The sequence below is a fragment of the Neisseria flavescens genome (genome assembly GCF_001618065.1).
GTDB classification, from domain to species: Bacteria; Pseudomonadota; Gammaproteobacteria; order Burkholderiales; family Neisseriaceae; genus Neisseria; species Neisseria flavescens_A.
This window is the reverse complement of the sequence record NZ_LAEI01000070.1, coordinates 55,838-101,095: the sequence shown is the minus strand read 5'-3', so window position 1 is coordinate 101,095 and position 45,258 is coordinate 55,838. Positions and strand designations below refer to the sequence as shown.

36 protein-coding genes, 1 other RNA gene and 4 pseudogenes are annotated in these 45,258 nt (G+C 49.4%); 18 read left to right on the top strand and 23 right to left on the bottom strand.

Annotated features, from left to right (window positions below; all coding sequences use genetic code 11):
• Window positions 1–158: 158 nt before the first annotated feature.
• The 5 genes from dld to TW89_RS11025 all read right to left on the bottom strand — a co-directional run bounded on the left by dld (window position 159) and on the right by TW89_RS11025 (window position 6,819).
• On the bottom strand, window positions 159–1,850 hold the full coding sequence (gene dld / locus TW89_RS11050) for a D-lactate dehydrogenase (RefSeq protein WP_128581458.1): 1,692 nt from the start codon (window positions 1,848–1,850) through the stop codon (window positions 159–161).
• 165 nt (window positions 1,851–2,015) lie between these two features.
• Window positions 2,016–4,139 (bottom strand): polyribonucleotide nucleotidyltransferase, encoded by a 2,124-nt coding sequence (pnp, locus tag TW89_RS11045; protein ID WP_107697060.1) that lies wholly within the window; start codon window positions 4,137–4,139, stop codon window positions 2,016–2,018.
• A 233-nt stretch (window positions 4,140–4,372) separates the two neighbouring features.
• Entirely contained in the window at window positions 4,373–5,236 is an 864-nt protein-coding gene (locus TW89_RS11035; RefSeq protein WP_128581457.1) for a phosphoribosylaminoimidazolesuccinocarboxamide synthase, read from the bottom strand.
• A gap of 163 nt (window positions 5,237–5,399) precedes the next feature.
• Window positions 5,400–6,626: a calcium-binding protein gene (locus TW89_RS11030; protein WP_283114725.1), complete on the bottom strand. Its 1,227-nt coding sequence runs from the start codon at window positions 6,624–6,626 to the stop codon at window positions 5,400–5,402.
• Window positions 6,592–6,819: a hypothetical protein gene (locus tag TW89_RS11025; protein ID WP_128581456.1), complete on the bottom strand. Its 228-nt coding sequence runs from the start codon at window positions 6,817–6,819 to the stop codon at window positions 6,592–6,594. The genes TW89_RS11030 and TW89_RS11025 overlap by 35 nt, the downstream gene beginning before the upstream one ends.
• A gap of 441 nt (window positions 6,820–7,260) precedes the next feature.
• On the opposite strand from TW89_RS11025, the gene rfbD reads away from it, so the two are divergent.
• From rfbD to TW89_RS11010, 3 genes and pseudogenes are all read left to right on the top strand, one after another.
• Window positions 7,261–8,124 (top strand): dTDP-4-dehydrorhamnose reductase, encoded by an 864-nt coding sequence (gene rfbD / locus TW89_RS11020; protein WP_128581455.1) that lies wholly within the window; start codon window positions 7,261–7,263, stop codon window positions 8,122–8,124.
• Between the two features lie 150 nt (window positions 8,125–8,274).
• Window positions 8,275–11,125: pseudogene (gene uvrA, locus TW89_RS11015) on the top strand (excinuclease ABC subunit UvrA).
• 24 nt (window positions 11,126–11,149) lie between these two features.
• A complete protein-coding gene (locus tag TW89_RS11010; protein WP_128581454.1) occupies window positions 11,150–13,447 on the top strand; it encodes an NACHT domain-containing protein in 2,298 nt (765 codons plus the stop codon).
• 82 nt (window positions 13,448–13,529) lie between these two features.
• Here TW89_RS11010 and TW89_RS11785 read toward each other — a convergent pair whose 3' ends face one another.
• The gene (locus TW89_RS11785) at window positions 13,530–13,682 is read right to left on the bottom strand and encodes a hypothetical protein (RefSeq protein ID WP_164836728.1); all 153 of its coding nucleotides are present in this window, start codon (window positions 13,680–13,682) and stop codon (window positions 13,530–13,532) included.
• Window positions 13,683–13,726: 44 nt separating this feature from the next.
• On the opposite strand from TW89_RS11785, the pseudogene TW89_RS12310 reads away from it, so the two are divergent.
• Window positions 13,727–14,255, top strand: a pseudogene (locus TW89_RS12310) (REP-associated tyrosine transposase).
• A 288-nt stretch (window positions 14,256–14,543) separates the two neighbouring features.
• On the opposite strand, the gene TW89_RS11000 reads toward TW89_RS12310, so the two are convergent.
• The 5 genes from TW89_RS11000 to TW89_RS10975 all read right to left on the bottom strand — a co-directional run bounded on the left by TW89_RS11000 (window position 14,544) and on the right by TW89_RS10975 (window position 20,464).
• On the bottom strand, window positions 14,544–14,930 hold the full coding sequence (locus TW89_RS11000) for a DUF5339 family protein (RefSeq protein WP_004519763.1): 387 nt from the start codon (window positions 14,928–14,930) through the stop codon (window positions 14,544–14,546).
• A gap of 187 nt (window positions 14,931–15,117) precedes the next feature.
• On the bottom strand, window positions 15,118–16,899 hold the full coding sequence (gene nrdD / locus TW89_RS10995) for an anaerobic ribonucleoside-triphosphate reductase (protein ID WP_128581453.1): 1,782 nt from the start codon (window positions 16,897–16,899) through the stop codon (window positions 15,118–15,120).
• Between the two features lie 117 nt (window positions 16,900–17,016).
• The gene (gene nrdG, locus TW89_RS10990) at window positions 17,017–17,526 is read right to left on the bottom strand and encodes an anaerobic ribonucleoside-triphosphate reductase activating protein (RefSeq protein WP_128581452.1); all 510 of its coding nucleotides are present in this window, start codon (window positions 17,524–17,526) and stop codon (window positions 17,017–17,019) included.
• Window positions 17,527–17,812: 286 nt separating this feature from the next.
• Entirely contained in the window at window positions 17,813–18,955 is a 1,143-nt protein-coding gene (locus tag TW89_RS10980) for a THUMP domain-containing class I SAM-dependent RNA methyltransferase (protein ID WP_128581451.1), read from the bottom strand.
• 117 nt (window positions 18,956–19,072) lie between these two features.
• Window positions 19,073–20,464, bottom strand: coding sequence for a nucleobase:cation symporter-2 family protein (locus TW89_RS10975; RefSeq protein ID WP_128581450.1), 1,392 nt, complete (start codon window positions 20,462–20,464; stop codon window positions 19,073–19,075).
• A gap of 336 nt (window positions 20,465–20,800) precedes the next feature.
• Here TW89_RS10975 and dapA point away from each other — a divergent pair, with 336 nt between their 5' ends.
• The 7 genes from dapA (at window position 20,801) to hemW (ending at window position 26,123) form a co-directional block, all read left to right on the top strand.
• The gene (dapA, locus tag TW89_RS10970; protein ID WP_128581449.1) at window positions 20,801–21,676 is read left to right on the top strand and encodes a 4-hydroxy-tetrahydrodipicolinate synthase; all 876 of its coding nucleotides are present in this window, start codon (window positions 20,801–20,803) and stop codon (window positions 21,674–21,676) included.
• A gap of 81 nt (window positions 21,677–21,757) precedes the next feature.
• Window positions 21,758–22,888, top strand: a complete 1,131-nt coding sequence (gene bamC, locus TW89_RS10965; protein WP_128581448.1) for an outer membrane protein assembly factor BamC — start codon at window positions 21,758–21,760, stop codon at window positions 22,886–22,888.
• 122 nt (window positions 22,889–23,010) lie between these two features.
• Complete coding sequence (locus TW89_RS10960; protein ID WP_128581447.1) at window positions 23,011–23,241, top strand: NGO_0222 family membrane protein; 231 nt, start codon at window positions 23,011–23,013, stop codon at window positions 23,239–23,241.
• A gap of 9 nt (window positions 23,242–23,250) precedes the next feature.
• Window positions 23,251–23,844, top strand: a complete 594-nt coding sequence (gene rdgB / locus TW89_RS10955) for an RdgB/HAM1 family non-canonical purine NTP pyrophosphatase (protein WP_128581446.1) — start codon at window positions 23,251–23,253, stop codon at window positions 23,842–23,844.
• A gap of 75 nt (window positions 23,845–23,919) precedes the next feature.
• The gene (locus TW89_RS10950) at window positions 23,920–24,429 is read left to right on the top strand and encodes a hypothetical protein (protein ID WP_128581445.1); all 510 of its coding nucleotides are present in this window, start codon (window positions 23,920–23,922) and stop codon (window positions 24,427–24,429) included.
• A gap of 59 nt (window positions 24,430–24,488) precedes the next feature.
• Window positions 24,489–24,851, top strand: a complete 363-nt coding sequence (locus TW89_RS10945) for a thioredoxin (RefSeq protein ID WP_128581444.1) — start codon at window positions 24,489–24,491, stop codon at window positions 24,849–24,851.
• Window positions 24,852–24,947: 96 nt separating this feature from the next.
• On the top strand, window positions 24,948–26,123 hold the full coding sequence (gene hemW / locus TW89_RS10940) for a radical SAM family heme chaperone HemW (protein WP_128581443.1): 1,176 nt from the start codon (window positions 24,948–24,950) through the stop codon (window positions 26,121–26,123).
• A 159-nt stretch (window positions 26,124–26,282) separates the two neighbouring features.
• On the opposite strand, the pseudogene TW89_RS10935 reads toward hemW, so the two are convergent.
• Window positions 26,283–26,510, bottom strand: a pseudogene (locus TW89_RS10935) (phage virion morphogenesis protein); the annotation flags it as partial.
• A 55-nt stretch (window positions 26,511–26,565) separates the two neighbouring features.
• Between TW89_RS10935 and TW89_RS10925 the strand changes: the two are divergent.
• Window positions 26,566–27,573 carry an IS5 family transposase gene (locus tag TW89_RS10925; RefSeq protein WP_128581442.1) on the top strand — a complete coding sequence of 336 codons (1,008 nt, stop codon included), beginning with the start codon at window positions 26,566–26,568 and terminating at the stop codon, window positions 27,571–27,573.
• Window positions 27,574–28,788: 1,215 nt separating this feature from the next.
• Here the strand turns inward: TW89_RS10925 and TW89_RS10920 are convergent.
• The 4 genes from TW89_RS10920 to TW89_RS12160 all read right to left on the bottom strand — a co-directional run bounded on the left by TW89_RS10920 (window position 28,789) and on the right by TW89_RS12160 (window position 30,639).
• Window positions 28,789–29,124: a hypothetical protein gene (locus TW89_RS10920; RefSeq protein ID WP_283114722.1), complete on the bottom strand. Its 336-nt coding sequence runs from the start codon at window positions 29,122–29,124 to the stop codon at window positions 28,789–28,791.
• A 45-nt stretch (window positions 29,125–29,169) separates the two neighbouring features.
• Complete coding sequence (locus TW89_RS10915; protein WP_128581441.1) at window positions 29,170–29,529, bottom strand: hypothetical protein; 360 nt, start codon at window positions 29,527–29,529, stop codon at window positions 29,170–29,172.
• Window positions 29,530–30,058: 529 nt separating this feature from the next.
• Window positions 30,059–30,397: a CRISPR system precrRNA processing endoribonuclease RAMP protein Cas6 gene (gene cas6, locus TW89_RS12165; protein WP_283114721.1), complete on the bottom strand. Its 339-nt coding sequence runs from the start codon at window positions 30,395–30,397 to the stop codon at window positions 30,059–30,061.
• A complete protein-coding gene (locus TW89_RS12160; RefSeq protein ID WP_283114720.1) occupies window positions 30,337–30,639 on the bottom strand; it encodes a hypothetical protein in 303 nt (100 codons plus the stop codon). The genes cas6 and TW89_RS12160 overlap by 61 nt, the downstream gene beginning before the upstream one ends.
• 151 nt (window positions 30,640–30,790) lie before the next feature.
• Between TW89_RS12160 and TW89_RS11780 the strand changes: the two genes are divergently transcribed.
• Window positions 30,791–31,033, top strand: coding sequence for a hypothetical protein (locus TW89_RS11780; protein ID WP_164836731.1), 243 nt, complete (start codon window positions 30,791–30,793; stop codon window positions 31,031–31,033).
• Between the two features lie 147 nt (window positions 31,034–31,180).
• On the opposite strand, the gene TW89_RS10900 is transcribed toward TW89_RS11780, so the two are convergent.
• Complete coding sequence (locus tag TW89_RS10900; RefSeq protein ID WP_164836730.1) at window positions 31,181–31,381, bottom strand: hypothetical protein; 201 nt, start codon at window positions 31,379–31,381, stop codon at window positions 31,181–31,183.
• On the opposite strand from TW89_RS10900, the gene TW89_RS10895 reads away from it, so the two are divergent.
• Genes TW89_RS10895 through TW89_RS10875 form a run of 5 tightly spaced genes read left to right on the top strand, consistent with a single transcriptional unit; the run spans window position 31,368 to window position 41,019 of the window.
• Window positions 31,368–31,562 carry a ribbon-helix-helix protein, CopG family gene (locus TW89_RS10895; RefSeq protein WP_128581438.1) on the top strand — a complete coding sequence of 65 codons (195 nt, stop codon included), beginning with the start codon at window positions 31,368–31,370 and terminating at the stop codon, window positions 31,560–31,562. The genes TW89_RS10900 and TW89_RS10895 overlap by 14 nt on opposite strands.
• A complete protein-coding gene (locus TW89_RS10890; protein ID WP_128581437.1) occupies window positions 31,559–34,681 on the top strand; it encodes an anti-phage-associated DUF499 domain-containing protein in 3,123 nt (1,040 codons plus the stop codon). The genes TW89_RS10895 and TW89_RS10890 overlap by 4 nt, the downstream gene beginning before the upstream one ends.
• Window positions 34,682–34,685: 4 nt before the next feature.
• Window positions 34,686–35,318 carry an anti-phage-associated DUF3780 domain-containing protein gene (locus TW89_RS10885; protein WP_128581436.1) on the top strand — a complete coding sequence of 211 codons (633 nt, stop codon included), beginning with the start codon at window positions 34,686–34,688 and terminating at the stop codon, window positions 35,316–35,318.
• Window positions 35,319–35,321: 3 nt separating this feature from the next.
• Window positions 35,322–38,285 carry an anti-phage-associated DUF1156 domain-containing protein gene (locus tag TW89_RS10880; RefSeq protein ID WP_128581435.1) on the top strand — a complete coding sequence of 988 codons (2,964 nt, stop codon included), beginning with the start codon at window positions 35,322–35,324 and terminating at the stop codon, window positions 38,283–38,285.
• 4 nt (window positions 38,286–38,289) lie between these two features.
• Window positions 38,290–41,019, top strand: coding sequence for a phospholipase D-like domain-containing anti-phage protein (locus TW89_RS10875; RefSeq protein ID WP_128581434.1), 2,730 nt, complete (start codon window positions 38,290–38,292; stop codon window positions 41,017–41,019).
• Between the two features lie 171 nt (window positions 41,020–41,190).
• Here the strand turns inward: TW89_RS10875 and TW89_RS10870 are convergent, their stop codons facing one another.
• From TW89_RS10870 to TW89_RS10850, 6 genes and pseudogenes are all read right to left on the bottom strand, one after another.
• The gene (locus TW89_RS10870; RefSeq protein ID WP_225522210.1) at window positions 41,191–41,862 is read right to left on the bottom strand and encodes a hypothetical protein; all 672 of its coding nucleotides are present in this window, start codon (window positions 41,860–41,862) and stop codon (window positions 41,191–41,193) included.
• Window positions 41,863–41,923: 61 nt separating this feature from the next.
• Window positions 41,924–42,463 (bottom strand): hypothetical protein, encoded by a 540-nt coding sequence (locus TW89_RS10865; RefSeq protein WP_164836727.1) that lies wholly within the window; start codon window positions 42,461–42,463, stop codon window positions 41,924–41,926.
• A 131-nt stretch (window positions 42,464–42,594) separates the two neighbouring features.
• Window positions 42,595–42,768: pseudogene (locus tag TW89_RS12155) on the bottom strand (Arm DNA-binding domain-containing protein); the annotation flags it as partial.
• 390 nt (window positions 42,769–43,158) lie between these two features.
• Window positions 43,159–43,521, bottom strand: a transfer-messenger RNA (tmRNA) gene (gene ssrA / locus TW89_RS10860).
• 113 nt (window positions 43,522–43,634) lie between these two features.
• Window positions 43,635–44,849, bottom strand: coding sequence for a pyridoxal phosphate-dependent aminotransferase (locus tag TW89_RS10855; protein WP_128581433.1), 1,215 nt, complete (start codon window positions 44,847–44,849; stop codon window positions 43,635–43,637).
• 84 nt (window positions 44,850–44,933) lie between these two features.
• A complete protein-coding gene (locus TW89_RS10850; protein ID WP_070646839.1) occupies window positions 44,934–45,149 on the bottom strand; it encodes a tautomerase family protein in 216 nt (71 codons plus the stop codon).
• Between the last annotated feature and the right edge of the window lie 109 nt (window positions 45,150–45,258).

Here is a 45,258-nt window from a genome sequence, read left to right as displayed (position 1 = left end):
CAAGGGAGATTAAGGGGATATTTGAGTAGAATCGGTGGATATTTGAAACGAAAACAGCCGAAATCCTGTTTTGGGCTTCGGCTGTTGAGGAAAGGGCTATTTTGCAAAGGTCTCAGGCCGTCTGAAATGTTCAGACGGCCTTTGTTTTTTACTATGCTTTATTCAGCCCAGTTTTTCTTCTTACTGGTTTTACCGATACCGGGGTTGAAGCTGTTGGTCGGGTCGAGTTTTTTATAGAACTGTTTCAATGCAGGCTTGGCTTCATACAGATGACCGACATTATGCTCGGCAGGATATTGCGCACCGCGTTGGTCAAGCAGATGGAGCATTTCATGTTCCAAAGCCATACAGTCGTTGCCTTTTTTAATGATGTAGTCCTGATGGAACACATGACACATAAAATGTCCGTAATACAATTTATGGATGATTTTATTGTCGATTTCCGGCGGCAGTGTTTCAAACCAATCACGATCATCACGACGCAAGGCGATATCGAGTGCAACCAAATCCTCTACTTCATCATCATGTACAGAACGGTAACGGATCGCGGCAGAAGCCACAGCAAAGCGATGCAGCATAGCTGCCTGCGTTTCTTCAGCATTACATTCGAAGAATGCGCCACCATGAGTTGCAAAATATTCCTTCAAGAAAGCACGCGCTTCTTCTACGCCTTCGCCACCCATTTTCAAGATCAGATGGTGTTCGTATTTGTCGCGATAATTGCGCATAGATTTAGGCAAATGATCTGGCAGAATTTTGCTGACCAGCTGCATGAATTTATCGGAAAAATGCTTAGGCAAGAAGCTGACTTTTTTACCGAATCTATCGACACGCGCTTTAAAATCAAACAATTTCGGCAATTGGTGCGTACCGAATTTCTTAATCACATAGAATGTATCTTTACCATAAACGGCAGCAATATCAAAAGCATGACGATGGATATACTCACCGGAAATAGGCAGGTTTTTAAACTCACTCAAAGCAGCACGACGGATATCGGTCAGCTCATTAATATCATTTGTACCGATATAGAAAACGGCAGTCTGTTTTTCTTGTGGGAACGTATCCAAGCGTACGGCAAACACCATCAGCTTGCCCGCGCAACCTGATGCTTCGTAGTGGCGCGCAGGGTCGGCATTAAAACGGGCGGCAGTCGGTTCATTCACTTGGCGGACATGATCGCAGTATGCATGGTCATGTCCTTTGCCGGCATCTTGCGTAATGTCTTTTCGTTGATAATGGAAACCTTGCAAGTTGGTCAAAATTTCTTCAGGGGTTTCACCCAAATCAATGCCTAGATGGTTGACCAGCTCCAGTTTGCCCTCATCGTTGATTTGCGCAAACAGGGCCATTTCCGTATAAGCAGGGCCACGCTGTACCAGTGCACCACCGGAGTTATTGCATACGCCACCCAATACAGATGCGCCGATACAGGATGAGCCGATTACGGAGTGCGGCTCACGGCCTAAAGGTTTCAGCAGCAGCTCCAATTGATTCAGGGTAGAACCAGGCAGGCAGACAACTTGTTCGTTATTGTTAATCGGCTGAATGATGTTCAAACGCATGGTATTCACAATCACGATATCTCGGTCGTAATCATTACCATCAGGAGTCGAGCCACCGGTCAGACCGGTATTGGCGGCCTGCGTAATCACAATGACATCAGCCTCAACACATGCCTGCAAAATTTGCCACATTTCTAACACCGTACCCGGACGGACAACTGCCAGCGCCTTGCCTTCGCCAAAACGGTAGCCTTGACGGTATTGTTCGGTTTTTGCCGGGTCTGTGATGATGTATTTTTCACCGACAGTTTGCGTCAGCCGGCTGATTAATTGTGTAGCATTCATTGCATACTCCTTGAGAGATTAATATATTTATTAGATTGCAAGCATTGTAGTAATCCATTCAATCAAAGTAAAGGCGAAACCCGTTTTTTAAACTCATCTTTTAAAATAAACAAAAGGCCGTCTGAAAATTTCAGACGGCCTTTTGTTTTAAGCCTGAATAATCGATTATTCGGCTGCTTTCTCTTCGCGAGCAGGTGCTTCCAGCAAAGCTTTGATAGACAGGCGTACGCGGCCGCGATCGTCTACTTCCAATGCTTTCACGTTCACAACCTGACCTACTTGCAGGTAGTCGCTGACATTGCGTACGCGCTCGTGGGCGATTTGGCTGATGTGTACCAAACCGTCTTTGCCCGGCATCACGCTGACAATCGCGCCAACGTTGTTGTCGAGGATTTTAACCACAGTACCTTCGTACACTTTGCCCACTTCCACTTCAGCAGTGATTTCTTCGATGCGTTTTTTCGCTGCATCGCCTGCTTCTTGAGTAGTCGCAGCGATTGTGATGGTACCGTCTTCAGCGATGTTGATTTCAGTACCGGTTTCAGCAGTAATCGAACGAATAGTTTCGCCACCTTTACCAATCACATCACGGATTTTGTCTTGGTTGATTTTCATGGTGAACAAGCGTGGGGCGTGTGCAGACAGTTCTTGCGGGCCTGCAACAGCGGCTTTCATCTGATCCAAAATGTGCAAACGTGCTTCTTTGGCTTGAGCCAAAGCAATTTGCATGATTTCTTTGGTAATACCTTGGATTTTGATGTCCATTTGCAGCGCGGTCACACCTTCTGTTGTACCAGCTACTTTAAAGTCCATATCGCCCAAGTGGTCTTCGTCGCCCAAGATGTCGGTCAGAACGGCAAATTTGTTGTTGTCCAAAATCAGACCCATGGCGATACCGGCAACGTGTGCTTTCAAAGGCACACCGGCAGACAACAGGCTCAAACAGCCACCGCAGACGGAAGCCATAGAGGAAGAACCGTTGGATTCGGTAATTTCAGAAACCACGCGCATGGTGTAGCTGAAATCTTCAGGTTCTGGCAATACGGCCAACAACGCACGTTTAGCCAAGCGGCCGTGACCGATTTCACGACGTTTTGGCGCACCTACGCGACCCACTTCACCGGTAGAGTATGGTGGGAAGTTGTAGTGCAGCATGAAGCGGTCGGTGTATTCGCCGGAAAGTGCATCAATGATTTGTTCGTCGCGTGAAGTACCCAAAGTTGCAACGGCCAAAGCTTGGGTTTCGCCACGGGTAAACAATGCAGAACCGTGAGTGCGCGGCAATACACCGGTTTGAATGTTCAGCGGACGAACAGTGCGGGTGTCGCGACCGTCGATACGTGGTTGGCCGTCCAAAATTTGGCTGCGGACAACGTCGGCTTCCAAGTGTTTGAAAATGCCTTTGATTTCGTTAGCAGCCAAAGTGTCGGTTTCTTCGGTAATCAACGCTTCTTTTACAGCATTCCAAGCTTCGTCCAATTTGGCAGAACGCGCTTGTTTTTGACGGATTTTGAACGCTTCTTTAATGGTTTCGCCGGCAATTTCGCGTACTTTTGCAACCAATTCTTCATTGGTTTCAGGTGCTTTCCAATCCCAAACTTCCGGGTTGACTTCGTCGGCAAACTCATTGATGGCGTTAATGGCCACTTGCATTTGATCGTGACCGTAAACAACCGCACCCAACATCACTTCTTCAGACAAGATGTCGGCTTCGGATTCCACCATCAACACGGCTTTAGAAGTACCGGCAACAACCAAGTCCAATTGTGATTTAGCCAATTCGGCTTTAGTCGGGTTCAAAACGTACACACCGTTTACATAACCCACGCGTGCCGCGCCAATCGGACCGGCAAACGGTACGCCGCTCAACACTAGCGCGGCAGATGCACCCAACATTGCAGGAATATCAGAATCAATTTCAGGATCAACAGACACCACCATCGCTACGATTTGGATGTCGTGGTAGAAACCTTCAGGGAACAAAGGACGGATCGGACGGTCGATCAAACGGCTGGTCAGGATTTCTTTTTCGCTTTGTTTGCCTTCGCGTTTGAAGAAACCGCCGGGGATTTTACCTGCTGCGTAAGTACGCTCGAGGTAATCGACAGTCAGAGGGAAGAAGTCTTGGCCTTCTTTCACTTCTTTGTTGGTGGTAACGGCAACCAAAACAACGGTGTCGCCCATGGATACTTTAACGGCAGCAGCGGCTTGGCGAGCGATTTCGCCGGTTTCCAAAGTAACGGTTTGATTACCGTATTGGAAGGTCTTAACGTGTTTATTGAACATCATTGTTCCTTTCAAAATACCGCACTGCTAAAACACTAATAATGCACACTAAAATCCGAATGTGCATAGTTAGGGTTTCAGACCGTGCGGCAGGTTATAAATAAGCTTTCAGACGGCCTTTAAGGCGCTGAAAACAACTCTCGATTATAAAGGCAACTATCCTTAAAATCCAGTATTTATACAATAAAAAGGCCGTCTGAAACATATCTCTTTCAGACGGCCTTCAAACTTAAAAATCAATCCTGAGTCAGCAAAGTCAATGCTTCTTGATATTTTTCGACTGTTTTTTGAATCACATCGGCAGGCACTTTAGGCGCAGGCGCTTTTTTATTCCAACCGCTTTGCTCCAGCCAGTCGCGGACAAATTGTTTGTCAAAAGATGGCGGATTGGTGCCGACTTTGTATTGGTCCGCAGGCCAAAAACGGCTGGAGTCTGGCGTCAATACTTCATCCATCAAAGTCAGTGTACCTTCTTCATCCAAACCAAATTCAAACTTGGTATCGCAAATAATAATACCGCGGGATTTCGCATATTCGGCCGCTTCTGTATAAAGCTGAATTGCTTTGACGCGCACTTCCGCCGCCAATTCTTTTCCGATAATGCGTTCGCATTCTTTAAAGCTGATGTTTTCATCATGATCGCCAACTGCAGCTTTGGTCGATGGCGTAAAGATCACTTCAGGCAGTTGTTGCGCTTCCTGCATACCTTCAGGCAGTTGAATACCGCAAACAGAGCCTGTCTTTTGATAATCTTTCCAACCGCTGCCCGCCAGATAACCGCGCACAATAGCCTCCACTTTCACCGGAGTGAGTTTTTTAGCCACGACGGCGCGTTTCTCCAAAGCTTTGGCTTCGTTTTCAGGCAAAACATCGTAAACCGTTTGGCCAGTAAAATGGTTAGGCATGATATGAGCCAGTTTTTTAAACCAAAAATTGGAAATCTGCGTCAGAATCTCTCCTTTACCCGGAATCGGATCATCTAAAATCACATCGAATGCAGACAGACGGTCGGAAGCAACCATCAACATACGTTTATCGTCAATTTCGTACAAATCGCGGACTTTGCCGGAGTAGATTTTTTTCAAGCTGATTTCAGACATTTCGGATATCTCTTTGGTAAACAGAAGAATTTGGTATTTTAGCCCAATTTGGCATCTTTCGTCAGATTGTTTACAAAATAAAGGCCATCTGAAACCTTATAGCTCGGTTTCAGACGGCCTTAGACTTTGATTTTAGGGACAAACCCTAAAAACCATCATCCTATCAGATGGCAGGAGCCTGAGTCTGATCTTGGATTTGGTTCACAGCAGACAGAGAGTAGTAGTCGCCGTGGCCGGTTACTTGGTAAGTGCTACCGTCAGCAAACTTGAAGTTTTCAACTTTGTGATCGTTACCGGTGAACCAGTCGTCGATGGTGATGCTGTCGTTAGTACCGACAGAAACAGTCAGGTTGGCACCAGATTTGCTCAGCAATACGTCAGAAGCTGCAACGCCTTTACCGAACAACAGGGTGTCATTACCGCTTTCTTCACGGATAGTGTCGTGACCGTAACCTTTGTCGAAGAAGTAAGTGTCGTTACCGGTACCGCCGATCAGGATGTCGTTGCCGACACCACCGTCGAGGTAGTCGTTACCATCTTTGCCAACCAGACAGTCGTCACCGGCCAAACCGTACAGATGATTGTTGCCGCCGTTACCTTCGATGTTGTTGTTCAAAGAGTTACCGGTACCGTTCAGGTTTTGCATACCTTGCAAAATCAGGTTTTCAACGTGATCGGTCAAGGTGTAGTCGATAACGGTACGGACAGTATCGATACCGGCGTGTGCATTACCGTACTCGATAACTTGGTCGTTGGCATTGTCAACGAAGTAAACGTCGTTACCGTCGCCACCGCGCATGATGTCCGCGCCGGAACCACCGTTCAGGTAGTCGTTACCGGCACCGCCTTGCAGGTAGTCTTTACCGTCTTCACCGTACAGAGAGTCACCGTCGGCATCACCGTAAATGGTGTCGTTACCAGCACCGGCGTAGATTACGTCTGTGCCGTTGCCACCGTAGATGATGTCTTCGCAAGCAGTACCATAAATGGTATCTTTAGCATCAGTACCGCGGATAACGTTGCCGTCTTTGCAATCTTCAGCTCGGATGACATTACCTGGGTTTTTGTCTTCGTGACCGTATGAGTTGTTTTGGTTATGGTCGTCAACACAGTCTTTGCAGTCTGGCTCAGGTTTCGGCTGAGGTTTTGGCTCTGGCTTAGGCTCAGGTTTTGGCTCTGGCTTAGGCTCAGGTTTTGGTTGTGGTTTTGGTTCTGGTTGCGGTTCTGGTTGTGGCTCAGGTTTAGGCTCAGGTTTTGGTTGAGGTTTAGGCTGAGGTTTAGGTTGTGGTTTTGGACATGGGATCGGTTTGATTGGATCGCAGTTGTAAGGTGGGCAAACCGGAACACATTTGTAGTTAGGCGTTTTTTGCCGGTGGGCAGAAAGCCGCAATAGCAGAAACCAGACCGGTTACCGCGTTAACTACTGACACGCCGACGCTGGCAATGCTAGCGATGCTGCCGATAGAAACAGAAGATTTTGCTGCAGGAGCGCAGTAGTAAGAAGAGTAGGAAGCCTTAGGCGCAGGAGCGCAGTAAGAACTAACCAGGGGTCTAGTATAATACCCCCCGTAACAGTATGCCATAATAATTACTCCCAAAAGTTAATAAAATATTGGGTTGACGGAACGAGCAAATCCGCCCTTGCCCAATTATTATTTTAGTAATATTTTGCAAAATATTTACTCAAAAATATCAAACGGTAGAATTTGCCGATAAAAGGACAGAGTTTCGCCTATTTTTAAATTCCATTATCCTAGCAACAATAAAAACATTAACATTGATTCACACTCTCTCAAACAGCATAGATCCTTTATCTATCTTGTTAAAAGCTGAATTTTAACTCTAGTTATAGTAAACAAACATAATGTCAATAAGTGGTTATTATTATGGATAGATAATATTGACAATTTACCCAAATACAGCCGCCTCTGCATTTTGTTCTACGCCAATAATGTGAATTTGTCGTATTTACACTATAATGACACGAATACCTATTTAACAGCTATCAGAGGAGATACTCAACCATGCGTACTTTATTGACCGGAGCCAAAGGTCAGCTTGCCCGTTGTCTGCGCGACCGCCTGCCCGAAGATTGGGAACTGATTGCTACCGACTCTACTTCGCTGGACATTACCGATACCGAAGCCGTGCATCATATGATCAAAAACTTCCAACCCGATGCCATCGTTAATGCCGCGGCTTACACTGCCGTCGATAAAGCAGAAGAAAACGCAGAGGCTGCTTTTGCCGTCAACGCAAGCGCTGTTCACAACCTGGCCGCAGCCGCCCGCGCCGCACATGCCCGCTTTATCCATATTTCCACTGATTATGTATTCGACGGTGAAGGCAAACGCCCTTACCGCGAAACCGACTACACCAATCCGCGCAGCACTTACGGTCAATCCAAAGTAGCAGGCGAGCTTTTGGCTTTAGCCGCACATCCGGAAAGTACAATCGTCCGTACTTCATGGCTGTTTAGCGAATACGGCAGCAATTTCGTCAAAACCATGTTGCGCCTTGCCAAAGAACGTGATTCTCTCTCCATCGTTCATGACCAAACTGGTTGCCCAACTTATGCAGGCGACTTGGCTCATGCCATCATCAGTTTATTGCAACAGCCTACTTCCCCACGCGGCATCTTCCATTACTGTGGCAATAAATCGGCAACATGGTACGAATTTACCAAAGCCATCTTTCAGACGGCCCACCAATTAGACAACAGCTTCCGCATTCCGGAACTGAACGCGATTACCACCGATCAATACCCCCTGCCCGCTCCGCGTCCGGCATACAGCATTATGGATTGCTCACGCCTAGAGACCGAGTTTGGTATCAAACCGTCCGACTGGCAAAAAGCCCTGCGCGAAATTCTCCGCACAATCGACTGATAAGCTGATCCATCTATATCAAGGCCGTCTGAAAACATATTTTCAGACGGCCTCTTTGTTTCTTTTATATCAAATGCTTTATCTATCCAGTCTGTCATTTGAAAAGTGCTACAATAGCCGTTTATTTTATTTTTCAGACGGCCTGACACCATGTGCAACCATCATCCTAAACATTCACACGATAATGACACCATCCGCATCCGCGGCGCGCGTACACATAATTTGAAAAATGTCGATTTGGACATTCCGCGCCACAAGCTGGTAGTGGTAACAGGATTGTCAGGCAGCGGCAAATCGTCGCTGGCGTTTGATACTTTGTATGCCGAAGGGCCAACGCCGTTATGTTGAAAGCCTTTCTGCCTATGCGCGCCAGTTTTTGCAGATGATGGACAAACCCGATGTTGACTTAATTGAAGGCCTGTCGCCCGCAATTTCTATCGAGCAAAAATCCACCAGCCACAATCCGCGCTCCACTGTCGGTACAGTAACGGAAATCCACGACTACCTACGTCTTTTGTACGCACGTGTCGGCACACCCTACTGCCCCGAACACAACCTACCGCTGTCGAGCCAAACCGTATCTCAGATGGTCGATGCCGTGTTGAAGCTGCCGGAAGACACGCGCGTGATGATTCTTGCGCCGGCAGTGCGCGAGCGTAAGGGCGAGTTTGTCGACTTCTTTGCCGACTTACAGGCGCAGGGCTTTGCGCGTGTACGCGTGGACGGCGAAGTCTATCAGCTTGACGAAGTACCGAAGCTGGAAAAAAACATCAAACACAATATCGACGTCGTTATCGACCGCGTTAAAGTAAAAGCTGACATCAAACAGCGGCTGGCGGAAAGTTTTGAAACCGCGCTGCGCCACGGCAACGAGCGCGCGCTGGCCATGGAAATGGAAAGCGGCGAAGAACATTGGTTCTCCGCGCGTTTTGCCTGCCCCGTATGTTCATACAGCCTGCCCGAATTAGAGCCGCGCCTGTTTTCCTTCAACAACCCGATGGGCTCCTGCCCAACTTGCGACGGCTTGGGCAATACCAACTTCTTCGATCCCGAAAAAGTGGTCGCCCATCCTGAATTATCCTTAGCCGCAGGTGCAATTGATGGCTGGGATAAGCGCAACCAATTCTATTTCCAAATGATTCAATCGCTGGCGCGGCATTATGGTTTCGATGTGCAGGCTGCTTGGGAAACGCTACCTGAAAAAGTCAAAAAAGTCGTGCTGCACGGCTCGGGCAAAGAAGTCATCGACTTCACCTACCTATCCGAACGTGGCACTACCTTCAACCGCAGTCATGCCTTTGAAGGCATCATTCCCAATCTCGAACGCCGCTACCGCGAAACCGACAGCGAAACCGTGCGCGAAAAACTGCGCGAATACCAAAACCACCGCGCCTGCCCGAGCTGCGGCGGTGCACGTTTGCGCAAAGAAGCCCGCTACGTTTACGTCAGCGGCGAACCTTTGCACGAAGTTTCAGCCTGGCCGCTCACCAAAACCCACCAATTCTTTGAAACGCTGGATTTGGACGGCAACAAAAAACAAATCGCCGAAAAAATCCTCAAAGAAATCACCGAGCGGCTCGGCTTCCTGATTAACGTCGGGCTGGATTACCTGAATCTCTCCCGCTCCGCCGAAACCCTCTCCGGCGGCGAAGCCCAACGCATCCGCCTTGCCAGCCAAATCGGCAGCGGCCTGACCGGCGTGATGTACGTTTTGGACGAACCCTCCATCGGCCTACACCAGCGCGACAACGACCGCCTGCTCGCCACCCTCAAACGCCTGCGCGATTTGGGCAACAGCGTGATTGTGGTCGAACACGACGAAGACGCCATCCGCGAAGCCGATTTCGTCGTCGATATGGGCCCCGGCGCGGGCGAACACGGCGGCAACGTATTGATTGCCGACACACCCGAAAACGTAGCCCAATGCGAAAACTCCGTTACCGGACAATACCTCAGCGGCAAAAAATCCATTGCCGTGCCGTCTGAACGCACCCCCATCAATCCCGAGCGGATGCTCGTCCTCAAAGGCGCGCGCGGCAACAACCTCAAAAACGTTACCCTCGAATTGCCGCTCGGTTTGATTACCTGCATCACCGGCGTATCCGGCAGCGGCAAATCCACCCTGATTAACGACACCCTCGCCAAAATCACCGCCCGCGAACTCAACCGCGCCCAAGAAGAACCCGCCCCATACGACGACATTCACGGCCTCGAACACCTCGACAAAGTCATCAACGTCGATCAATCCCCCATCGGCCGCACCCCGCGCTCCAACCCCGCCACCTACACCGGCCTGTTCACCCCCATCCGCGAACTCTTCGCCGGCGTACCCCTCTCGCGCGAACGCGGCTACAACGTCGGCCGATTCTCCTTCAACGTCAAAGGCGGCCGCTGCGAAGCCTGCCAAGGCGACGGCGTGATTAAAGTCGAAATGCACTTCCTGCCCGACGTGTACGTCCCCTGTGAAGTCTGCCATGGCAAACGCTACAATCGCGAAACGCTCGAAATCCAATACAAAGGCAAAAACATCAGCCAAGTCCTCGACATGACCGTCGAAGAAGCCCGCGATTTTTTCGACGCCGTCCCCACCGTATCGCGCAAACTGCAAACCCTCATGGACGTAGGCCTCGGCTATATCCGCCTCGGCCAGTCCGCCACCACCCTCTCCGGCGGTGAAGCCCAACGCGTCAAACTCGCCTTGGAACTCTCCAAACGCGACACCGGCAGAACGCTCTATATCCTCGACGAACCCACCACCGGCCTGCATTTCGCCGACATCGCCCTGCTGCTGGAAGTCATAGGTCGTCTGAAAGGCAAAGGCAACTCGATAGTGATTATCGAGCATAATCTGGATGTGATTAAAACTGCGGATTGGATTGTGGACTTGGGGCCGGAAGGGGGTGATGGCGGGGGGAGGATTATTGCGGAAGGCAGCCCTGAGATTGTTGCTAAGGTTAAGGGAAGTTATACTGGGAAGTATTTGAAGGTGGTTTTAGACTAACGTTTGGATAAAAAGGTAAGTAATATGAAGCAAGAAAAAGATTGGAAAAAACTGGAAAATGATGTCCTTACATTTTCTTCAATTTTATATGGAGCTCCTGCTAAGAAAGAAAATATAGAAGGTATTAATTTTGATGCGGTAATCCATCTCCCTCAAAACCAGCTCATACTAATTGAAATAACTAGAAATTTTACCTTAGACAAAATTCGTGGCGATATTAATAGATTATCTACTGCACGAACGAATCTGTTTCTGAAAGGGCAAATGGCACAATGTATTCTTGTGATACACAAAGAGCCAACAACTGATATGGAGACTACTGCAAATGGTGCCCATATTCAATTACTTTCATATGAGCAATTTGTAAATCAGGTAATTGATTTTGAAAAATATATCACACTACGGAGTAATAAGGTTTTTGGTAGTGCAATTAATCCATCAACAGGGGAATCTGACACACAAGAATATATCCCTGCAACTTATCTTAGTGAAAATGGAAAAAAAACTTTCTCAATAGAAGATTTGTGTGAAACTTTATCACAAAACAATAAGATTATCTTACTTGGTGAATACGGCACGGGGAAAAGTAGATGTACAAAAGAAATATTTGCACATATTACCCAAAATGAAAAATATTCAAATAAATTTATACTATCAATTAACCTCCGCGAACACTGGGGCGCAGGAACAGCAGAGGAAATTATTGTTGGTCATTTAAAGAGAGTCGGGTTTGAGGTAAAACTAGAAAGAATTTTATCATTACTGGAATCAGGAAAGTTTATTTTGGTTTTAGATGGTTTTGACGAAGTAGGCTCTCAAACATTCGGCAATAGCCCTGAAAAGCGTTTATCTATCCGCAAAAAAGCATTACAAGGAGTTAGAGAATTAATTAGTTTAAATAAAGGAGGGGTTTTAGTAACTGGCAGACCTCATTATTTCAATAGCCACGAAGAAATGCTGGATTGCCTAGGATTATCTGTTAAAGATATAGGATTAAGACTCATTAAATGTGCAGAAGAATTTAATGATGCCCAAACCTCTTTATATCTAAGCAAGTTAGGCGTGACCACAAAATGTCCTATCTGGCTTCCTAAAAAACCTTTAATTTTTAATATTATTTCATTAATACCTAATGATGAAAGAATTAAAATATTAGAAAATGAGAATGGAGAATTGTCTTTTTGGGGGCAATTCCTAGATGCAGTTTGTGAGCGTGAAGCAAGAATTCATAGTTCCATCAATTCAAAATCAGTTAGAAATGTACTTATTGAATTGGCTAAGATTACTAGATTTAGTGATTTTAATCTTGGTAGATTGACACCTAAAGATTTTAATGAATGTTATGAAAAAGCAACAGGAACTTCTCCTGATGAAGCAGGGCAATTAATGCTTAGCAGACTGTGTATGATTGGAAGAATTGAACCTGAGTCACCAGATAGGCAATTTGTGGATAAATATGTTTTGCAGCTATTATTCGCTGAGAATATATTCAACGATATTTCATATAAAAATGAAAGTATACTACAAGAAACTTGGAAACAAAGATTAGATGAGTTTGGCATTTCAGTCTTAGCATCATGGATACAATTATATGACTTATTAGATGATGCCCTTTCATTAGTTTTTAGAATGCCTGACAACGGTAATTCACAGGCAATTATAGAGATATTATCTGCATTAAGTTTATTAAAATTGAATCCAATTGATTTATCAGGCCTCCAACTTAAATATGCTCAATCTCCTCTTTTCTCTTTGGGAAACACTCTATTCAAAAACATTAAATTTTACCAATGTATTTTTGATAAATTGACTTTTGAAAATTGCTTAATTGATGATTCTGCGCATGTGATATTTGATGAGTGTATGATTGATATGGTAACAGGTTTTGCTGCAGAGCATTCTTTACCTAAATGGCTTGTGAAGTCTTCAATCGAAAATAAACAAAATACATCTAATTCATCCCGAATTAAAGACAGCAACTTACCTACATCCCAAAAATTACTCCTTTCAATTATTCAGAAAATATTTTTCCAATCAGGCGGCGGAAGGCAGGAAGATTCTCTTTACAAAGGTGGCTATCAAGCAGATTTTGATAAAGAGTTAATCGATTCAATCTTGAAATATCTAGTACAGGAAGGATATATTACCAAAAGTAAAGATAGTTCAAAAAACATATATAACCCCAATCGCTATTACACTGAGAGAATGAGGGCCATAAAAGATCAATTATCTCTTAGTAAAGACCCTATTTGGTTGGATGTTTTAGAATTTCAGAGCAAAATGGAAAGAAAACGAAAGACAAGAGATAAAACTCGTGGTTAGCAAGTCGTAAACTGTAAACCCAACCCACCGCGTGCGTGGCTACGCCACACACCCTACCTGTGAATTACACGGAACTTCGAAATCAACGTGTAGGGTGTGTGCGGAACGCACGCACGCGGTTGCTTGATTGACGGTTTGCCATTTCAACTTTTAACTTTGCTGAAGCTAGCGCTTTCAGACGGCCTCCAATATCGTCTGAAAACATCAGCTTCAACAAAGTTAAAACCTTAAACAACAAACCATTCCTTCCCTAACCTCCAAACAAAAAACAAAAATCCTATGGCGCGTTATCGCAGAAACTTCATTGCCGGCAGCACATTCTTTTTCACCGTCAAACTCGCCGACCCAAAATCGCGCCTGCTTGTCGAACATATCGGCTTCGCGTGCGGCTTATATGGATGTGCAAAAACAATATCCCTTTGAAACCGTCGCCGTATGCGTGCTGCCGAACCATATTCACGCCATTTGGACGCTGCCGCCCGATGATGCGGATTATTCCCTACGCTGGCGGCTGATTAAAACCAAATTTTCCGCACATTTCCCTCGTGCTGAGAACCTTTCCACCAGCAAACAGCGGCGGAACGAACGCGGTATTTGGCAACGGCGTTTTTACGAACACACCGTGCGCGACGAAACGGATTTGTAACGTTGCGCGGACTACATCCATTTCAATCCTGTCAAACATGGATTATGTGGCAATGTCCGCGATTGGCCGTTTTCGTGGTTTCACCGTTATGTGCGGGACGGATGGCTGCTGTTAGATTGGGGCGGAACAAAAGAAACAGCGGTAATGAGTTTCGGAGAGTGAATGCTATAAAAAACTACCGACCGCGTGCGTGCGTACCGCACACCCTACCCATGAACCATGAGGAACTTCAAAATCAACGCGTAGGAAGGGGGCGGTACGCACGCGGTTGCTTAATTGACGATTTGCTGTTGTAAATTTCAACTTAGTTTAAACTAACGCTTTCAGACGGCATGAAAAATGGCCGTCTGAAAATTGAAAATATTTTATCTAAAATAACTCTCCTAACTCACAAAACAAAAAACGGATTCCAAATCATTGGAATCCGTTTTTCTGTAAAGCTTAGCCGTATTATTTAGCTTCTTCTTTAGCGTCTTCAGCAGCTTCTTTGGCATCTTCCGCTGCGTCTTTTGCGTCTTCTTTAGCCTCTTCAGCGGCATCTTTGGCTTCTTCGGCTTTTTCTTCAGGAGTTTCGGCAGCAGGTACGCCTTTCAAAGCGTCCAAAGAAGTTTTACAAGTTGCATCACGTTGGTCTGCAGGCAGGTTTTTCAACGCTTCTTTGGTTTGTTCGAAAGATTTTTGCATCATGTCTTTGGTTGCGGCATCTACGTCTTTAGTTGCTTCGGCAAATGCTTTTTCGTACTCGTCACAAACGGCAGAAGAAGATGAGCCTGAACCGCCGCATGCTGATAGGGACAGGGCAGCCAACAAAGCTGCCAATAAAGCTGATGTTTTCATGTGTCTCTCGCTTTTTTTGAATGTAGGTTAAAAGATGTTATATGTTAATTCATTATATGAAGGTGTCACGAGTTTTTGTTTAATTTAATCAAAACTATATCATTGAAAGAGCCTGTCTATCTCAACATAATCAAGGCCGTCTGAAATTTCAGACGGCCTTAGGTTTGCAAGCAATCTTTTTCAACGATTACGCCGCTTTACGGTGATAATGCCGTAGCGCGTGCTCTTTGCGTCGACCGCTACTGAATGCGGATACGCGCTTCAGGTAGCCGATGACACGGGTGCCGTAGTCGATGTCGTGGCTGCCACAGGCGGAACAGGCGTGTAAGGTGCGTTTGTCGATGTGGCCGCATTCGTTGCAGATGGTGATGCGTACGTTCACGCAGAAGTAATTGCAGCCGGTTTGCGCGGCAATGTCCAAGAGCGAGCGGTAGCCGGATTCGGGCAGGGCTTCGTCAAGGTTCAGGTGCAGCGCGGAGCCACCGTCGAGCCAGTCCACCAGTTCTTTGCCGTGCAGCAGGAATTTGTCGAGCGCGTTGATTTCTTCGTCTTCGACGACGTAGAAATAGGAGTTGTAGCATTCGCGGCTGACTTTGTAGCCGTCGGCTTTGTCCCATTTGGCGTTTTTCACGCCGAGGTTTTCGGCAGGGACAAACTCGGTGTTGAATTTCACACCGTAGTGTTTGCTGGCGGCTTGGTTGGCTTCGAATATGGTTTTCAGACGGCCTTGGACGAAGTTGATGTAGTCGTCGTTGTACCCGACTTTTATGCCTTGCGATTCGGCGGCTTCCGCCATGCCGTTGATGCCGATGGTAAGGAATTGCTTGTCCAGCGTGATGAAGCCTGCATCGTAAACGGGCAGCATTCCGGCAGCTTGGTATTCTTCCATCAGTTTGCGGTAGGCGTATTGGTATTTGTGGATTTTAGCGACTTCGGCGGCAAGGTCGCGCCCGTCTTGTTCCAGTCGGTTCATGTTGATGGTGATGACGTTGATGGAACCGGTTGCCACGCCGCCCGCGCCGAGTGTGTAGCTGAAGGTACGGTCTTCAATGGCGTTGCGCAGGCGGCAGCAGGAAGCCAAGGAGTCGGGATTGTCGGAAAGATAGACGAAGAAGGAATTGCCTTCCGCCAACTCTTTCGCCATTTCGTTGGCAAACACGGTGTCTTTGCATTTGCCGCCATCGGTCAGCATCGCAGCGGTCACGACGGGAAAGGTCAAAACGGCTTTGGTGCGCTCCTGATTGAACCATTTGAGGAAGAAGTTTTGCAGCTTCGCCACACTTGGCCACACTGGTTTGCTGAAATCGGGGAAGACGAAATCACCAAACATCGCGTCGAAATAGTATTGATCGTAAACAGAAATATTCCAGAATACGCTCTGATAGCCGCGTGCGGCGGCAGGCTGGTTGATGCTGTACACCACCTGCTGCATATGGTTGGCGATTTCTTTGCCGTGGGTTTCCAAATAATCGTTGCCGTAGTCTTTGCGGGCGAAGTAGTCGAAATAAGTCAGAAATTCCACCGTCGCCACCGCGCCGGCAAACTGCGCGCTGATGGCAAATACCAAGTTGATAAACGAGCCGCAAAACGAAGCCAAATGTTGCGGCGCTTTGGATTCGCCGCCGAGTTTGCTTAAGCCGTCGAGTAGGAAGGGATACAGCGTAACCGACACACAATAAGGCTTGAGGCTGGTTTCGTCGTGCACATAAATCTCATGCGCCTCAATCTGGCGGATGTATTCGTCGGCGACGGATTGGTCGAAAATTTCGGCGATTTTGCGCGACACTTGGGCACGGTTAATCTGCACGAAAAAGTCTTTCATGATTTCCGCTTCCATCGTGGCGATGTTTTTTTGCGTTACGTTGGCGTTGGCGTCCATTTTCGAGCCGTCCGCCGCGTTTTGCGCGCTGATGTAGTCGCGCATGAATTGTAGTTTTCCGTTTAACTGTTCGGGATGCAGCCGAATCATGTTAATTCTCCTGTATGGTTTGGTTGATTTATCAAGCAATGACGGTCAGGCCGTCTGAAACATCGCTGTCAGCGAATACAATAAATTCAATTTAAATCAGTGCAATACAGCATTGAGCTAAATTGAAGCCACTGGAAAAACTTTAGGCGCAGGTTTGTCTTTGATAAACAAGCGGTTCAACACTTCGCCCGTACGCAAATCAATAAACTTCTGATTGGTGGTCGGGCTGTCCAAGCCGCCCAGCTCCATCTGCCAGCGGCCGGTTTTCAGATACGTCAGATAAGGCAGAATGCCGTCTGAAACCGCTTCCAGCTCCTCACGCTCCAGACCAGTGTACAAGCAGGCTTTCAAACCTTCCTGCGTAACAATAGCCAGCATTTTCTGCAAGGTTTCCGGCTGCCATTCCCCGCCCATAAACAACACGCAGCTGATCAATCCGTGATAGCGTTTCAGACGGCCTTTTAAATAATCCTCGGTCAATTCCGTGCCGATGCCCTCTTTCCACGTATCGGCACTATGACAGCCTTTACAACGCAGCGGACAACCGGAAAACAGAAACGCCAGCGATACTTCGCCCGGCACTTCCTGCCATACAATTTGCTCGATTGTGAATTTCAAACCGCTCATTGCAATGCCATAAAACACAAGATATAGTGTGAATTAAAACACAATACTACTAGATATGGTATTTTATTTAACAATCCATCTTTATTTTGTAATAGGTTTTTATAATTTGATAGATTGTAAATTTCAATAATTACATCTACACGGCTCCCTTGATAAAGGCCGTCTGAAAACAATTTCAGTGCATTAATATAAAAAAGAAAAGCAAACTCCGTTATAACAAAGACGGTTTTAACAAATCAAAAAAGGCCGTCTGAAATCATCTTTCAGACGGCCTCTATTTCAGGTTTTAGCCCCGATTCGAGCCTTTAACCATATCCATCAAAAACAATCGGCAATCCAAGTTGCCATTGAACAGCGGAATCTTACGCTTCGGAGAAAGGCGCATAAATTTCGGCATATCTCGATCGCCGGTAAACATCCCAGCCAGCCAGCCTGCGTAATGCTGTTTCAACCATGTGCCCAGTTGCGGATAAAGCGCCTGTAAAGCCTGAATTTCGGCAAGTCGCACGCCATAAGGCGGATTGGAAATCATAATTCCGTGTTCGCCGTTTGGTCGAGCGGCTTGCGCATCTTGCACGTCAAAGCGGATGAAATTATCCACTTCGGCGGCTTGGGCATTGGCCAATGCGGCACGGATCATATATCGGTCGTTGTCGCTACCGGAAATGGGCGCGGCAGCCGGTTTGATTTGTTTTTCAGCTTCACGGCGCAGGGCTTGCCATTTTTCTTTGTCGAAGTTTTGCAGTTTTTCAAAACCGAAACGGCGCATCAAGCCTGGCGCACGGTGTGTCGCAATCCATGCAGCCTCAATGGCAATCGTACCACTGCCGCAAAACGGGTCTTGGAAAGGCTGCGTACCGTCATAGCCTGCCAAAAGCAGCAAACCTGCCGCTAAGTTCTCTCTTAATGGCGCTTCTCCGGTATCCTGACGATAGCCGCGTTTGAAGAGTGCTTCGCCGGAAGTATCGATAAAAATTTCCACATTGCGCTCATCGATAAAGGCATGAATGCGGATATCGGGGTTGATTTTACCCACGCTCGGGCGCGCATCATAAATATCGCGGAAGGCATCGCAGACGGCATCTTTGATTTTCAAACCGACAAAATCCAAGCTTTTTACATTGGCGCGCTTGCCTTCAACTTTGACCTTGAAGGTCTGCTCCAGCTTAAACCAACCTGTCCAATGCAGATTTCGTGCCAATTTGTAGATATCGTGTTCGTTGCGATAACCGCCTTTGGTCAAACGCAGTAAAACTCGGCTGGCAACGCGCGAATGCAGGTTGATGCGATACACCTGCTCCATTGTGCCTTTACATGCCACACCGCCGTCAACAGCTCGGATATCCTGACATGCTATGTTTTCAAGCTCCTGCGTCAAAGGCGCTTCCAAACCGCGAGGACAAGTGATAAAAAGTGAATAAACCGTCATATAAAACCTTTCCGGGTAGAGCTATCCGAACCACTCGGATAACAAATAAAAACAATATTATAGCCGAAAAACCAAAAGGCCGTCTGAAACTTCAGACGGCCTTTGAATAAAGCTTGCTTAGTGATCTAAACTGTCGGTTTCAACCTTAACCGCTTTATCGGTTTCATCCTCCGGCAAAACCAAGTTCAATAATACCGCCATAATACCGCCTGCGGAAATTGAGTTTTGGAACAATACCGGCAGGTTTTTGAACACTTCCGGCTCAAACGCCACGCCCAAACCCAAACCGACAGAAGTAGCCGCGATAACTGCTTCACGACGGCGAATACCGTGGCTGACCAAAATCCGCACGCCGGCAATCGCAATCAGACCAAACATCAACACCATCGCACCACCCAAAACCGGACTCGGAATCGTGGTAAACGCACGGCCGATAACAGGAAACAAGCCCAACAATACCAAAATCGCCGCAATATATTTGCCCACATGGCGCGAAGCCACGCCGGTCATTTGAATCACGCCGTTATTTTGCGCAAAAGTGGTCAAAGGCAAAGAGCCCAACGCAGTCGCAATCACAGATACCAAACCATCTGCCAATACGCCGCCGCGCAGGCGTTTGGTGTATTCCTCACCCTCAATCGGCTGCTCGGAGACCATCGCAGTCGCCGTCAAATCGCCTACCGCTTCAAATACGCTCAACAGGAAAATCGCACCGGCAACGATAAACGCGTGCCAATCGAATGCGAAACCATATTTAAACGGAACCGGCAGGGTAATCAGTGGAAGGTTTTGCAGGGCGGAAAAATCCACTTTGCCCAAAAACAGCGCAACAATATAACCGACAATCAAACCCACCGCGATGCCGCTCATGCGCAGCAATGGATTTTTCAAGCAGTTGAAAACCAATACAATCAGCAACACCAGCGATGCCAGACCCAAGTTTTCCATCGAACCGAACGTACCGTCTGCTTTCGCACCGAAGCCGCCGCCAAAGTCAGTAATGCCAACATGCACCAAGCTCAAGCCGATCAACATGACGACTACGCCGCTTACAGTCGGCGTAATCACTTTTTTCAGATAAGGCAAAAGCCAAGCGGATAAGCACACCAAAAACGCGCCGACAAAGGACACGCCCAAGAGCGTTGAAATCATCACATCTTCAGTCAAGCCGCCCTCTTTCATACCGGTACCGAGCGCAATCATCACGGTAACAAAAGAGAAGTTAACCGACTGAATCGACAACATACCCGAACCGACCGGCCCGAAACGGTTGACCTGCAAATAAGTACCGACACCGGAAGCCACCATCGCCATCGACACCAAATAAGCCGTCATTTCAACCGGCAGCTCCAATGCCCCGCCGACAATCAGTGCCGGAGTAATCATCGGAACAAAAATCGCCAGAAGGTGCGTAACCGCACTCAACAACGCATTCCCAAACGGCGGCTTATCTTCCAATCCATAAACCAAATCAAGCGGTTCCGCTTGTTTTTCAGTCATTCCGGCCATGTTGAACCTTCTCTCAAGAATCGTTAAAAAATATTAAGATGCGTATTTTAACCAATTTGAAATGTATCAGCAAATTCAAAACCATCAGGCCGTCTGAAAGTTCCGCCCAATCGTTTTCAGACGGCCTCAAACCGCCTTAACACATTTTAATTCTTGACATCATTTTTCCATCTCAAAACAAACAAACCAATGATTTAAAAATGTATTATTCATTAAGATAATGACAAGTCACCATCAAACTGCAAAGCCTCATAGCGGATATGTTTCACACAAACAACAAAGTAAGCTACAATCCACTGCATAATTCACCCACACCATAAAATTAAAGGTTTCCGTATGTTAAAAGGCAGTCTGGTTGCCCTGATTACTCCGATGAATCAAGACGGCAGCATCAACTACGAACAACTTCATGACTTAATTGACTGGCACATTGAAAACGGCACCGACGGCATCGTCGCAGTCGGCACCACCGGCGAGTCAGCCACCCTGCCTGTCGAAGAACATTTGGCCGTTATTGAAGCCACTGTCAAGCACGTCAACAAGCGCGTTCCCGTTATCGCCGGCACAGGCGCCAACAATACTGTCGAAGCCATCGCCCTTTCCAAAGCCGCCGAGCAAGCCGGTGCGGACTACACCTTATCTGTTGTTCCCTACTACAACAAACCTTCGCAAGAAGGCATTTACCAACATTTCAAAGCTATCGCCGAAGCCACTTCGATTCCGATGATTATTTATAATGTTCCCGGCCGTACCGTCGTGAGCATGAGCAACGACACTATTTTGCGTTTGGCCAAGATTCCGAATATCGTCGGTGTGAAAGAAGCCAGCGGCAATATCGGCAACAACATCGAATTGATCAACAGCGTTCCTGAAGGTTTTGCCGTGTTCTCCGGCGACGATCCTACCGGCCTGCCTTTCATGCTGTGTGGCGGTCATGGCGTGGTAACCGTCGCAGCCAACGTTGCACCGAAACTCTTTGCCGATATGTGCCGAGCCGCCCTTGAGGGCGATATTGCGACCGCCCGTCGTCTAAACGAGCAACTTATCCCAATTTATAACACCATGTTCTGCGAGCCCAGCCCGGCCGCGCCCAAATGGGGCCTGAGCTTATTGGGCAAATGCGAACCCCATGTTCGTCTGCCTTTGGTAGCACTGACTGAAGCCGGTCAGGCCAAAGTCCGAGCCGCTCTGGAAAAATCAGGACAAATCTGATCCGGAAATAAGGCCGTCTGAATTCCAAACACCCTTTTCAGACGGCCTCCCTGTTAAGAACTTCATCCACAGGAAAACAAGATGACCTATATCAAACCCATCGTAGTAGCCCTCGCCCTGATTAGCATGACTGCCTGTTCCGGCAGCAAAAAAGAACAACCCAAACTCGACTATCAAAGTCAATCGCACCGCCTGGTCAAACTGGAAGTACCACCTGATTTGAACAACCCAGACCAAGGCAACCTCTATCAATTACCGGCAGGCAGCGGCGCCGTCCGCGCCAGCGACCTCAACAAACGCCGCACTCAAGCCGTACAACAACCTGCCAATGCAGAAGTCTTGAAATCCGTTAAAGGCGTACGCCTTGAGCGTGACGGCAACCAGCGCTGGTTGGTTGTCGATGGCAAATCGCCTCGCGAAATTTGGCCGTTGCTGAAAGTGTTCTGGCAAGAAAACGGTTTTGACATCAAATCCGAAGAACCGGCCATCGGCCAAATGGAAACCGAGTGGGCTGAAAACCGAGCCAAAATCCCTCAAGACAGTCTGCGCCGTCTGTTGGACAAAGTCGGCTTGGGTGGCATCTACTCTACCAGCGAACGCGACAAATTCATCATCCGCATCGAACAAGGCAAAAACGGTTCGACCGACATCTTCTTCGCCCACAAAGGCATGAAAGAAGTTTATGCCGACCGTAAAAAAGACACCACGATGTGGCAGCCGGGTGAAAACGACCCTAACCTCGAAGCCGCATTCCTCGCCCGCTTTATGCAGTACTTGGGCGTTGATGGTCAACAAGCCGAACAAGCTCTGACCCAAAGCGTTGCCGCCCGCAGCAATGCTTCTGAATTGGCGCGTGTGGACAACGGCACTCTGTTGCTGGCAGGCGATTACGGCCGCAACTGGCGCCGTACCGCCCTTGCACTTGACCGCATCGGCCTGACCGTTATCGGTCAAAATGCCGAACGCCGCGCTTTCTTGGTTCAACAAGCGCCAACCGAAGGCGAAGCAGTTGCCAATAAAAAACCAGGCCTGTTCAAACGCGTATTTGGCAAAGGCAAAGCAGAAGCGCCAAAAACGTATCCTGAAATCATCGTGTATGTTGAGCCTATCAACAATGGCGCACGCCTCCATCTGTTGAATAAAGACGGCAGCCCATACAAAGGTAGCGATGCCTCTACATTATTGAGCCGCCTGCACACAGAATTGCGTTAATCCGTTATTCGACTTAAGGCCGTCTGAAATATTCAGACGGCCTTTTTAACGGATACGGCATGGTTTCAAATTCCCAATCTGACGTTATAATCAGAGCATTTTTCCCCATTACCCAAGCTGCCATGACCCGACAAAAAGCCTATCTGATCCTGACCGCCCTGTTTACCCTGATGTTTATCGTACTGATTCTGTTGGGCGCTTATCTTCTGAGCATTCACAGCAAACAATTTGCCGTTGCCGCCTTTCTGTTTGCCTTTGCTGCCGTTTTTGCCCAAATCGGCAGCCTTGCCCTTTACATCCGTCACAAAGCACACGCACAAATGGCTCGTATGCAGCAAACCGAAACCCATTAAGGAAAAACCATGTTTGAAAAAATCGTCCTTGCCAGTGGCAACGCAGGCAAACTCAAAGAATTTTCCCGCCTCTTTGCAGACTTAAATATCGAAGTCCTGCCGCAATCGCAGTTCAATACGCCCGAATGCCCCGAGCCATACCATACCTTTGTTGAAAATGCCCTGGCTAAAGCACGTCATGCCGTCAAATATAGCGGCTTACCGGCACTTGCCGACGACTCCGGCATCTGCACCAACGCCTTAAACGGCGCACCCGGCATTTTTTCCGCCCGTTATGCAGGCGAAAACCCCAAATCCGATACTGCAAATAACGCCAAACTTTCTGCCAATCTTGCCGATAAAGACGATAAAAGCTGTTACTACGTCTGCGTCCTTGTCCTTGTCCGCCACAAAAACGACCCGCAACCCATCATCGCAGAAGGCATCTGGCACGGACAATGGCAGGCAGAAGCTACAGGCATAAACGGCTTCGGCTACGACCCTCATTTCTATCTGGCCGAACACGGTTGCACCGCCGCCGAGCTTGACCCTGAAATCAAAAATGCCGAAAGCCACCGCGCCCAAGCATTGCGTGAACTATTAAGAAAAATCGAAACCTTATAAATCGATAGCAGGCCGTCTGAAAACCTGAAACGTTTTTTTAGATGTTCTAAATCCAACAAATAATGGAAGAAATCCATGTCCCCTAAGCAAATCTTGATTGTCGCCATCCGCTTGGTCGTTTTAATCGGTATCGTACAAACGCTTGGCAGTATCGCGACCATATTCGTACAGACAGAAAGCATGTATGACAGTAAACAAATCTCATCCGTACTGTTGCTCTACGGCTTGTATCTAATTGCATGGCTGCTGCTATGGTGTTTCCCTGCCGCCATTGCCAACCGCCTGTTGCCCGAACATCTGCAAACCGTACAGGAAGCCCCAAAACACCCTGCACCATGGCTGACGACCGGTATTGTATTAATAGGCATATATACTGTTTTCCAAGCTATCCCCGACCTAATTTACCAGTTCTCTCTCTATCTTTTTGTACAGTCTATTGCTATCGACACACATACATCCGTTTGGGCGGACCTCGGCGCACAAAACCAAGCCGGTATACTTGCCAACATCGCGCAGCTTTTTATCGGCATTTTCCTGCTATTCGGTGCACCCAAACTCTCATCTTGGATGCGCAAAAGACTTTAACTACATAAAAACAACAGGCCGTCTGAAGCCTTCAGACGGCCTACCTCACATTCATTCCCATGCCCAAACCCATACCTGAAGAATTGGCAGCCTTTGCAAAACACGTCGCTGCCTTCATCCCAACCACACCTGACGAACTTCTTCAACTCATTGACGGTCAAGAAACTGCTATCGTCTTTTTAGGCAAACCAAGCTGTTCATACTGTCGCCGTTTTGTTGCAAAACTATTTACCGTTTCCATAAACAAGCAACTTACCATCCACTTTACTGACAGCAGCAATAAAGCAGCTTTAAAAACTTTTCGTGAACAATACGGCATCAAAACTGTTCCCGCATTACTCAACATCTCACAAGGCAAAATAAAATTTGTCTGCAATTCCAAATTATCAGAAGAAGAAATTGAAGCTTTTTTGAGCGCTTAGACTTCGCATATTTCCTACTGATAACTTTCCCCGCCGACATTTCAGTTAAAATAACAGCCTAAAAATTTCAGACGGCCTTGAGCCTCAACACATACCATGACCCAAATTACTTTCCAACGCCCCGGCCAGCTAACCGCCCTGCCTCCTTTATCACTCTATATCCACATTCCGTGGTGCATCAAAAAATGCCCGTATTGCGACTTCAATTCCCACAGCCTGAAAAACGGTCTGCCGGAAGAAGCCTACATCGATGCCCTATTAACCGACTTGCAGCTTGAATTGCCCAATATTTGGGGCAGACCGGTGGAAACCATATTTTTCGGTGGCGGTACACCCAGCCTGTTTCAGGCGGAATCGATTGACCGTTTGTTAAGCGGCGTGCGTTCGCTGTTGCGCTTGCAACCCGAAGCGGAAATTACTTTGGAAGCCAATCCGGGCACATTTGAAATTGAGAAGTTTCAGGGATTTAAAGACGCAGGCATTACGCGTCTGTCTATCGGCGTACAGAGTTTTAACGACGATATGCTTGCTCGATTGGGACGCGTTCACAATGGCAAAGAAGCCCTGACAGCTATTAATACTGCATTGAAATTATTTGATAAAGTCAATATCGATTTGATGTACGCCCTGCCAAACCAAACGGTTCAGACGGCATTGGACGATGTGCAAACCGCTATTGCAACAGGCGTATCGCATATCAGCGCATATCATCTGACAATGGAACCGAACACGCCTTTCGGTCATACGCCGCCAAAAGGATTACCGCAAGATGAGGCGGCGTTGGACATCGAAGATGCCGTACACGGCGCATTGGAAGGCGCAGGCTTTATCCACTACGAAACATCGGCTTTTGCAGAACCTGGTATGCAGTGCCGCCATAATTTGAACTATTGGCAGTTCGGCGATTACTTGGGTATAGGTGCGGGCGCACACGGCAAAATCTCCTATCCCGACCGTATCGAGCGAACTGTCCGCCGTCGTCATCCCAACGACTATCTTGCCGCCATGCAAAGCAATCCGCATGAAGCAGTTGAACGCAAAACCGTTGCTGCCGAAGACCTTCCATTCGAGTTCATGATGAACGCCCTACGCCTGACCGACGGCGTACCTGCCCCAATGTTGCAGGAACGTACCGGCGTCCCCACTGCAAAAATCATGGCTCAAATCGAAACCGCCAGACAAAAAGGCCTGCTTGAATCAGACCCGACCGTGTTCCGCCCGACAGAGCAAGGCCGTTTGTTCTTAAACGATTTGTTACAGTGTTTTTTATAAGTGCGATTTTACATGAAACCCAATGAGATAAATATATAGAGTCTCTGAGATAATTGGGATTATTTTGGATGGAGCGGGATTTGGTGGGATTGGTTTTGTGAAAAGTAGTTTCATAGAGTGCAATAAAAAGACGAGCATAATTTGCTCGTCTTTTTTTGTTTACAGGCCTGAACTGAGTGGCTCGATTGCAATGTCAAGGATGCGTTTATCTGCTCCGTTTTGAAGTTGACCACTGCCGTTGATTGGTAGATAGGGGCGGGCTGGAAGTTGGACGCTATGGTTTCTGCCTGCGGAGCCACCCAAGTGGTGAATTGCCGCATATGGTTTGTTGCTTCCGATACGTGCAAAGTTGTTGCCTACTTGTGTGGAGATGCTGGCTGAGACCTTTGCAAAATTCCCCAAAATCCCCTAAATTCCCACAAAGACATTTAGGGGATTTTCCATGAGCACCTTCTTTCAACAAACCGCCCAAGCCATGATTGCCAAACACATCGACCGTTTCCCGCTATTGAAGTTGGATCAGGTGATTGATTGGCAGCCGATCGAACAATACCTGAATCGTCAAAGAACCCGTTACCTTCGAGACCACCGCGGCCGTCCTGCCTATCCCCTGTTGTCCATGTTCAAAGCTGTCCTGCTTGGACAATGGCACAGCCTCTCCGATCCCGAACTCGAACACAGCCTCATCACCCGCATCGATTTCAACCTGTTTTGCCGTTTCGACGAACTGAGCATCCCCGATTACAGCACCTTATGCCGCTACCGCAACTGGCTGGCGCAAGACGACACCCTGTCCGAACTGTTGGAACTGATTAACCGACAATTGACCGAAAAAAACCTAAAAGTAGAGAAAGCATCCGCCGCTGTCGTTGACGCCACCATTATTCAGACCGCCGGCAACAAACAGCGTCAGGCTCTAGAAATCGATGAAGAAGGACAAGTTAGCAGCCAAACCACACCGAGTAAGGACAAAGATGCCCGCTGGACAAAGAAAAACGGCCTCTACAAACTCGGTTACAAACAACATAACCGCACCGATGAGGAAGGCTATATCGAGAAACTGCACATTACCCCCGCCAATACCCATGAGTGCAACCACCTGTTACCTTTGCTGAAAGGGATAGCCGAAGGTACAACCGTCTATGCCGACAAAGGCTATGACAGTAAGGAAAACCGGCAACATCTGAAAGAGCATAGGTTACTGGACGGCATTATGCGCAAAGCCCATCGTAACCGTCCGCTGTCGGAAGCGCAAACCAAACGCAACCGATATTTGTCGAAGACCCGTTATGTGGTCGAACAAAGCTTCGGTACGTTACACCGTAAATTCCGCTATGCCCGGGCAGTCTATTTTGGTCTGCTCAAAGTAAGTGCACAAAGCCATCTGAAGGCGATGTGTTTGAACCTGTTGAAAGCGGCTAACAGGCTAAGTGTGCCTGTTGCCGCCTAAAAGGTGGCCCGGATGCCTGATTAATCAGGTATCCAAGGGAGATTAAGGGGATATTTGAGTAGAATCGGTGGATATTTGAAACGAAAACAGCCGAAATCCTGTTTTGGGCTTTGGCTGTTGAGGAAAGGGCTATTTTGCAAAGGTCTCGGCCTGTTTAAGTTTATAGAAAAGCGCAAACCTTTTTATATCAAAAGTTTGCGCTTTAAATCTGGTGGAGGCGGGGTTAATCGTACTTTGAACTTAACTTATTGATTTAAATATAATCATGTTCTTGTTTGCGGTAAAAGTTACCCCAAAACTTTAAGGTAGGGGCATTTTTTTGGCACTATTTACCCCTTGTCAGATTGCCAGTTTAAGCTGTTTGGGTGGCAGGGGCAAAAATATTTTGTGGCATTTCTGCCAAACTGTGAATATGGTCTGATTGTAACACCAGCGATCACGCGCCGTCTTGTGGGTTGGTGCTTGCTTTATTTTCCAGCCGTCCGATATTGCCTTTCGGGCGGCTTTTGTCTGTATCAGTTCTGCCGTTCATTTGCCCGCAAAAGAAAGCGTATATATACAAAAAAACGCAAAAATCGTTTGTTACCTTGTTACCAATGGCTGAAATCCTTGTTATTCGAGGCTTTCGTGGTAAAAAAATACATATCTTAACCTTGTTACCATTTGTTACCGCCCCTGTTTTTTAATGTAACCATATGAATATAAAAGGGTAACAAGTGGTAACAAATCGGTAACAAGTAAATTTATGTTCATTTGTTACCGTTTTTTCTGTGTTTTTATATTTATATTCATATAGTTATAAGTATTAAATTTTGTGGTAACAAAGGTAACAAGTGATTTTGTCTCGCGCATATGGTTTTATCTTTTCGCGTGTCTTGGTCTTCTTTCCTTTTTATGGACTTGAAAAATTCAAGGGACTGCATTATTACGCGCGCGTATTGGTGTCGAAATTATTTATTCCACTGCCTGCCTTTTGGGTAGATATGGCGTAAATAGGCTAAAATCGCGCTGTAAGCGTGTTTCATTGATTGGGTATGGGTAGGTATAGGGAAAGGGTCAAACAGTCCTAATTTTTGAAATTTAGGGGGCGTCTTGTTGATTTTATGCTTTCTTGGTTGGTCTGCCTGAATGTTTGGACGTAAAAAAAGCCCGCCATTGTCGGTAATAGCGGGCTTGCTCTTGGTTATTCGTCAAAGTCGGGCGGGGCTTCTCCCATCAAAACATAGAATCGGCTTGCAACGCCGTTGCGTTTGCGCTGGTGTTGCCATCTGCCGTTATCGGTTTTTTTAACCATTCGTGATTATGTAGGACTTCACACACTTTATGCAGGCTATATCCTTTACAGACTTCATTTTCAAAGGTTACGGGGATTATCCAATATTCATCTATGCTTCCCTCTTGTTTCCGATAACCTGCGTGATTTTGGTTTGTGTTTTGGGCGTTCCAGTCTGAAAAGCGCATAGATAGGGCGTTAACGTCCATGAAAGCGGTTACTTGCTCAATGATTCGGCGGTCTTCGCGGTTTCCTGTTGCTGGCGTTTCGATAGGCACAAATATAGCCGCCTCTGTGGGCGGCTTCAGTACAATTAGACTTTTTTAGTTGTTTGCCTCTGCAAATTTGGCTTTTAGGTTGGCTTCAGATATTCCGTAACCTTCTGTTTTATTTATCAAATAATCGATTATTTCTGCCTGATTCTTTTTGACTCTCTTGTCAATTATCAATTCTTTCAAACCAGATATGATATTCAGTAAGGATTTTTTATCATTTATTTCTTTCTCTTTTTTCCCTTTGATTCTATTCGCTAATTCCTTTTGAAGTTCGATTAAATCGTCTTGCATAATACATAGTTCATTTTTACTTACCCTAATGATATTTCTAGGATTATCCAAATCTTCTCGCTTTATACTTATGCTGTCTGATAAACCAAGTCCATTTAAAAAATCATGCGGAATCAAACAAAATTCAAGACGTTCAAATTCAAAATGTACATTAGGCTTATCAGCTGTAATTTTGCCCCATAAGCCATAATTATCTATAAATGCTAATGTATCTATGGTGTGTACCGTGAAAGATTCTTTTCCTCCCTCTAAATATTTAGCATTAACTGGCGTAACATAGATGAAATCTCCCTTGTATATTTTCTGTTCAGGAAATTCAGCCTCTTTGTCGCTTTTACTTTCGTTATATGTCCAATCGTAAGATGTTCTTTTTGCAAAATAATATTCTCGGCCAATGCAATTTATATATAACTCTACTAGATGACAAAAGTCTGTCTTTCGATCGCTCTTTTTAGTAAAGATTTCATTAAATAATGTTTTTGTTGGTTAAGAAATATATTAACTATTCTTAACTATGCAGAAATTTGAAAACAATGGGATATTAATTTAGCGCAGTCGGAAGACTTGCCTCACTTATTGGGGATAAATATCAAACAGCCTTGATGGTTTGTTCCGTCAAGGCTGTTTTTTGTATCGGGTATTTCTTTCAGGCTACCTGAATAATGCGGTACTGTCCGTTGCCGAATACAGTTTCTTTCCCCAAATGCAACCATTGCCCGATATACAGCATTTGCGAGAAAGTAGGGGGAAGATCGGTCAGTTGCCATGTGCCGATTAGGCCGCTGAGTGGTGTGATTTGCCTTTGACGGTTGGAAAAATGGTGGTACTCATACCATGAAAGCTGTGGAGGGAAACCTTGCCCGCCGATTTGGCTCGATAGCTCAGCAGTGTCCGTGTGATTATTCCAGTGCAGATGGGCAAGCGTTAGATAACGGCGCAGAAGTTGGCGCAAGAAAATCTCTTGCGTAAGTTCGGTTTCGCGCAAAATCTTGCCTTTTTGTTGGATGCGCAGGGGGTGAGCAGCTGAATACGCGCTTGTGTAGGATAGCGTTCAGGTAGCCTGATGCTGTTATTGTGCCGCTCGATGGGGCTGTCATGCTCGCTAATTGTCAGAAAACTGCCGTCTGCCTGCTGCACGGTAATGCTGGTCAACTCGCCTTTGCCTGTATTGCCTGCCTTACGTAGGCAATGGCAAAGAGCAGGGCTGTCAAGCGGATACGTTTTCATCAATCCGAAAACCGGCAGCCCGTTTGAGAACGACAAAGTGCCGTGGAGACCGTGGCAGCACGCTATAAAAATAGCGGGGGTAAGGTACAGGAAACCCTACAACACCCGCCATACATTTGCCACACTCAACCTCATGGCCGGAGCCAACCCCATGTGGGTAGCCCGTCAGATGGGATACAGCACCATGAAAATGCTACTTGAAAACTATTCCCGCTGGATTGACTTGGCCGACAAACAGCGTGAAAAGTCCAAAATTGAGCAGCTTCTTAGTGGAAAATGTGCCAATAGTGTGCCAAAAAACACAGAAATGGAGATAAGTATAGGATACTTATCGGATATCTTGGTGATGGAACACGGAACCGAACCCGCGTCCGTTTGCCGAGCCAGATGGTAACGCCTTGGCCTTGAGGGTATGGATTCGACGATTTGGCCGAATCGCACATCCGGCACTTGGCTTCTTGGTTAAAAAGCGCGTTCATGGAGTCCCTGCACCCTTACGGTCCACGACTCCTGAATGGCATTCCTCATGGTTCCACTCGCCTCAAGCCACTACTCCAAGAGGGTTGGCGTTGGCGCGCAGCTTTTTCGCCAAGCTAGGGGTGCCACGTCGCAGTTCTTCGCTCCTGCCCGACCAACCCCCGCACGATTGACGGCAGACGCCGACTTCTTGTTGGAGAATGAGCAATACTGTAGAATGCAGTACATTTACAGTGGAGTCAGGAGAGGCTATGGTCAACAGCAAAACCGCCACGCTGGCCTTTCGGATCGATCCGAGCTTGAAGGAGGCATTGCGCGTCGCAGCTCACGCGGAGCATCGCTCCATCGCGAACATGATCGAGGTCTTGATTCGTGGCTACTGCGAGCAGCGAGGCATTGCCATCCCCGACTCCGAAACCGAGAACAAGAGTGGAGAGCGTTCATGATCAAGACGGTTAAGCAGGCCTGCCGGTTCAACCCGGTCATTCAAGACTACCGGATGAGTCAGGGCATCGAGAACCTGGCCGATCTGATTCATGATGCGGGTGACGGTCGAGAGTTCTTCTCGCGCAACTTCGTCACGTACGGCATGGAGCAACTCTTCCGCGAAGGCCTACTGCGCCTGTCCGGTAAGTCTGATCAGGCCGTCTTCGAACTGACCCAAGCAATGGGTGGCGGTAAGACGCACATGATGATCGCACTTGGTCTGCTGGCGCGACATCCTCATCTGCGTCCGGAAGTCCTTGCCACTGACTTGAGTGATCGCGTGGATTTCGGTCAGGCCCGCATCGCCGCTTTCAACGGTCGCAACAACCCCGACAACTACATCTGGGGCGAAATCGCGACGCAGCTAGGCGAAGCAGAGGCCATTAAGCCCTACTGGGTCAATGGCCCCAAAGCGGTCGACCAACGTCAGTGGAAAGAAATCATTGGGGACAAGCCCACGCTGATCTTGCTCGACGAGTTACCCCCCTACCTTGACAACGCCAGCACCCAGGTGTTTGGACAGGGCACGCTCGCCAACATGGTGGTTTACAGCCTCAGCAGCTTGATGAGTGCCGCGCTTGAGTTGCCCAACTGCGCCATCGTCGTCGCCAACCTTTCCGGCAGCTACAAAGCGCAGACCAAGGCTCTCGCGGATGCCATTTCCAATCTGCAGCAGGAAACTCGCCGCCAGGCAATGACGATCACGCCGGTGCAACTGGCCGGTAACGAGATCTACGAGATCCTCAAGAAGCGCCTGATTGACGAACTTCCTGACGAGCGCGTTATCGCCGACATCGCCGACGAATACGCCCAGCAAATCAAGAAGGCCGAAGATGGGGGCTACATTGTCGTCGCCAGCCTGGAACAGATTGCCGAGCAAGTTCGCGAGACCTATCCGTTCCATCCCTCATTCAAGCATCTGGTTGCCCTGTTCAAGGAGAACGAAGGCTTCCGCCAGACCCGTGGCTTGATGCAGTTCACCGCCCGGTTATTGAAGAGTGTTGCGGAACGGGAGGCAGACGACGTTTTCCTTATCGGCACCCAGCATTTGGCACTCAATGACGATCAAGTCAAAGACGAGATCGAACGCATCGCGCCAAAGTTGATGCCAGCGCTCACCCGCGACATCGCCGACAACGGTAATGCCATCGCGGAAACCATCGATGACGAACTGGACGGCGATGCCGCCCAGCAAGTGATGACGCTGCTATTGGCATCGTCCTTGTCGCGCGCAGTCGGTGGGCGGATTGGCTTGTCCGACAGCGAGATCATCGAGTTCCTGGCCGCGCCCAACCGCAAGGCGGATGAATTTCTCCAGGCGCTGCAACGACTCCGTGAGCACGCGTGGTATCTCCACCGCGAGGATCAGCGTTTCTTCATCAAGGAAACGGAAAACCTCTCGCGCCAAATCGAACGCAACGCCAAGGAAGTACCGCAGCCCAAGGTTGACCAGGCGCTCATCAACCGACTGACTGGCATCCTGCAGCCCGAGCGGCGCAACGCCTATCAGGATGTGCAGGTACTACCGAAGCTAGACGAGCTGAAGCTCACTGGGCCGCGAACGCTAATTGTCATCAAGCCAGACGGCAAGGTGCCACCGAGCGAACTGCAGAGCTTCTTCGACTACCAGCAGGAGAAGAACAACCTGCTTGTGCTTACAGGCCAGGACAGTCATATGGCTGATGCGGTCGAGGATCGCCTGCGGGAGCTCTATGCCATTGAGCAGATTCATAAACGGCTGAAGGCTGGAGACACGCTTTTTGAGGAAGCACGCGATCGAATGGAAGAAGCCGAAGATCGCTTCGAGAAAGCCCTGTCGGCAGTATACAACCGCGTCTACTTCCCCAGTGTTGATGATTTGGATGGGCGCGAGTTTCTCGCGCCAGTCACCATCGACAACGGGTTGAAGCTGGGTAAAGGAGATCAATCCGCTGAGGCTCAGATCGAATCCCTGCTAGCCAGCCCACGCGCCAACTACAAACTCGCAGCCGATCTCGCCGAGAACTTTAATGAATACTTTGCGATGGCTGAGGAATACCTCTGGCCATCAGGAAAGGACAACCGGCGCACCCCGTGGAAGGACGTCGTCAGCCGTGCCAAGAGCAATCCCGTTTGGCCCTGGATGCCCGGTAGCGGCGGTATGGACACCCTCAAGACGGAGGCACTGAAGCAGGGTCGCTGGCGATTGGGTGAGGATGGGTATGTCGAAAAGGGACCGTTCCCCAAAGACAAGACCACTGTCAACGTCTCCGTGGTCGGTAGCCATCCCGACACCGGCGAGACCATCTTGAGTCTCACCCCTCGGCACGCAGGCGAAAGCCCAATGGTCGTTTATGCAACCCGGCAAGAGGAACTGGTTACCGGGAAAGCGGTGGACGATCTCGATAGCTTCACGACCGGAGAAGGCACGCTCTACTTCCTGGCTAAAGATCAGACCGGCCAGTACGAAACCGGTGCGCCTGTTCGGTGGACTGCCGATCTCAAGATTCGCCACCAGGTTGATCCAGCCGCTGACAAGCGGCGCATCACCCTAGCGAGCACACCCAAGGCAGATCTGTTCTACACGCTGGATGGTTCCAATCCCAAGGACGGCACGCCCTACGAGGGGCCGTTCGAGATCGGGCCTCAAGCGGTACGCCTCTTGGTCTATGCACGCGCTGGTGAAGCCAACAAGACAGCGGACTTTCAGGTTCCTGCAAGTGGCGACAAGACGGTTCAGATTGTTGACACCAAGCCAGCCAAGCTGCAATCCAAGCGAGTTGCGCTGGACACCACTGATCGCGTCTACGGCGTTATCAACCGCTTCCGCGATCAGCCGGGCACTCGGTTCAAGGGTGTCCGCATTGAGATTGGCGAGGGCGAAAACACTGTGACCATTCGCTTTCAAGAGCGAGAAGTAACCGCAGCAATGATTGAGGGTGTGGTGAACAGCCTTCGTCAGGTATTGAACGAAGACCAAGCACCGGTCGCCATCACCATTGCCGATGGCATCCAGTTCGACACTGGATTTGCTGCCAAAGAGTTCGCCAAGCTGGTGGGTATTGAGCTCAAGCCCGGCGACGTTATTCAGGAGAACTAAAGAGATGACTCAATCCAAGGCGGCAAGCAGCGCGGCAAAAAGCAAAGCGGTTGGGCAGAAGAGTCTGCACCCTACGCTGGGCTTTGGCGTGCCTACCACCTCGGACCCGCATCACTTCAAGGTCATCATTCCTCGGAGCAACACCGGGCGCGTGCAGATAAGTGAGTACCTCGGCATGCAAGCCACCGCCGATGAGCACGCGGTTATCGACCGCGTGTTGCTGGATCGACCACGCTGGACGGCCATCCGCTCAGAAGTTCAGCGCGCATTCAATGCCCGGCTCAATGGGCACGAGCTCAAGCCTAGCGCCTGGAAAGTCGGCGACAACCCAGTGGACAGACTGTTGGGCAAGGAGCTCTGTGTCCTCGCGTGGGCCGTGGAACACATGGAGATTGAGAAAGTGCCGGTCGCCGTGAGGAATTGGCTGGCGCTGCGCCCCGAAGAGCGCTGGTGGCTCTTTGGCATGACGGCCATGAGCACAGGCGGCATCAACGACAGTGACAAAGGGTGGCGGTTGGCGTTGCGCCATGCGCTAGGTGACGTCGCACAAAGCGAACTGCTGCAACCCAAGGCGCGGCGTCAACGCGCGGGCGACGACAGCGACCGCCCGACCTTGGACCTATTTGGGAACGAATGAAAAATGAATGAAGCGGTAAGAACAATAACTCCCCTAGTTCCGCTGGCGCTCAAGGACGCACCGGCCCTGATTGAATCGGTGTTCCCTGCGCAAAAAGTCTCGTTCGAGGCGCAAGCCGAACGTAAAGCAGTTGCTGCCCAGACGCTGACTGGGTTGGGTTCCTATTGGAAAGGGCGTAAACCTCTGATCCTGGTGCGCGCCATCGTGCTTGGTAGCCTGCTGCCCACGACTGACGACCCTGAACAAGACCTCGCGGTGTTCGAGAAGTTGATGGCCTTCGATGAGGAAAGCCTCGCAAGGCGTGCGCTAGCTGAAAACGCGCTGTCCGCGACGCGCTTGCAGGAACTGATCCCCATCAGCGACCCCGAGCACTATTTTTCCGGACGGGGCTGGCGGCGTGACATCACCGACGATGACAAGCTGGTGCTCTATCGCAGAGCATTGGCGACCTTTGGTAGCTACGAGGAAAAGGCCGGTCTGGGCAAACGCCCCGAAGAAGTGGATCAGGAATGGCTTTACGCTCCGGCGTGGGAGGCCGTTAACCAGCATTACGCACATTTAGGCATCAACGTCAACAACATTGCCGAACTGGTTGAACAACTGGGCATGCTGCGCTACGGCCATCGGCCGAGGGCCGGTGATACCTTCAGTGGCGGTGGTTCGATTCCCTTTGAAGCAGCACGCATTGGCTGCGACGCCTATGCCTCCGATTTGAACCCGATTGCGTGCATGCTGACCTGGGGCGCACTCAATGTCATCGGAGCCTCCCCCGAGCGCCGGGCAGAGATTGATCGGGATCAACAGGCTGTGTTTGATGTGATCGACAAGGAGATCACCAAACTAGGCGTCGAACATGACGAGAAAGGCAACCGTGCCAAGGCGTACCTTTATTGTCTGGAGACGCGTTGTCCTGAAACCGGGTGGATGATTCCGCTCTCGCCGAGTTGGGTGATCTCGCCCAAACAAGGCGCGGTTGCCAAGCTCATCCCTGACGAGAAGAACAAGCGTTTCGACATCGAAGTCGTCACGGGCGCATCTGCAGCACAGATCGCGGCTGCCGATAAGGGCACCGTACAAGACGGGAACATGGTCTACACCCTCAATGGTCGCACCTATCGCTCACCGATCAAGACGCTGCGCGGTGATTTCCGTGATGCGGATGGCAATACCGGCAATCGCCTGCGTCGTTGGGAGAAAGATGAGTTTCATCCACAACCCGATGACATCTTTCAGGAGCGCCTCTACGCCATCCAGTGGATCACCAAGAAGTCCATCAATGCGTCGCGGCAGATCACCTATTTCTCCACGGTGACCGAAGCCGACCTCGCACGCGAGCGCCAGGTGGAAAAGCTGGTCTCTGAGAATCTTACCCAATGGCAGGCAGAGGGGTTGGCGCCGGACATGGCTGTAGAGCCTGGTTCTGAAACAACTCGCCTCGGTCGTGAACGTGGGTGGACGCATTGGCACCATCTTTTTAATGCGCGACAACTCCTGCTTCAAGCGATCTCAATCAAGACATGGAGAAGTTCAGGCTCCGCCCCCTTGGGCTGGATTAATCTGGCTAAGGCGGCCGATTTCAACTCAAGGCTTTGTCGCTGGGCCACATCGCAAGGCGGCGGACTGGGTGGACCGAAAGGCGTATTCTCGAATCAGGCACTAAATACCTTCTTCAATTACGCAACGCGCTCGTGGGCGGGCTTCGGGGCCTCGTCATTCAAGATGGCCGAGGCGTCATTGCCCGCTGTGGATCGCTCCATCGTCTCGTCGCCTGCAGAAAGGCCCACACAAAGCTGTGAACTTTGGATCACAGACCCACCCTACGCCGATGCGGTGAACTACCACGAGATCACTGAATTTTTCATCGCCTGGCTGCGCAAGAACCCACCCAAGCCATTCGATGAGTGGGTGTGGGATTCACGCCGCGCACTGGCCATCAAGGGTTCGGGTGAGGACTTCCGGCGCGGAATGGTCACCGCCTACAAGGCGATGGCGGATCATATGCCAGACAACGGCATGCAGTGCGTGATGTTCACCCACCAGGACACGGGTGTTTGGTCGGACATGGTCGGCATCTTCTGGGCTGCTGGCTTGCAGGTCGTGGCAGCTTGGTACATCGCCACCGAAACGACGTCCGAGTTGAAGAAAGGTGGCTACGTACAGGGCACCGTGATTCTGATGTTGAAGAAGCGTGCTGCAGGTGATCGCGCAGGCTTCAAGCAACGTATCCTCCCTGCCGTGCGCAGCGAAGTGCAGCGTCAGATTGAAACGATGATGCACCTAAATGACGAGGTGAAGAGCAAACACGGCGAACCCGTTTTCAACGACTCCGACTTGCAGATGGCAGGTTACGCCGCCGCTCTGAAGGTGCTGACGGCCTATACGCAAATTGGTGGCGAGGACGTGACTGCTTTCGCACTGCGCCCACGCGTGCGCGGCGAGGTCACAGTGGTCGATGAGATCGTGCAGCAGGCGGCAGAAGCGGCCAACAGTCTACTAGTGCCCGAGGGTCTGGCAGCCGACACCTGGACCAAACTGACGGGTATCGAGCGCTTCATGCTGCGCATGATGGATATGGAAACTACGGGCGCGGCCAAGCTCGACAACTATCAGAACTTTGCCAAGGCCTTCCGGGTTGACGACTACAGCCGAGTGATGGGCAGTATGGCGGCCAATCAAGCTAGACTGAAGCGCGTGCCCGAGTTTGCCTCCCGCGACTTGACCGACAGCACCGAGCTCGGTGCCACTCGACTCGGGCGCTTGATCATTGGCGTGCAACAGGTGTTGGAGGAAACCGAACCGCAGGCCATCGTCAGCCAATTGCAGGCCGAAATGGCCGACTTCCTCGAGGTCCGCTCACTGCTGGTGGATTTGTTGGCCTTTATTGAACGCAAAGCCCCGGAAGAGCAAGTCCGCGCCGGTGCTGAAGTGCTGGGGGCACGCCTCAAGAACCTGCGGTTTGGAGCCTAAGTGAATGTCGATCCAGCGCTTCTCCTCCCGGACCCATCGGCTCGATGCGAGCTTCCTGTTGCAGCATCTGCAGGGGGCTCGCAGCTATAAGCGTATCGCTGGCTACTTCACAAGCTCGCTGTTTGAGGTCGCCAACGAACTGCTGGAGACCATTCCTGAGGTCAAGATTGTCTGCAACGTGGACATCCACCCCGACGATCTGAAGGTGGCGCAGCTACGCGAAGCCAAGATGATGGGGCGTTGGAACGAGAAGGCTATCGAAGCAGAGGCCTTGCTCAATCGAGATCGCTATCGTCGCTTAGACACCTTCTTGCAGAAGCATGGTCAGGCCGTGCGCGTGGCTCCAGACAACATCTGCGGCTTCGTGCATGGTAAGGCGGGAGTCATCGAGCTGGCTGACGGCCGCAAGTTGGGCTTCATCGGCTCGATGAATGAGACTCGTAGCGGCTGGCAACGCCACTACGAGATTTTGTGGGAAGACGAATCTCCCGAAGGGATTGCCTGGATTGAGGAAGAGTTCGAGTTTTTGTGGAATGCAGCTCGACCGCTTCCGCAGGTGATCATCCGGGAGGTCCATCGACGTGGCTACCGCCGCGAGGTGTTCTTCGACGAGATCGACGAAGAGGAGGATCTCGCACCAGCGGCCTTGATCGAATCGCCTCTTTACCGCGAGGGATTGTCGCTGCAGCCTTGGCAGCAGGGGTTTATCACCGAGTGCCTGCGCCACCACCAACAGCACAAAGTAGTGAGGCTGCTGCTGGCCGATGAGGTGGGGCTCGGAAAGACGCTGTCCCTCGGTACCGCAGCGCTGACACTTTGTTTGTTGGCGGATCGAGAAAACCAGGCGCGCAAGCCAGTGGTGATCTTTGCTCCGGCCACCCTGTGCGAACAATGGCAGACAGAGATGATCGATAAGCTGGCGATCCCCTGTGCGCGCTGGGACACCTTGCGCAAGGTTTGGCTGGGCACTGATGAACGCGTAATCTCACCTGCAGGCCGCGAGCAGATAGCCAAGTGCCCCCTGCGGATTGGGATTGTCTCCACTGGACTGATGATGCGGGACTCCCCGGAGAAACAGCACCTCCTGGGCCTGCGTTTCGGTTTGGTCATCCTTGATGAAGCCCACAAGGCGCGCAGTCGCCAAGGCTTTGGCAAGGATGCAGGCTCCCCGAATGAGCTGCTAGCGTTCATGCGTGAGATTGCGGCGCGCTCAGATCATGTTCTTCTGGGCACTGCGACGCCGGTTCAGACCCAGCCCGAGGACTTATGGGACTTGATCGGCATTCTCCATCAAGGCAAAGGCAACTTTGTCCTCGGCAATAACTCTGCGCCGTGGCACCGGCCTCGTAAAGTGCTGTCTATCCTTTCCGGGGAGCAAGAGGTCACTGATGTTGGATTTGCTTGGCAACTGCTGAGATCGCCTTTACCACTGGTTGACTCCACCCAAGAACCGCGAGCGAGAAAGCTGTTCAGCGCTATTCGTCAGGACTTGGGGCTTGTCAACGGGGAGTGGCAAACCACCAAGACAGCTACAGATCTGACGGAGGATACCCGGGAGATCTTGGAAGATGAGTTGGAGCGCCGAATTTCGGGTGCCACCCTATTCCAGCGAGAGAATCCATTGGTGCGTCACGTCGTATTGCGCAAACGCGTCAGCCTCGAAGAGGCTGGACTGTTGACTAAGGTCGGTGTCGACGTTCATCCAGATCGCCAGCTTGTAGGCGACCCACGTTGGTTCGATGCGCTATTTGAAGCCAAGGCCCTGCGAACCAATGAGAACTTCCGTGAAGCCTATCGAGAGGCGCGCTTGTTTGGTAAGGCGCTCGGTAAGCGCGGCGGGTTCATGAAAAACCTCATGGAGCAACGCATTTGCTCCAGCATTCAGGCAGGACTCAGTACCGCTAGGATGCTTTTGGAGGGCCGGACGATCCACCAAGAGGAAGATGAGCAAGAAGGTGATCTGAAGGTTGAAAGCGGCGAAGAGCGCGAGGTTTTGCTCCGGCTGATCAGTCGCCTAGAGCACATTGAGGAAGACCCAAAACTCAACGCCGTTATCCATTACCTGGAAAGAGAAAAGTGGCGCGAGCTCGGGGTCATTATCTTCAGTCAGTACTACGACACGGCAAAGTGGGTCGCCGACGAGTTAGCTACGCGGTACCCGGATGAAGCAATTGGCCTGTACGCTGGTGCAGGCCGTAGTCGTTTGTATCAACGTGGCGATAGCGTGACGTGCGAGCGGGAAACGCTCAAAAAAATGGTGGCTGAACACGAGATCCGCATCATGGTTGCTACAGATGCGGCCTGCGAAGGTCTCAATCTTCAAACTCTGGGCACCTTGATCAATATTGATTTGCCGTGGAATCCGACTCGCCTCGAACAGAGGATCGGACGCATCAAGCGCTTCGGCCAGAAGCGCGAAACCGTGGATATGCTCAACCTAGTGAATGAGCAAACCGTGGACGAGAAGATCTACGAACGCCTGTCGGAGCGGATGCGCAATCGCTACGACTTATTTGGATCAGTTCCTGACACTATCAAGGACGAATGGATAGAGGACATCGAGACCCTCGGGGAAAAGATGGACGAGTTCATCAATGCTCAGAAAGAGGCGACGGGATTTGACCTGCGCTATACGGGCACGATGGAGCCACCGGAGAAAGACTGGCGGGATTGTTCCGAGGTACTGTCACGGCGAGACTTCGCAGTGCTGATGACCACGGCTTGGACGGGATGACGATGCTGGATGAGTACTCAATAGAACAGCGCGCGAGTCAAATCTTCGATGCTCGCAGCAGGGAATACTTCTCCGAGGTATTGAGCTGCTACACGGCGGGCAAATACCGGTCGGCTGTCGTGATGCTGCGGTCGGTCGTGGTCTGCGATCTACTTTTCAAAATCCAAACTTTCAACGGGAGTGACAATGGCATATAGAAACGGCAACTACTCGGCTTTCCGCGCGTACCGCACCGACGTTGCTGGCCACCTGATGCTGCGACTCGGTCTGGATGCGATCCAGCGCCTTGATCATCCCCTCGACATTGGTGATAGCCGCCTGCGCCTTCTCGGTCGCGACCTTCAGCTCGAACTGCGCGTTTTGGTCGGCGTAGGTCTTGAGCTTATCCAGTGCCTCCTTGGCCTTGGACACATCGGCATCGACCGGCAGCGTCTTGCCTTCCTTTAGTAACTGCTCGTATTCCTTGAGCTTCTTCTCCGCTTCCTGCAGATCGGCCTGGATCTGGAACAGGTATTCCTTCTCGGCCAGCGCCTTGTCCAGATCAGCGATGGCCTTGTCGAAGCGCGTGGTGTCGGCGTCGAGCGTGACCTTCAGCCCGTCCTTGAGCTTGGCCGTGATGTCGTCGATCTGGCGTGTGGTCTCGGTCAGCGTCCGCTGAATCTCATCGCGCGCCGTGATTGCCGAGCGTGCCGCCGTCTGGTGCGCCTTCGCTTCGGCATCCAGCGTCTGGTTGAGAATCTCCTCGGACTGGCGAATACGGTCGATGGCATCGCACACGCCCTGTTTGCCCTGCGCGGCCTGCACGTCGGCATCCTTGGCCTTCTGCGCCAGTTCTGCGCGCAACTGATCGGCTTAGCAAACGAACAGGCTTGGGCGTAGCCTTGCTAAGTAATTCTGTTGAAACTTATTGTCCGACATTAAAACAGGCAACCATTTCTTTTTTGGCTTCCTGATTGTGTCCGACTTCTTCGTAAGTCCATACAGTCAAAGGTGTTACGCCGTTTTTAACTTCAGAAAGGAAACGTTTAACAGATGGAACGTTATTTCCTGTTTCTCCAAACCAAATACGATTATCTGCAACTAATTCTTCAAATTTTTCTTTTGATACGCGCCAACATCTACCTGCTGGCGGATTAACTATACGTCCTGATGGCGTGGCAATTGGATAATCTGTTGATGGTGAATATGTTTTTACTGACATATCCCCAGATTTCCAAACTCCACGTTGGTCATTATCTGGGTTTTTATACATTGCTTGCGTTTTTTCTGAACGTGGCAATAAATCAGGTCGCCAAATTTCTTTGTTTTTAGCAAACGCAATAATGAAATCATGATTATCTGAAAGCCATTTTGCGTCATTGGACGGGGAATATTTCTTTTGCCAAATCACGTTATTGATGAAATTCTGTTTACCGTAAGTCAGTTCGGTAATTTGGCGAAGCAAAACCTGTTCATCGTCATCAATACTGGCAAAGAAAACGCCGTTAACTCTTTGTGCATGGTCGGGCTTCCATTTATTCGGCTTTGCTACTTGGTCGCTGTGCCATTTACGCGCAATAGCCTCAAATGTGTTTTTTAGCTGTTCTGCCTGCCTCTGTGCTTTGTCTTGCTGGTGTAGCTTAGGGTCATCCCTTTTGCTATCAGCCTGCGTAATTCTTCGCGTTTTTCTCTTGCTTCTTTTAAGCTGATTTCAGGATAGACACCCAGTCGCATTTCATCGCGTTTGTTGTCGCTTGGCCGGTAGTAACGAAAACGCCAGTATTTGCCGTTTCCCCTTGCTTGAAGATATAACCCGCCGCCGTCTGATAATTAATTCGGCGGTTGTAGTTTTTTGCATTGGCTATCTGTAAGTGGCAGCGTCTGTTTAGGTATTTTTAATCCAGTTTGGGGTAACTTTTAAAAACTCATTAAGCCATTGTTAATAATTGGTTTTATGGACTTTTGGGGTAACTTGTTTAAAAAAATAGGGCTAATTTGCCCACTTTTCGGGCTTGTTTTTTTGGGTAACTCATGAAAAGTTACCCTATAAATTGCGAAAACTCAAGCATACGCCAGCATATTCAAGGTAATAAAAAAGCCTTGAAACCGTTATGGCTCAAGGCTTTATGCGTATTGCAGGATACTGCTGAAAATTGGGTATGGTGGAGGCGGGGGGAATCGAACCCCCGTCCGAAAGTCCTCTACAGAGCGTTCTACATACTTAGTTGTGTCTATTTAGAATCTCGTCCTCATCATGCCGACCAACAGGCCTTCAGAGAACCAGTTACCTTAAATCTCGTTTCCTGCCAAGTAACCCGACAGAAAACCAGTCAATGTAGAATGACGTTGCGGTAGCTTGCGCTACACAGCCCATTGACCAACTGCTGCAACGGCAGGCCTTAAGCGGCCAGTGCGTAAGTTTCGTCGTTTGCGACTATTTAAATTCAGTGTTTTACGGGAAATCTGAGACCCCGGTATGCCCGCATCTGCTTTGCAACCCCCGTCGAAACCAAGATCGCCCCCAAATAGGAAAGGTCGATTATACGCATGTCAGCAGGCTTTGCCAAGTTGCTGTTTGATTAAAAAGGCCGTCTGAACAGCAGTTTGCTTTTTCAGACGGCCTGTTTGGCTTAGGTTTATTGATGGTAGTTTTGCAAGAAGCGTTTGAGTTTGTCCATGGCTTCTTCGATTTGATGAACGGGCGGCAGGGTAACGATACGGAAGTGGTCGGGGCGTATCCAGTTAAAGCCTGTGCCTTGGACGAACAGGACTTTTTCACGTACGAGTAAGTCGTAGATGAATTTCATGTCGTCATGGATGCTGTACATTTCGGTATCGATTTTGGGGAACATATACAATGCACCCATGGGTTTGACGCAGGATATGCCCGGAATCTGGTTGACCAGTTCCCATGCTTTGTTGCGTTGCTCGAGCAGGCGGCCGCCGGGGAGGAGGAATTCGTTGATGCTTTGGTATCCACCCAAGGCCGTCTGAATGGCGTGTTGCATGGGTGTGGTGGCACAAAGGCGCATAGACGAGAGCATGTCGAGGCCTTCGATATAGCCTTTGGCATGATGTTTCGGGCCGTTGAGCACCATCCAGCCTTGGCGGAAACCGGCTACGCGGTAGGCTTTGGAGAGACCGTTAAACGTAATGGTCAGCAAGTCGGGGGCAAGGGCGGCAATGTGATGGTGTACGGCACCGTCGTAAAGAATTTTGTCGTAAATTTCGTCGGCAAAAATAATCAGGCCGTGTTTGCGCGCTAATTCGGCGATTTCGAGCAGGATTTCTTTGCTGTACACCGCGCCTGTCGGGTTGTTGGGGTTGATGACGACGATGGCTTTGGTTTTAGGCGTAATTTTTGCTTCCATGTCGGCCAGGTTGGGGAACCAGTTGTTTTCTTCGTCGCATAGATAATGGCGGACGGTACCGCCTGCCAGTGTTGCAGCGGCGGTCCACAGTGGATAGTCAGGCGCAGGAATCAGGATTTCATCGCCGTCGTTGAGCAATGCCTGCATGGACATGGTAATCAGCTCTGACACGCCGTTGCCGATGTAAACGTCGTTGACGGTAACGTCGAGCAGTCCTTTGGTTTGATAGTAATGAACGATGGCTTTGCGTGCGGAATAAAGGCCTTTGGAGTCGCAATAGCCTTGAGAAGTCGGCAGATTGCGGATGACGTCAACCAAGATTTCGTCGGGCGCTTCAAAGCCGAACGGGGCAGGGTTGCCGATATTGAGCTTGAGGATTTTGTTGCCTTCTTCTTCCAGTTGCAGGGCTTTTTTATGAACCGGGCCGCGGATGTCGTAGCAAACGTGGTCCAGTTTTGATGATTTGGGGAATTTCTCCATGATGTGTGTTCCGTAAAATTGTAGACAATGGGATAAATGTACTCTTTTTGAGGGTAAATTAAAAGGGTTTCAGACGGCCAAAGTTTAGTTATTGCGCGCTTCATTTCGGCGAACCGTCACGCTTTTGCCGCCTATGCCCCAGTTGTCCATATCGATTTCGTCAATGACGACGACGGTCGTCTCAGGGTTTTTGTTGAGAACGCGTGAAAGTAATTCGGTGACGCCGCGGATTAATTCGGCTTTTTGCTCTGCACTCGGGGCTTCACTGCCGCCGGTTACTTTGATGTTGACGTAAGGCATGGCTTTTTCCTTTTAAAATAGCGTTCATATGTTATCTTATTTTTATCGGGCCGTCTGAAATTTGATTGCAGGATTTTTCATTGCTCATGACTGCTTTTACAAAGAATTA

What these genes read in the sequence shown, in the direction of transcription:
- TW89_RS11000 (WP_004519763.1), bottom strand. Translation starts at nt 14,930, where the DNA reads ATGAAAACATCAGCTTTATTGGCAGCTTTGTTGGCTGCCCTGTCCCTA.
- TW89_RS10880 (WP_128581435.1), top strand. Translation starts at nt 35,322, where the DNA reads ATGAATGAAGCGGTAAGAACAATAACTCCCCTAGTTCCGCTGGCGCTC.
- TW89_RS11025 (WP_128581456.1), bottom strand. Translation starts at nt 6,819, where the DNA reads ATGGCATACTGTTACGGGGGGTATTATACTAGACCCCTGGTTAGTTCT.
- TW89_RS10890 (WP_128581437.1), top strand. Translation starts at nt 31,559, where the DNA reads ATGATCAAGACGGTTAAGCAGGCCTGCCGGTTCAACCCGGTCATTCAA.
- TW89_RS11780 (WP_164836731.1), top strand. Translation starts at nt 30,791, where the DNA reads ATGTGGGTAGCCCGTCAGATGGGATACAGCACCATGAAAATGCTACTT.
- TW89_RS10895 (WP_128581438.1), top strand. Translation starts at nt 31,368, where the DNA reads ATGGTCAACAGCAAAACCGCCACGCTGGCCTTTCGGATCGATCCGAGC.
- dapA (WP_128581449.1), top strand. Translation starts at nt 20,801, where the DNA reads ATGTTAAAAGGCAGTCTGGTTGCCCTGATTACTCCGATGAATCAAGAC.
- TW89_RS12160 (WP_283114720.1), bottom strand. Translation starts at nt 30,639, where the DNA reads ATGAAAACGTATCCGCTTGACAGCCCTGCTCTTTGCCATTGCCTACGT.
- dld (WP_128581458.1), bottom strand. Translation starts at nt 1,850, where the DNA reads ATGAATGCTACACAATTAATCAGCCGGCTGACGCAAACTGTCGGTGAA.
- TW89_RS10885 (WP_128581436.1), top strand. Translation starts at nt 34,686, where the DNA reads ATGACTCAATCCAAGGCGGCAAGCAGCGCGGCAAAAAGCAAAGCGGTT.
- rfbD (WP_128581455.1), top strand. Translation starts at nt 7,261, where the DNA reads ATGCGTACTTTATTGACCGGAGCCAAAGGTCAGCTTGCCCGTTGTCTG.
- TW89_RS11010 (WP_128581454.1), top strand. Translation starts at nt 11,150, where the DNA reads ATGAAGCAAGAAAAAGATTGGAAAAAACTGGAAAATGATGTCCTTACA.
- TW89_RS10850 (WP_070646839.1), bottom strand. Translation starts at nt 45,149, where the DNA reads ATGCCTTACGTCAACATCAAAGTAACCGGCGGCAGTGAAGCCCCGAGT.
- TW89_RS10960 (WP_128581447.1), top strand. Translation starts at nt 23,011, where the DNA reads ATGACCCGACAAAAAGCCTATCTGATCCTGACCGCCCTGTTTACCCTG.
- nrdG (WP_128581452.1), bottom strand. Translation starts at nt 17,526, where the DNA reads ATGAGCGGTTTGAAATTCACAATCGAGCAAATTGTATGGCAGGAAGTG.
- hemW (WP_128581443.1), top strand. Translation starts at nt 24,948, where the DNA reads ATGACCCAAATTACTTTCCAACGCCCCGGCCAGCTAACCGCCCTGCCT.
- bamC (WP_128581448.1), top strand. Translation starts at nt 21,758, where the DNA reads ATGACCTATATCAAACCCATCGTAGTAGCCCTCGCCCTGATTAGCATG.
- rdgB (WP_128581446.1), top strand. Translation starts at nt 23,251, where the DNA reads ATGTTTGAAAAAATCGTCCTTGCCAGTGGCAACGCAGGCAAACTCAAA.
- pnp (WP_107697060.1), bottom strand. Translation starts at nt 4,139, where the DNA reads ATGATGTTCAATAAACACGTTAAGACCTTCCAATACGGTAATCAAACC.
- nrdD (WP_128581453.1), bottom strand. Translation starts at nt 16,899, where the DNA reads ATGATTCGGCTGCATCCCGAACAGTTAAACGGAAAACTACAATTCATG.
- TW89_RS10950 (WP_128581445.1), top strand. Translation starts at nt 23,920, where the DNA reads ATGTCCCCTAAGCAAATCTTGATTGTCGCCATCCGCTTGGTCGTTTTA.
- TW89_RS10875 (WP_128581434.1), top strand. Translation starts at nt 38,290, where the DNA reads ATGTCGATCCAGCGCTTCTCCTCCCGGACCCATCGGCTCGATGCGAGC.
- TW89_RS10980 (WP_128581451.1), bottom strand. Translation starts at nt 18,955, where the DNA reads ATGACGGTTTATTCACTTTTTATCACTTGTCCTCGCGGTTTGGAAGCG.
- TW89_RS10925 (WP_128581442.1), top strand. Translation starts at nt 26,566, where the DNA reads ATGAGCACCTTCTTTCAACAAACCGCCCAAGCCATGATTGCCAAACAC.
- TW89_RS10945 (WP_128581444.1), top strand. Translation starts at nt 24,489, where the DNA reads ATGCCCAAACCCATACCTGAAGAATTGGCAGCCTTTGCAAAACACGTC.
- TW89_RS11035 (WP_128581457.1), bottom strand. Translation starts at nt 5,236, where the DNA reads ATGTCTGAAATCAGCTTGAAAAAAATCTACTCCGGCAAAGTCCGCGAT.
- TW89_RS10855 (WP_128581433.1), bottom strand. Translation starts at nt 44,849, where the DNA reads ATGGAGAAATTCCCCAAATCATCAAAACTGGACCACGTTTGCTACGAC.
- TW89_RS10975 (WP_128581450.1), bottom strand. Translation starts at nt 20,464, where the DNA reads ATGGCCGGAATGACTGAAAAACAAGCGGAACCGCTTGATTTGGTTTAT.